At 69.3% G+C, this 57,671-nt stretch carries 23 protein-coding genes and 1 pseudogene (2 of these 24 cut by a window edge); 13 read left to right on the top strand and 11 right to left on the bottom strand.

Annotation, left to right across the window (positions count from 1 at the left end):
- The 3 genes and pseudogenes from DMH03_RS40905 to DMH03_RS40915 form a co-directional block, all read right to left on the bottom strand.
- Positions 1 to 8,458, bottom strand: the 5' portion of a protein-coding gene (locus tag DMH03_RS40905) for a non-ribosomal peptide synthase/polyketide synthase (RefSeq protein ID WP_125797363.1). The gene continues 6,617 nt to the left of window position 1, outside the view; only the first 8,458 of its 15,075 coding nucleotides appear in the window; the start codon lies at positions 8,456 to 8,458; its stop codon lies off the left edge, out of view.
- Positions 8,459 to 8,468: 10 nt separating this feature from the next.
- Positions 8,469 to 26,459: pseudogene (locus DMH03_RS40910) on the bottom strand (non-ribosomal peptide synthase/polyketide synthase); the annotation flags it as partial.
- A gap of 116 nt (positions 26,460 to 26,575) precedes the next feature.
- The gene (locus DMH03_RS40915) at positions 26,576 to 27,844 is read right to left on the bottom strand and encodes a serine hydrolase (RefSeq protein WP_255431280.1); all 1,269 of its coding nucleotides are present in this window, start codon (positions 27,842 to 27,844) and stop codon (positions 26,576 to 26,578) included.
- 686 nt (positions 27,845 to 28,530) lie between these two features.
- Between DMH03_RS40915 and DMH03_RS40920 the strand changes: the two genes are divergently transcribed.
- Positions 28,531 to 29,517: a hypothetical protein gene (locus DMH03_RS40920; protein WP_125797365.1), complete on the top strand. Its 987-nt coding sequence runs from the start codon at positions 28,531 to 28,533 to the stop codon at positions 29,515 to 29,517.
- Positions 29,518 to 29,696: 179 nt separating this feature from the next.
- Here the strand turns inward: DMH03_RS40920 and DMH03_RS40925 are convergent, their stop codons facing one another.
- Positions 29,697 to 30,698 (bottom strand): DUF5937 family protein, encoded by a 1,002-nt coding sequence (locus DMH03_RS40925; protein ID WP_125797366.1) that lies wholly within the window; start codon positions 30,696 to 30,698, stop codon positions 29,697 to 29,699.
- A gap of 250 nt (positions 30,699 to 30,948) precedes the next feature.
- On the opposite strand from DMH03_RS40925, the gene DMH03_RS40930 reads away from it, so the two are divergent.
- Together DMH03_RS40930 and DMH03_RS40935 are read left to right on the top strand one after the other, a co-directional pair.
- Positions 30,949 to 31,296, top strand: coding sequence for a hypothetical protein (locus DMH03_RS40930; RefSeq protein ID WP_125797367.1), 348 nt, complete (start codon positions 30,949 to 30,951; stop codon positions 31,294 to 31,296).
- A gap of 241 nt (positions 31,297 to 31,537) precedes the next feature.
- The gene (locus DMH03_RS40935; protein WP_125797368.1) at positions 31,538 to 31,852 is read left to right on the top strand and encodes a hypothetical protein; all 315 of its coding nucleotides are present in this window, start codon (positions 31,538 to 31,540) and stop codon (positions 31,850 to 31,852) included.
- Between the two features lie 57 nt (positions 31,853 to 31,909).
- Here the strand turns inward: DMH03_RS40935 and DMH03_RS40940 are convergent, their stop codons facing one another.
- Positions 31,910 to 32,671 carry a LuxR C-terminal-related transcriptional regulator gene (locus DMH03_RS40940; protein WP_158633170.1) on the bottom strand — a complete coding sequence of 254 codons (762 nt, stop codon included), beginning with the start codon at positions 32,669 to 32,671 and terminating at the stop codon, positions 31,910 to 31,912.
- Between the two features lie 228 nt (positions 32,672 to 32,899).
- Here DMH03_RS40940 and DMH03_RS40945 point away from each other — a divergent pair, with 228 nt between their 5' ends.
- Positions 32,900 to 33,484, top strand: coding sequence for a hypothetical protein (locus tag DMH03_RS40945; protein WP_125797370.1), 585 nt, complete (start codon positions 32,900 to 32,902; stop codon positions 33,482 to 33,484).
- A 139-nt stretch (positions 33,485 to 33,623) separates the two neighbouring features.
- Here the strand turns inward: DMH03_RS40945 and DMH03_RS40950 are convergent, their stop codons facing one another.
- The gene (locus DMH03_RS40950; RefSeq protein WP_125797371.1) at positions 33,624 to 34,457 is read right to left on the bottom strand and encodes a TetR/AcrR family transcriptional regulator; all 834 of its coding nucleotides are present in this window, start codon (positions 34,455 to 34,457) and stop codon (positions 33,624 to 33,626) included.
- A 191-nt stretch (positions 34,458 to 34,648) separates the two neighbouring features.
- Here DMH03_RS40950 and DMH03_RS40955 point away from each other — a divergent pair, with 191 nt between their 5' ends.
- Positions 34,649 to 36,205: an MFS transporter gene (locus tag DMH03_RS40955; protein ID WP_125797372.1), complete on the top strand. Its 1,557-nt coding sequence runs from the start codon at positions 34,649 to 34,651 to the stop codon at positions 36,203 to 36,205.
- A 416-nt stretch (positions 36,206 to 36,621) separates the two neighbouring features.
- Here DMH03_RS40955 and DMH03_RS40960 read toward each other — a convergent pair whose 3' ends face one another.
- Together DMH03_RS40960 and pip are read right to left on the bottom strand one after the other, a co-directional pair.
- The gene (locus DMH03_RS40960; RefSeq protein ID WP_125797373.1) at positions 36,622 to 37,035 is read right to left on the bottom strand and encodes a hypothetical protein; all 414 of its coding nucleotides are present in this window, start codon (positions 37,033 to 37,035) and stop codon (positions 36,622 to 36,624) included.
- A gap of 34 nt (positions 37,036 to 37,069) precedes the next feature.
- On the bottom strand, positions 37,070 to 38,095 hold the full coding sequence (gene pip / locus DMH03_RS40965; RefSeq protein WP_125797374.1) for a prolyl aminopeptidase: 1,026 nt from the start codon (positions 38,093 to 38,095) through the stop codon (positions 37,070 to 37,072).
- 374 nt (positions 38,096 to 38,469) lie between these two features.
- On the opposite strand from pip, the gene DMH03_RS40970 reads away from it, so the two are divergent.
- From DMH03_RS40970 to DMH03_RS40980, 3 genes are all read left to right on the top strand, one after another.
- Entirely contained in the window at positions 38,470 to 40,539 is a 2,070-nt protein-coding gene (locus DMH03_RS40970; protein ID WP_125797375.1) for an ATP-binding domain-containing protein, read from the top strand.
- A 162-nt stretch (positions 40,540 to 40,701) separates the two neighbouring features.
- Positions 40,702 to 41,499, top strand: coding sequence for a hypothetical protein (locus tag DMH03_RS40975; protein ID WP_233611906.1), 798 nt, complete (start codon positions 40,702 to 40,704; stop codon positions 41,497 to 41,499).
- 209 nt (positions 41,500 to 41,708) lie between these two features.
- Entirely contained in the window at positions 41,709 to 48,311 is a 6,603-nt protein-coding gene (locus DMH03_RS40980; protein ID WP_158633171.1) for a LamG domain-containing protein, read from the top strand.
- On the opposite strand, the gene DMH03_RS40985 is transcribed toward DMH03_RS40980, so the two are convergent.
- A complete protein-coding gene (locus tag DMH03_RS40985) occupies positions 48,269 to 50,305 on the bottom strand; it encodes a fatty acid desaturase (RefSeq protein WP_125797378.1) in 2,037 nt (678 codons plus the stop codon). The genes DMH03_RS40980 and DMH03_RS40985 overlap by 43 nt on opposite strands.
- 78 nt (positions 50,306 to 50,383) lie before the next feature.
- A complete protein-coding gene (locus DMH03_RS40990; RefSeq protein WP_199749220.1) occupies positions 50,384 to 51,646 on the bottom strand; it encodes a helix-turn-helix domain-containing protein in 1,263 nt (420 codons plus the stop codon).
- Between the two features lie 172 nt (positions 51,647 to 51,818).
- On the opposite strand from DMH03_RS40990, the gene DMH03_RS40995 reads away from it, so the two are divergent.
- The 5 genes from DMH03_RS40995 to DMH03_RS41020 all read left to right on the top strand — a co-directional run bounded on the left by DMH03_RS40995 (position 51,819) and on the right by DMH03_RS41020 (position 57,286).
- Positions 51,819 to 53,162 carry an MFS transporter gene (locus tag DMH03_RS40995; protein WP_125797379.1) on the top strand — a complete coding sequence of 448 codons (1,344 nt, stop codon included), beginning with the start codon at positions 51,819 to 51,821 and terminating at the stop codon, positions 53,160 to 53,162.
- 11 nt (positions 53,163 to 53,173) lie between these two features.
- A complete protein-coding gene (locus tag DMH03_RS41000) occupies positions 53,174 to 53,659 on the top strand; it encodes a hypothetical protein (RefSeq protein ID WP_233611908.1) in 486 nt (161 codons plus the stop codon).
- A gap of 192 nt (positions 53,660 to 53,851) precedes the next feature.
- On the top strand, positions 53,852 to 54,826 hold the full coding sequence (locus tag DMH03_RS41005) for an NAD(P)-dependent oxidoreductase (RefSeq protein WP_125797380.1): 975 nt from the start codon (positions 53,852 to 53,854) through the stop codon (positions 54,824 to 54,826).
- A gap of 403 nt (positions 54,827 to 55,229) precedes the next feature.
- Positions 55,230 to 55,835, top strand: coding sequence for an SMI1/KNR4 family protein (locus tag DMH03_RS41015; protein WP_199749221.1), 606 nt, complete (start codon positions 55,230 to 55,232; stop codon positions 55,833 to 55,835).
- 380 nt (positions 55,836 to 56,215) lie between these two features.
- Positions 56,216 to 57,286, top strand: a complete 1,071-nt coding sequence (locus tag DMH03_RS41020; protein ID WP_125797381.1) for a family 43 glycosylhydrolase — start codon at positions 56,216 to 56,218, stop codon at positions 57,284 to 57,286.
- 139 nt (positions 57,287 to 57,425) lie between these two features.
- Here DMH03_RS41020 and DMH03_RS41025 read toward each other — a convergent pair whose 3' ends face one another.
- On the bottom strand, positions 57,426 to 57,671 hold the 3' portion of the coding sequence (locus DMH03_RS41025; protein ID WP_125797382.1) for a MarR family winged helix-turn-helix transcriptional regulator. It continues 222 nt past the right edge of the window; the window shows 246 of its 468 coding nt (coding positions 223-468); its start codon lies off the right edge, out of view — the gene reads right to left on this strand; it ends in the stop codon at positions 57,426 to 57,428.

The raw sequence follows: 57,671 nt of genomic DNA on the forward strand, positions 1-57,671 counted from the left end.
CGGCCGGACGCCCGGACACGGTGGTGCCGAACAGCACGTCCTGCTCGCCGCTGTGGTGCGCCAGCAGCAGCGCCCAGGCGCCCTGCACCACGGTGTTGACGGTCAGCGCCGCGCGCTTCGCCATGGTGTGCAGCCGCTGTGACTCTTCGGGCGAGAGTTCGACCAGTACCGTTTCGCCCGATTCGGCGCGGTGGGCCTCGACCGGCGGCCGGTCGTACGGCAACGGCGTGGGCGCCTCGAACCCGGCGAGGAGGTGACGCCAGTGGCGTTCGGCCTCCTGGACGTCCTGCTCGGCCAGCCAGCCGAGGTAGTCGCGGAACGGTCGCCGGGACGGCACTTCCGGCCGTCGTCCGCCGATGAGGGCCGCGTACCGTTCGCAGACCTCGCCGAAGGCCTGCGCGGTGCTCCAGCCGTCGAGCAGGACGTGGTGCGAGGTCCACACGCACTGGACCTCGTCGTCGGTCAGCCGGGCGATCGCCAGGCGCATCAGCGGCGCGGTCGTCAGGTCCATGCCCGCGGCCAGGTCGTCCGCCAGCAGGTCCGTCAACGCGACCTGCTGGTCCTCTTCGGACAGTCCACGCCAGTCGAGTTGCCGGACCGGCAGCGGGACGTGGCGCCGAACCACCTGCACCGGCTCGTCGACCCCTTCCCACACCACACAACTGCGCAGGATCGGCGTCCGGTCGACGAGCTGCTGCCAGGCTTCGCCGAACAAGACGGGCTCGGCGACACCGGAGAGCCGGAGCCGGAACTGGTCGAAGTACGCCGTCGAACCGGCGTCGACGAGGCTGTGGAAGACCATGCCCGCCTGCAGTGGGGTCAACGGGTAGACGTCCTCGACGTCCCTGCCGTCGCCGGCGATCCGGTCCACTTGGGACTGGCCGAGCCGGGCCAGCGGGAAGTCCGACGGCGTGCGGCCCCCGGCGTCCGGCAGGGCGCAGTGCGCGACGATCTCCCGCAGGGCCTCGACCATGTCCTCGGCCAGCCGCCGGACCGTGTCCTCGTCGTGCAGGTCGGCGGAGTACTCCCAGGACAGCCGCAGCCGTCCGTCCTCCACGACACCGATGACGTCCAGCAGGTACGTCCGCGGGGTCGCCTCGGCGATGTCCCGGCCGAGCGATTCGTGCCGGTCCTGGTAGAGGCTCTCGCCGGACGGCGCGACATCCCACTGCCCGTGGTAGTTGAACGAGATCCGGGGCGCCGGGTCGTCCCGCAGCAAATTCGCCGAGGTCCCATCGCGGCCGAGATACCGGAGCGCGTCGTAGCCGACACCCTTGTTCGGCACCGCGCGCACCTGTTCCTTGACCGACTTCAGCTCCTCACCCCAGCCCGCGGCCGGGCGCAGGCTCAGCGCGACCGGGAACTGGGCGGTGAACCAGCCGACCGTGCGGGACAGGTCGAGCCCGTCGACGATCTCCTCGCGGCCGTGGCCCTCCACCGCGATCACCACGCGGTCGCGGCCGGTCCACCCGGCCAGCACCCGGCCGAGCGGCGCCAGCAGGACGTCGTTGACCTGCGTCCGGTACACCGAGGGCACTTCGTGCAACAGCGCGGCGGTTTCGGTCCGGCCGAGGCTCGCCGAGACCGTGCGCGCGGAACCGGCTTCGTTACGCACGGGCCGGTCGACCGGCAGGTCCGGGTCCGCGTCGCTGAACACGGCCTTCCAGTGCTCGAGGTCCTCGTCGAATCCGCCCGTCCGGACGTGACCGGCCAGCGACCGTGCCCAGGCGGTGTAGGAAGTGCCGACCGGCTCGAGGTCTTCACCCCGGTAGGCGGCCTCGATGTCGGCGAGCAGGACACGCCAGGACACGCCGTCCATGACGAGGTGGTGCACGGTGAAGAACAGCCGGGGCGCCTCCTCACCGGGCACGAACACGATCGCCCGCCACAACGGCCCTTCGGTCAGGTTCAGCGAGCTTTGCGCGGCGAGCGCCGCCGCGTGCATCCCGTCCTCGTCCGCGGTGGGCAGCCGAACGATCTGCGGCGCGTTGTCCTCGTCCGGCGCCGGTTCCTGTACCCACTCACCCGCCACCCGCGAGAACCGCATGCGCAGGGCGTCGTGGTGCGTCACCACCCGGCTGACGGCGTCGGTCAGGCGCGTGAGGTCCACGTCCGCTCGGAGTCCGATGTGGACGGACATGGTGAAGTGGCCGGTGCCGAGGCCGCTTGCGAAGAACCACGACTGGATCGGCCCGAGCGGTGCCGGCCCGGACGGTTCGGCGGGCACGGCCTGCTCCGGCACCACCCGCGCCTCGACGATCGAACCCAGCTCCGCCACGGTCTGATGCAGGAAGATGTCCTTCGAGGACAGGGAAAGCCCGGTCTTACGGGCCTTCGACACGACCTGGATGCTGAGGATCGAATCGCCGCCGAGACCGAAGAAGTTGTCCTCCGCGCCGACCTGCTCGACGCCCAGCACCGCCGAGAACACCTGGGCCAGCTCACGCTCGACCGGCGTCCGCGGGGCCACGTACCGGCGGCCCGCCTCCACGTGCCCGTCTGGTGCGGGCAGTGCCCGGCGGTCGAGCTTCCTGTTGGCGTTCAACGGAAGTGCGTCGAGACCGACGAACACCGCGGGCACCATATGCGCAGGCAGGGTGCGGCCGAGGAACTCCCGCAGCACGGTGGCCCCCGGCACCGCGGCGCCCGGCGCCGGGACCAGGTACGCGACCAGCCGCCGGGTGCCGTCCGCCTCGTGGGCCACCACGGCGACCTCGCCAAGGTCCGGATGCGCGGCCAGCGCGGTCTCGATCTCGCCGAGCTCGATCCGGAAGCCCCGGATTTTGACCTGCTGGTCGGCGCGGCCCTGGTACTCCAGTTCGCCATCGTGCCGCCGGATCACCACATCCCCGGTCCGGTACATCCGTTCCCCCGGTGCGCCGAAGGGACACGCGACAAACCCGGCCGCGGTCAGTCCCGGCCGCCCGAAGTACCCGCGGGCCAGCCCGGCACCGGCGACGTAGAGCTCGCCCGCGACCCCGGCGGGCACCGGGTTCAGCAGCCCATCGAGCACATACAGCCGCGTGTTCCAGATCGGATGACCGATCGGAACCGCGCCGTCGAACGGCTCCTGCCCCGGCTCGACCCGGTACTCCATGCAGCCGACGGTGGTCTCGGTCGGCCCGTACTCATTCACCACCACCGCGGTCGGATGGTCCGCGCGCCAGCCTTCGGCCACCGGTCCGAGAAGCTGATCGCCGCCGACCACCAGCTCACCCGTCGGCGACAGGTCGTCCTCGTCCAGCGCGCCCAAGAGCGGCAGATGACCCGGGGTGGCCTTGAGGAACGTGGGCGGCCGCGGTGAGGGGCTGCCCTCCACCCGAATGTGGCCGCCGGTGAGCAGGGGGCCGTACAACGTGGTCACCGTGAGGTCGAAGGAGACCGACGAGTGCAGCACAGCGGTGCCGCCCAGGCCCGGATACGCGCCGGCCGCCCAGCGGAGGTAGTTCAGCAGTCCGCCGTGGGTGGTGACCACGCCTTTGGGTCTGCCGGTCGACCCGGACGTGTAGATCACGTACGCGGGCAGGCCGGGCAGCGGCCGCACTCCCGGGTCGGTTTCCGGCAGCCCCGCGGTGTCCAGGACCGCCTCCCGGCTGTCGAGCACCACCAACGGCCCGGAATCGTCAAGCATGAACCGGATACGTTCCGGTGGGTACAGCGGATCGATCGGCACATAAGCAGCACCGGATTTGAGCACGGCCAGCAACGCCACCAGCAGTTCGACCGAATTCGGCAGGACGACGGCAACCCGCTGTTCCGGCCCGGCCCCGGCCGCGATAAGCCAGTGAGCCAGCCGATTGGCGTGCCGCTCCAGCTCGCCGTAAGAGAGAGTGACGCCGCCATCGGTGACCGCGGGGGCGTCCGGGGCCCGCCCGGCCTGGGCCCGCACCAGTTCCGGCAGGCTCGCCTCGTCCAGCGGCCGGGTGGTGTCGTTCAGCGTGTGCAGGAGATGGTGCCGCTCACCGGTGGTCAGCAGCGACAGTTCGCCGAGCGGGCGGTCCGGGGCGGCGGCGACGCCTTCGAGGACGAGCCGCAGCCAACCCGTCAACCGCTCGATCGTGGCGGTGTCGAACAGATCAGTGTTGTAGTTGACCACTCCGTCGAGGCGCCCGGCGACCTCCTGGAACTGGATCATCAGTTCGAAGGTCGCGGTCACCACCGGCGGCGCCAGTTCCTCGACGGCCAGCCCAGGCAGCGCCGGCTTTCCCTCGGGCGTGTTGTGCAGCACCACCATGACCTGGCACAGCGGGGTGCGGCTGGTGTCGCGGGCCGGCTGCAGGTCGTCGACCACACGGTCGAAGGGGACGTCCTGGTGCGCGAAGGCGTCCAGGGTCAGCTCGCGGACGTCGCGGAGGAACGCGTCGAACGGCCGGGAAAGGTCCACTTCGGACCGCAGCACCAATGTGTTGACGAAGAAGCCGATCAGCCCTTCCAGGTCGGTGCGTTCCCGGCCGGAGGTGACCGTACCGACGGCGACGTCGTCCTGCCCGGACCAGCGGGCGAACAGCAGCTGGCAGGCGGCGAGCAGGGTCATGAACAGCGTGCCGTCCTGACGCCGGGAGAGCTCCTTCAGCCGCGCGGTGGTTGTTTCCGGAACGGTGAACTCCAGCAGCGCGCCGTTCTTGGTGCGGACGGCAGGACGGGGACGGTCGGTGGGCAGCTCCAGCGGCGGGACGTCTTCGAGGCGGTGCCGCCAGTAACCCAGTTGCTCGTCCAGTATCGCCCCGGCCAGGCGTTCGCGTTGCCACACCGCGAAGTCGGCGTACTGCACCGGCAGGTCCGGCAGGCTGACACGCTCACCGCGGACGAAAGCGGTGTACAGCGCGCTCAGTTCGCCCGTGAGCACTCCCGCCGACCAGCCGTCGGTGACGATATGGTGCAGCACCAGCGTGAGCACATGCTCGTCCGGGGCCAGCCGCAGCAGCCGGGTGCGCAGCAGCGGACCGTCGCGCAGATCGAACGGCGCCGTCGACGCTTCGGCAAGTGCGGCGGCCAGTCCGGTAGATCTGTCCTCTTCGGACAGTCCACTGAGGTCGGTGAGTGGCACGCGGACTTCGGATGGCGGATGCACCACCTGGGTTCCGTGCCCGTCGACGGTGTCGAAAGTGGTGCGCAGGGCCTCGTGCCGGGCCACGAGCGCGGTCAGCGCCCGGTCCAGTGCGCCAGTGTCGAGTTCTCCGCGAAGCCGCAACGCCGTCGGCGAGACGTACTCGGTACTGCCCGGTTCGAACTCGTCGAGGAACCACAAACGCTGCTGAGCGAACGAGAGCGGTGCCGTCAGCGCGCCGTTCGTCCGGTCCAGCACCGGAATCGCGACCTCGCACCCGGCGGGACCGGGCAGGACGGCGGCGAGGCGCTCGGGGGTGGGCGCGCTGAACAGCAGCCGCGCCGGGACTTCGGCCCCGAGCGCGGCCCGGAGGCGGGACAGGACGCGGATGCCGAGGATCGAATCCCCGCCGAGATCGAAGAAGTTGTCCTCGATCCCGATCCGCTCGACGCCGAGCACGTCCGCCCAGACGCCGGTCACCAGCCGCTCCACGTCGTCGCGCGGGGCGACATACCGCGCGCGGGCGGCCGAGAAGTCCGGCGTCGGCAGGGCGGCCTGGTCGAGTTTGCCGTGCCGGGTCAGCGGCAGCCGGTCGAGCCGGACGAAGGCCGAGGGAACCAGGTAGTCGGGCAGCGACCCCGCCAGGAAGCGCCGGAGCTCGCCGACATCCGGACTACCGCCGCCCGGCACGAAATAGGCCACGAGCCGCTTGCCGTTGCGGTCCTCCCTCGCCACCACAGCGGCTTCGGCGACCACGGGGTGACGCAGCAGGGCGGCCTCCACCTCGCCGGGTTCGACGCGGAACCCGCGGATCTTGACCTGCTCGTCGCACCGGCCGCGATAGTCCAGCGCTCCGTCACCGGTCCAGCGGACGAGGTCGCCGGTGGCGTACATCCGGGTGCCGGGTGCACCGAACGGGTCGGCGAGGAACCGGTCCGCGGTCAGACCGGTGCGGCCGAGGTAACCGCGAGCCAGCTGCGCGCCGCCGAGGTAGAGCTGTCCCGGTACTCCGAGCGGTACGGGTGACAACGTCTCGTCGAGGACGTAGGCGCGGAAGTTGCCCAGCGGGCGGCCGATCAACGGCCGGTCACCGGACACCGGCGTGCGGACGGCGTCGACGGTGGTCTCGGTCGGCCCGTAGTAGTTGTGGGCGGTCGTCCCGGGTAGCTCCGTCAGCTCGCGCCACAGGGTTTCCCCGATCGCTTCGCCGCCGAGCATCAGGTGTTTCGGCCGGTGCGGCCCGTCCAGCAGGCCGGCTGGGAGAAGCTGCCGCAGATAGGACGGGGTCAGGTCGAGGAAGTCGATCCGGTGCCCGGTGACGTACCGGGTGAGCGCGTCCGGGTCCAGCCGGGTGTCGTCGTCCACGAGGTGCAGTTCGTGGCCGTCGGCCAGCAGCAGCGGCCCTTCCCAGGACGTGTCGAACGACAAGGCCGCCGTGCACGCCACGCGCAGGCGGCCGGTGCCGAAGACCCCTCGGTGGTCGGCCAGCAGGTTGACCAGCGCGCGGTGCTCGACCACGACGCCTTTCGGCTTGCCCGTCGACCCGGACGTGTAGATGACGTACGCGGCCTGATCCGAGCGAGGGCCGGTGAGCACCGCCGGGTGCCCTGCGCACTCGAAGTTCTCGTCCACCACCACGACCGGGGCCGCGTCACGCAGCAGCGTCTCGATGCGCTCCGCCGGGAGACCGGGGTCGACCGGCAGGTACACCGCGCCCGCCTTCAGCACGGCGAACAACGCCACCACGGCCTCGGCCGACCGAGGCAGCATGACGGCGACGATCCGCTCCGGTCCGGCTCCCCGCCGCACCAGCTCACCGGCGAGTTCGTCGACGCGCCGGGTCAGCTCCGCGTAGTCCAGCGACTCGTCCCGGAACACCAAGGCGGTTTCGTGGGGCGTCGCCGCGGCCTGGGCGTCGAGCAGGTCCACGATGGTCGTGTCCGGTACATCGATACCGGTGTCGTTCCACTCGACGAGCATCCGGCGCAGCTCGCCTGCCGTCGCCAGCGGAAGCTCCGCCAGCGGCCGGTCCGGCCGGGCAGTGACGGCGTCCAGCAGCACCGCCAGATGGGCGATCAGCCGGTCGATGGTGTCCGCGTCGAACAACGCCGTGCTGTATTCGACCAGTCCGGCGAGCACGCCGTCGCGTTCCTCGAACTCGACGGTCAGGTCGAAGTTCGAGGACTTCCGCGCGACACCGACGTCTTCGGTCGCGAGCCCGTCGAAGGACGGCTTCGCCCCGGAGGCGCTGTGCAGCAGCACCATCACGTCGAACAGCGGATTCCGGCTGGGATCGCGGTCCGCGTGCACGGCGTCGACCAGCCGCTCGAAAGGCACGTCGTCATGGGAGAAGGCGTCGAGCACCGTCTCCCGCACGCCGCCCAGCAGCTCACGGAAGCTCCGCGACAGGTCCACAGTGGACCGCAGCACCACGGTGTTGACGAAGAACCCGACCACCCGCTGCAGTTCCGGCCGGTCACGACCCTGGACGACCGTGCCGACGGCCACGTCCTCCTGTCCGGCGTAGCGCGCGAACAGCACCTTGCAGGCCGCGAGCACGGTGGTGAACAGCGTGGTCTCGCAGGACCGTGCCAGCTCGGCCAGCCGCGCGGCGGTCTCCCCCGGCAGGCTGAATTCGCGCACCGCGCCCTCGGTGGACCGGGTCGCCGGCCGCGGCCGGTCGGTGGGCAGTTCCAGCGGGGCGAGCCCGCCCAACCTGTGCTGCCAGTAGGTGAGCCGTTCCGCGAGCACGTCGTCCGACAGCCGTTTCCGCTGCCACGCCGCGAAGTCGGCGTACTGCACCGGCTGCGGCGGGAGCACGGCCCGCGCACCGCGGACACCGGCGTTGTACAGCTCGGCGAGTTCGCCGGTGAGCACACCCATCGACCAGCCGTCGGTGACGATGTGGTGCACGCAAAGCAGCAAGACGTGCTCCTCGGGGCCGATCTTGCCCAGCCACGCCCGCACCAACGGCCCACGCTGCAGGTCGAACGGTCGCGAGTACTCCTCGAGCAGCACCCGGTCGAGCGCTTCGCCGTCGACGTCCACCACGGGCAGCGGCAGGCCCGCCGGCGGGTGGATGATCTGGACGCCTTCGCCGTCCACCTCGTCAAAGGTGGTACGCAACGACTCGTGCCGTTCCACGAGCGCCCGCAGGGCTTCCGCCAGAGCCGGGACGTCGAGTTCTCCGGTCAGCCGCAAGGCCAGCGCGCTGTTGTACTCGGCGTCGTCCGGGTGGAGGCGGTCGAGGAACCACAGCCGCCGTTGGGCGAACGACAGCGGCAGCGGGCGGTCACGATCCGCGGTGGGGAGCACGTCCGCCCGCCCGGCCGCGCCGGCCATCCTGGTGCGCAGCTTCTCCCGCAGTTCGGGAGAAAGCGCCGCGATTCGATCGGATCTGGATGACGTCATGGGCAGGTCCTCACAGTTCGGTGGTGGGGTCACCGGAGGCGAGGAGTTCGAGATCCCGCAGGATCATCTCCTCGACCGTCTCGGCCAGTACGGCCACGGTGCGGGCGGTGAGCACGTCACGCGGGGTGAGCCGGATGTCGAACACCGCGCTCGCCCTGGAGGCGATGTGCAGGCTCCGGATCGAATCCCCGCCGAGGTCGAAGAAGTTGTCGTCCGTGCCGACCCGCTCCAGCCCGAGTGCCTCGGCCCAGATCCCCGCCACGGCACGTTCGGTGTCGGTCTCCGGGGCGGTGTACGCCGGTCGCGTATCGGCGAGGTCCGGTGCGGGCAGCGCGCGTCGGTCGAGCTTTCCGTTGCGGCTCAGGGAGAGCGTGTCGAGTTGGACGAACGCGGAAGGGATCAGGTAGTCCGGCAGCGTCCGGCCGAGGAAGGCCTTCAGTTCTTCCGCGGGGAGGTCAGCGCCCACCAGATAGGCGACGAGCAGTTTGGCCCCCGGCCGATCCTCGCGGACGATCACGGCGGCCTGCCTGACCGCGGGGTGGGCGGCCAGCGCCGCTTCGACCTCGCCCGGTTCGATCCGGAAGCCGCGGAGCTTGACCTGTTCGTCGAGTCTGCCGAGGAACCGGACGCGGCCGTCGGCGGTCCAGGCGGCGAGGTCCCCGGTGCGGTACATCCGCGTACCCGGCGGCCCGTACTGATCGGCGATGAAGCGATCCGCCGTCAGGCCGGGACGGGCGAAGTAGCCACGGGCGAGCCCGGCGCCGCTGACGCACAGCTCCCCCGGCACCCCTGGCGGAACCGGCGTCAGCTCGGGACCGAGCACCTGGACGCGCATCCCGTCCAGCGGACCGCCGATCGGCACCACGTCAGGCACCTCGTCCACAGTGGACATCGGGAACGACGTGGCGAAGGTCGTCGTTTCGGTCGGCCCGTAGCCGTCCACCACCCGCAGGTCCGGGCACGCGCCCAGTACCTGCCGGACCGCGGCGGCCGGGACGACGTCGCCACCGGTCCAGACCTCGCGAAGCCCGCTGAAGCAGTCCGGCGCCTCCTGGGCGAGCACCCGGAACAGGCCCGCGGTGAGCCAGAGGCCGGTCACGCACTCCTCGGCGATCGCGTGCCGCACGGCGTGGGCGTCGACGTCGGCGGGCGGTGCCACGACGACCGTGCCGCCGTTGAGCAGCGGCACCCACAGCTCGTAGGTGGTGGCGTCGAAGGCGGGCGGCGAGTGCAGGAGCACCCGCTCGTGCGCACCGCCCGCGAACCGCCGGTCCGCCGCCAGCGCGGCGACGTCGCGATGCCGGACGGCGACCCCCTTCGGCGTCCCGGTGGAGCCGGAGGTGTACATCAGGTACGCCAGTTGCTCGGGATCGACCGTGACACCAGGGTCGTGGTCCGGCCCTGTCTCCGGCTCGACCACGATGTGTCCCTCGTGGACTCGCGAAAGGGTGTCCAGCCAGGTCTCGTCGGTGACTGCGTACTCGACGCCGGCCAGAAGCAGTCCCAGACGCTCGTCCGGGGCACGGGTGTCCAGGGGCACGTAGACACCTCCCGCCTTGGCGATGGCGAGTTCGGCGACCACGAACGCGCTCGTCCGCTCGGCCGCGAGGCCGACCCGGTCCTCCGGCCGGAGGCCGAGCGTGAGCAGGTGGTGCGCCAGCCGGTTCGCCCGCCGGTCCAGTTCCGCGTAGCTCAGGGTTTCTCCGCCGGACGCGACCGCGGGCGCGTCCGGACGGTCGCGGACCTGTTCGGCGAACACCTCCGGCAGAGACCGCGCGGGCGGCTCCTCGCCGGTGTCGTTCCATTCCCGCACCACGAGGCACTCCTCGATGGCGTCGAGCACCGGCACCCGGCCCAGCGGCCGGTCGCCGTCGGTGGCGAGTTCGCGCAGCAGCAGGAGCAGCAGCCCGGCGATGCCTTCGATGGTCGCCCGGTCGAACAGTTCGGGGTCGTAGCCGAGTTCCACCGCCAGCCGCGGTCCCGGCGACGAGACCACGGTGACCGGGAAGTTCGTCGTCTCCAACGCCGCCAGGTCGCGGACACGCAGGCCGTGCTCGGCGGCCGCGTCGTCCTTGATCGGGTAATTCTCGAACACCACGAGGCTGTCGAACAGGTTCACGCCACCGGGCAACCCCGTCCAGGTCTGGAGCCTGCTCAGCGGCACGAAGTCGAATCCGCGCGCCTCCGCCTGGGCGTTCTGCAGGTCCTTCAGCCATCGGGCCACCCCGGCCGAACGGTCGACGTCGGCGCGCACCGGCAGGGTGTTGATGAAGATGCCGAGGATACCGTCCACTTCGGACAGTTCGGCGGGCCTGCCGGACACGGTGGCACCGAAAACGACGTCACGGCGTCCGCTGTAGACCGACAGCAGCAATGCCCAGGCGCCCTGGACCATGACGTTGAGCGTGAGCCCGTGCCGCTTGACGAACCCGTCGAGCCGGGCGGTGTCCGCTTCGTCCAGCGAATACGGCAGCCAGGTCGACGAACAGGTCGTGTGGGTCTCCGACGGCACCCGGTCGCAGGGCAACGGCGTCGGCTCCGCCACGCCTTCCAGGGTGCGCCGCCAGAACCGTTCCGCCTCAGCATCGTCGCGTCCGCCCAGCCATTCCAGATAGTCCCGGAAGGGACGCCGGGACGGCAGCGGGCCTCCGGCGTGGGCCGCGCACAGGTCGGCGAGCACGCCGAACACGCTCCAGCCGTCCAACAGGACGTGGTGGAAGGTCCACAGCACCTGTGCTTCGGTGTCCGAGAGCCGGGCGAGCGCGACGCGCATCAGTGGTGCCCGGGCGAGGTCGAGGCCTTCCTCACGGTCCTCTTCCAGCAGACGCCGCAGCCGTTTCGCACGTTCGGCTTCGGACAGGTCCGTCCAGTCGAGCCGCCGGATCGGCAGCGTGACGTCGCGGTGCACGACCTGGACGGGTTCCGCCAGGCCATCCCAGACGAAGGCGGTCCGCAGCACCGGGGTGCGGTCGAGTACCTCCTGCCACGCCTGGGCGAGCACGTCGAGGTCGGTGACGCCGTCGAGGACGAACGTCGCCTGCTCGAAGTACAGACCCTGCTCGCTCTGCGACAGCCCGTGGAAGACCATCCCGCCTTGCATGGGGGTCAGCGGGTAGACGTCCTCGACGGCGCGGCCGTCGCCCACCAGCCGGTCCACTTGGGACTGGCCGAGCGTGGTGAGCGGGAAGTCCGACGGCGTCCGGCCGCCGGCGCCGGGTCCGGCGCAGTGCTCGATGATGCCCCGCAGCGCGGTGAGCAGGCCGGCGGCCAGCGCGTCCACAGTGGACTTGTCGTGCAGGTTCGCCGAATACGACCAGGACACTTCGAGCGCGTCCTGTTCCACCCTGGCCACGACGTCGATCGCGTGCGTCCGCGTCGCCGCCGCGTCCAGGTCGGCGTCGAGTCCCCCGCGCATGGCGTGGTAGAGGCCGCCGAGGTCCCAGTCGAACCGGCCGAGGTAGTTGAAGCTGACCGGCGCGTCGATTTCCGGCGCTGTCCCGGCGAGGTACCGCAAGGCGCCGTAGCCGATGCCGCGCCGGGGTACCGCCCGCAACCGTTCCTTGACCGCCTTGAGCGCGGCGCCCCAGTCCGCGGGCGCGGTCAGCGCGACCGGGAACATGCTCGTGAACCAGCCCGTCGTGCGCGAGAGGTCGACGTCGTCGAACAGGTCCTCGCGTCCGTGACCCTCCAGGTCGACCAAGACCTCCCGCTGCCCGGTCCAGTCGGCCAGCACCCGGCCGAGCGCGGTGAGCAGCACGTCGTTGACCTGCGTCCGGTAGGCCTCGGGTACGTCCCGCAGCAACGCCTTGGTCTCGTCCGGATCGAGCCGGACGGTGACCGAGCGGGCCGAACCGATCGTGTTCTCGCCGTCGTGGTCGGCGGGCAGCGCGGCAGGCCGCGGGACGGCCCGCCAGTGCGCCAGTTCGTCGTCGAACCCGCCCGCCGCGGTGTGCTCGGCGAGCCGTCGCGCCCACGAACGGAACGACGTCGTCTTCGGGCCCAAGCTGCCGCCGCGATACGCGGTTTCCAGATCCTCCAGGAGGATCCGCCACGACACGCCGTCGACCACCAGATGGTGCGCGGTCAGGGACAACAGCGACCCTGACAGGACGGCCGAGAAGAGCGGACCGTTCCGCAAGTCGAAGTCCTTTGTGGACACTTCGCCGATATGCGGCACGTCCACCGGCTCCGGTGGCGCGTTGTGCTGATGCCAGCCGTCCTCGGTGCGTTCGAACCGCATCCGCAAGGCGTCGTGGTGGTCCAGGACGGTGGTCAGTGCGGCGCGTAGCGCGGCCTCGTCGACGTCCTCAGCCAGTTCGACAAGGAGGGACTGGTCGAACTGCTCGGGCTGGGTCGCGAAGAACCAGTGCTGGATCGGGGTGAGCGGAACGTCGCCGGTGACCGGGCCCTGTTCGGCCAAGGTCGGTGCCGGGCCTTGCGCGCTCGCCGCGAGCGCCCGGATCGTCGGATACCGGAACAGGTCCTTCGGCAGCAGCCGCAGTCCCGCCCGCCGGGCACGCGACACCACCTGGATGCTGAGGATCGAGTCGCCGCCCAATTCGAAGAAGTCGGCTTCCGCACCCACTTCCTCGACCCCGAGCACCTCGGCCCAGATTTCGGCGAGCGCGCGTTCGGCGTCCGTGCCGGGGGCCGTCCACGCGGTCACCGGCCGGCTGAAGTCCGGCGCCGGCAGTGCCGCCCGGTCGAGTTTCCCGTTGACGTTCAACGGAAGCTCCTCGAGCGGGACGAACGCGGCCGGGATCATGTAGTCCGGCAGGTCACGCGCCAGGAGCTCCTTCAGCTCGGCCGCGTCCGGCGCGTCCGTCCCGGCGACGACGTAGGCCACCAGCCGCTTGACTCCCTGGTCTTCGCGGGCGAGCACAGCTGCCTGGACCAGGCCGGGATGGGCCGCCAGCGCCGCTTCGATCTCACTGGGTTCGACGCGGAAGCCGCGGATCTTGACCTGCTCGTCGACCCTGCCGGTGAACTCCAGCTGTCCCTCCGCCGTCCACCGCACGACGTCGCCGGTGCGGTACATGCGCTCGCCTGCCAGGAAGGGGTCGGCGACGAACCGGTCCGCGGTCAGCCCGGCGCTGCCCAGGTAGCCGCGGGCCAGGCCCTCACCCGCCAGATGCAACTCACCCGGGATTCCCGGCGGCACCGGTCGAAGCGCGCTGTCGAGGACGTAGGCCCGCGTGTTGTCCAAGGGCCCGCCGATCGGCACCACATCGGGCACCTCGCCGACCGACGACATCAGGCGCACGGTCGCGAAGGTCGTGGTCTCGGTGGGGCCGTAGACGTCGGCGACCACTGTGCCCGGGCAGGCTTCCAGCACCCGGCGCAACGCGGTGGCGGGTACGGCGTCGCCTCCTGTCCACACTTCGCGCATTCCGGCGAAGCTGGCCGGCGCCTCTTGCGACACCAGCCGGAACAATCCCGTCGTCAGAAACGCCCCGGTGACCCGATGTTCGGCGATGACGCGGGCGAGCGTGTCGACGTCGAGGTCGCCGGGTGGCGCCACCACGACACAACCGCCCGCCAGCAGCGGCACCCACATCTCGTAGGTGGAGGCGTCGAACGAATGCGGTGAGTGCAGCAGGACCCGCTCGTGCGCTCCGGTCCGGAACCGCCGGTCCCACGCCAGCGCCACGACGTCACGGTGGCGCGCCGAGACTCCTTTGGGCGTTCCCGTGGAGCCCGACGTGTAGATGACGTACGCCAGGTTGTCCCGATGAGGCGTCGGAAGGCGGCGCGGCGTGGACGGCTCGATGTCCTCGGCGACCAGGACCGGCCCGGCGTGGAAGGACCGCGCCACCGGCTCCCACTCCCGGTCGGTGACCAGCGCGGAAACCCCGGAGAGCAGGCTCTTCAGCCGTGCTTCGGGCGCGCGCGTGTCCAGTGGCAGATACGCCCCGCCCGCCTTCACGATGGCCAGTTCGGCGATCACCAGCTCGGGCGCGCGTTCCATGAGCACGCCGACCAGCTCCTCGACCCCGATGTCCAGCCGCTGTGCCAGCCGGTCCGCGCGAGCGTCCAGCTCGGCATAGCTCAGCTCGACACCGTCGGCGGTCAGCGCCGGCGCGTCCGGCGTCCGCCGCACCTGCTCGGCGAACAGTTCTCCCAGCGTGCGCTCGGGCACCGGGTTCGCCGTGTCGTTCCACTCCACGAGCACCTGCCGCCGTTCGGCGTCGGTGAGCAGATCGATCTCGTCCAGCGGCCGTCCAAGGTCCTCGCCGAAACTCCGCAGGACACCGGTCAACTGCCGGGCGATCCGCCGGGCCGAAGCCGCCTCGAACAGATCCGGGTCGTAGCCGAGGTCGATGGACAACCGGTCACCCGGAGAGGCGACCACACTGAGCGGATAGCTGGTCGTCTCGACCGCGTCGAGCGCCCGCAGCCGCAGGCCGTGCGCGGTGGCCGCCTCCTCGTTGATCGGGTAGTTCTCGAACACCACCAGGCTTTCGAACAGGTTCGCCCCGGCGGGCACCCCGCTCCAGCCCTGCAGCCGGGTCAGCGGCAGATGCCCGTACCGGCGGGATTCGACCTGGCCCGCCTGCAGGTCCCGCAGCCACGGCATCGCGCTGACAGCGCCCGCCACGGCGACCCGGACCGGCAGGGTGTTGATGAAGATGCCGGCGATGTCGTCCGCTCCCGGCAGGTCCACCGGCCGCCCGGAAACCGTGGTGCCGAAGCAGATGTCGCGGTCACCGGTGTACCGGGCGAGCAGCAGCGCCCACGCGCCCTGCAGGAGCGTGTTCAGCGTCAGCCCGGCACTCTGCGTGGTCTCCCGCAGCCGTGTTGTCTCGTCCGCGCCGAGTTCGACGGTCAGCCATTCCGACGAGCGGGTGGTGTGCGCCTGGGCGGGCGGCCGGTCGAACGGCAACCGCGCGGGTGCGGTGAGGTCGCCGAGCACGGTCCGCCAATGCGTTTCGGCGAGCCGGTCGTCCTGGTTCGCGAGCCACTCGACGTAATCGCGGAACGGCCGGCGGCGGGGCAGCTCCTCGGCTTCCCCGCGGGTGAACGCGCCGTGGCAGGCGAAGACGTCGGACAGGATCCCGAACACACTCCACCCGTCGAGCAGCACGTGGTGGAAGGTCCACAGCACGCGGACCTCGGTGCCGGACAACCGCGCGAGCGTGAGCCGCAGCAACGGCACGGCCGTCAGGTCCATTCCCTCGTCACGGTCGCGGTCCAGGACGTCCCGCCAGGCGGTCTCACGCTCCACTTCGGACAGTGCGCGCCAGTCGTGGTGAGTGACCGGCACGGTGACCGCGCGCCCGACCACCTGCACGGGCTCGTCGACGCCCTCCCAGACGATGCGCGTGCGCAGCACCGGCGTCCGGTCGACCACACGCTGCCAGGACCGCGCGAGAACCTCCGCATCGGTGACGCCGTCGAGGACGAACGCCACCTGCTGGAAGTAGACCCGTTCCTCCCCCTGTGACAGGGAGTGGAACACCATGCCGGACTGCATCGGCGTCAGCGGGTGGATGTCCTCGACCTCGGGAGCGGCGAGCCGGTCCACCGTCGCCTGGTCGAGCCGGGCGAGCGGGAAGTCCGACGGCGTGCGGCCCCAGGCCCCGGGCTCGGCGCAGTGCGCGATGATCGAACGCAACGCGGTGACCAGCGCCCTGACCAGCCGGGCGACCGTCTCCTCCCGGTGCACGCCCTCCGCGTAGTACCAGGAGAATTCCAGTTCGTCGCCTTCGACACGGCCGACGACGTCCAGCAGGTGCGCGCGAACCGAGCGCGGACTGTCGTCCGACTCCAGACGGCCCGAATTCGAGTCGAAACGACCGAGGTAGTTGAAGCTCACCTGCGGCGCGATCTCCGGCGCCGTCCCGGCGAGGTAACGCAAAGCGCCGTAACCGATGCCCCGTCGAGGCACCGCGCGCAGCTGCTCCTTGACCGACTTCAGCGCCGTGCCCCAATCGTCCGGGACGTCGAGCGCGACCGGGAACAGCGTGGTGAACCAGCCGACGGTCCGCGACAGGTCGACGCCGTCGAACAGCTCCTCCCGGCCGTGTCCCTCCAGATCCACCAGCACCCGGCCCCGGCCGGTCCAGTCGGCCAGCACGCGGCCCAGTGCGGTGAGCAGCACGTCGTTGACCTGAGTCCGATACACGTCGGGAACCGCGCGCAGAAGTGCCGCGGTCTCTTCGGCGTCGAGGCGGGTGGTGACCTCCCGCATCGCCGCGGTGGTGTTCGGGCCGTCGCCGTCCACCGGCACGGTGGGCTCCGCGGCCGTGGCGTGCCAGTGGCCGAGTTCGTCGTCGAACCCGCCCGCGGCGGTGTGCTCCGCCAGCCGTTCCGCCCACTCCTGGAAGGAGGTTCCGCGCGGGCCGAGGTCGACGGCTTCTCCGCGTACCGCCTGCCGGTAGGCCTTGTCGAAGTCCTCCAGCAGCACCCGCCAGGACACGCCGTCGACCACGAGGTGGTGCGCGGACAGGGTGAGCCTGCCGGGCGTGGACAGCGTGGCGCGCAGCATCGGCCGGGTGGCCAGGTCACGATCCACCGGTGTGTCCAGGACGTCGGCCGCGGGATCGACCGGGGCGTTCACCTGCCGCCGGCCGTGCTCGAACCGCATGCGCAGCGCGTCGTGGTGCTCGACGAGCGCGGCCAGCGCGGTGCGCACCGCATCGGGGTCGGCCGGAGCCGGTAGCTCGATCTCGACGCGCTGATCGAAGTGCCCGGGATCGTCGGTCTGCGTGGCGAAGAACCATCGCTGGATCGGGGTGAGCGCGACGTCGCCGCTGACCGGGCCGCGGTCGGCGGTTTCGTGGACGTCGCCCGCCGAAGCGGCCAGTTCGGCGATGGTGCGGTGCGTGAACAGGTCACCCGGCAACAGGTCGAGTCCGGCCTGCCGGGCGCGGGAGACCACTTGGATGCTGAGGATCGAGTCTCCGCCGAGCGCGAAGAAGTCGTCTTCGGCGCCGACTCGCCCGACCCCGAGCACCTCGGCCCAGATGTCCGCGAGCACGGTCTCCGGACCCGGCCGCGGCGCCACGTGAGCGGTGGCACGCTGAGCGTCGAAGTCGGGCACGGGCAACGCCCGCCGGTCCAGTTTCCCGTTGACGTTCACCGGAAGCCGCTCCAGCGCGACGAACACCGCCGGGACCATGTAGTCCGGCAGGGTGCGGCCGAGGAACTCCCGCAGTTCGGCGGTGTCCGGCACGCCGTTCTTCCCGACGACGTAGGCCACCAGCCGTTTGACGCCGTTGTCCTCCCGCGCGAGCACCGCGGCCTGCGCGAGCGCGGGATGCGCGCCCAGCGCCGCCTCGATCTCCCCCAGCTCGACCCGGAAGCCGCGGACCTTGACCTGCTCGTCGACGCGGCCGACGAACTCCAGCTGCCCCTCCGGGGTCCACCGCACGATGTCCCCGGTGCGGTACATCCGCTCGCCGGTGCCGAAGGGGTCGGCGACGAACCGATCCGCCGTGAGACCGGGGTCGGCCAGATACCCGCGGGCCACGCCCTCACCGGCGATGTGCAGCTCACCGGGGACCCCCGGCGGCACGACGGACAGCCCGGTGTCGAGGACGTAGGTCCGCGTGTTGTCCAGCGGTCCGCCGATCGGCACCACGTCCGGCACCTCACCGACCGACGACATCGACCGCACGGTCGCGAAAGTAGTCGTCTCGGTCGGCCCGTAAACGTCCGCGACCACGGTGTCCGGACAGGCTTCCAGCACCCGGCGCAGTGCCGCAGCCGGGACGGCGTCACCGCCGGTCCACACCTGCCGCATTCCCGCGAAGCACCGCGGATCCTCCTGCGACACCAGCCGGAACAACCCCGTCGTCAGGAACGCCCCGGTGACGCGGTGCTCGGCGATCACCCGCCGGAGCGTCGCGACGTCCAGTTCCCGTGCCGACGCGACGACCACACAACCGCCGTTGAGCAGCGGCACCCACAGCTCGTAGGTCGAGGCGTCGAACGAATGCGGTGAATGCAGCAGCACCCGCTCGTGCGCTCCGGTCCGGAACCGCCGGTCCCACGCCAGCGCCACGACGTCCCGCTGCCGCGCGGCGACACCCTTGGGCGAGCCGGTCGAACCCGAGGTGTAGATGACGTAGGCGAGCTGGTCGCGATCGGCCGGTACACCCGGGGCCGTCGCCGGTTCGCCCGCGGCGTCGTCGACCGTCAGCAGCTGTCCACAGTGGACCTCCTCGGCCTGCGGCCGCCGTGCCGTGTCCGTGACGACGATCTGCGCCTCGGCTTCGGACAGCAGCAGGCGCAACCGGTCCGCCGGTGCCCGCAGGTCCAGTGGCAGGTAGGCGCCACCCGCCTTGATGATCGCCAGCTCCGCCACGACCAGGTCCGCCGAGCGGTCCATCAGCACCGCGACCCGCTCCTCGGCACGGACGCCATGCCGCAGCAGCAGGTGAGCCAGCCGGTTCGCCCGTTCGTCGAGTTCGGCGTAGGTCAGGGACCCGGTGTCGGTGGCCACCGCGACAGCGCCCGGAGTGCGCCGTACCTGAGCTTCGAAGAGCGGCGTCAGCGCGTCGTCCGGCAACGTCGTGCCAGTGGCGTTCCACTCGTGGACCACGCGGTTTTCCTCGGCTTCGGTCAGCATCGTGATCGCCGAAACTCCTACGTCCGCCATGCTCCGCAGCAGCACGCCCAGATGGGTGGCGAGCCGTTCGGCCGTCCCGGCGTCGAACAGGGCCGGGTCGTAGCCGAGCACCAGTGAAAGCCGGCGTCCCGGGTAGACGACGACGCTGAGCGGGTAGTTGGTCCGCTCGGCAGCTTCCAGTTCCCGTACCCGCGGCCCGTCGGCGAGTTCGTCGATCGGGTAGTTCTCGAACACCACGATGCTGTCGAACAGGTTCGTCCCCGCCGGGACACCGCTCCAGCCCTGCAGCCGGGTGAGCGCGAGATGCCCGAACCGGCGTGAGGAGACCTGCCGGGCCTGTGCCTCCCGCAACCAGTCGACCAGCCCGGCACCGCCGTCCACGCGCATCCGCACCGGCAGGGTGTTGATGAAGATGCCGGTGATGTCGTCCACCCCTGGCAGCTCGGGCGGTCTGCCCGAGACGGTCGCACCGAAACAGACGTCCTGCTCACCGCTGTAGCGCGACAGCAACAGCGCCCACGCACCCTGGACGACGGCGTTCACCGTCAGCCGATGGCGTTTCGCGAACGCGTACAGCCGGTCGGACGCGGCTTCGTCCAGCTCGGTGGCCACCCGGTCGGCGGATCTGGTCATATGCCCGCGGGCGGCCACCCGGTCGTACGGCAACGGTGTCGCCGCGGACAGATCGGCGAGTTCTGCCCGCCAGTACTCCTCCGCGGCCCGGTCGTCCTGGCGGGCCAGCCAGGCGAGGTAGTCGCGGAACGGCCGCCGTTCGGGCACCGCCCCGTCATCGCCCCGGGCCAGCGCGATGACGTCGGACAGCACCTGGAAGACACTCCAGCCGTCGAGCAGCACGTGGTGGAACGTCCACACCACCCGCACGGCGTCGCCGGGCAGCCTGACGACGACGAGCCGCGTCAACGGCGCGCGGGCCAGGTCGAGCCCCTCCTCGGCGTCGGCCTCCAGCAGTCGCCGCAGCGCCTCCTCACGCTCCACAGTGGACAGTGTGGTCCAGTCGAGGTGGGTGATCGGCAGGGTGACGTCGCGCTCGACCAGTTGCAGCGGGGCAGGCACGTTCTCCCAGACGATCCGGCTGCGCAGTACCGGCGTCCGGTCCACCACCCGCTGCCAGGCCGCGCCGAGCCGCCGCGGGTCGGCGACGTCGTCGAGTACGAAGGTCAGCTGTTCGAAGTAGACCCGGGTGCCGCCCGGCGCCAGTGCGTGGAAGACCATCCCGGCCTGCATCGGAGTCAGCGGGTAGAGGTCTTCGACCGCGCGGCCGTCGCCCGCCAGCGCGTCCACCTGCCGCTGGTCCAGTGCGGCCAGGGGGAAGTCGGACGGTGTGCGGCCGCCCGCGTCCGGCTCGGCGCAGTGCCGGACGAGCTCCCTCAACGCGTCGAGCATGGCGTTCGCCAGACCGTCCACTGTGGACTTATCGTGCACGCCCTCGGCGAAGAACCAGTCGAACTCCAGTGCACCGCCGTCGATGCGGCCGACGACGTCGAGCAGATGCGGCCGGAGCTCCTCCGGGGCGACGTCCAAGGTCAGTTCCCGGCCCGGCGCGGCGTACAGGCCGCCGTCGGCGACCGGCGGGTCGAACCGGCCGAGGTAGTTGAAGCTGACCGCCGGGGTGATCTCCGGCGCCGTCCCGGTGAGGTAGCGCAGGACGCCGTAGCCGATGCCGCGGCTGGGCACCGCCCGCAATCGCTCCTTGACCGTCTTGAGCGCCCGGCCCCAGTCATCGCCGGCTTCCAGTGCCACCGGGAACAGGCTGGTGAACCAGCCCACCGTCCGTGACAGATCGGTGTCCTCGAACAGATCCTCGCGGCCGTGGCCTTCGAGGTCGACCACGACGCGGTCGTGACCGGTCCAGTCCCGCAGGACATGGCCGAGCGCGGTGAGCAGCACGTCGTTGATCCGCGTGCGGTACACGGTGGGCACGTCACGCGTCAGCGCGGTCGTCTCGGCTTCGGTCAGCCGCACGGTCACCGACCGCGCGGCACCGGCGATGTTCGGTCCCGCACCGTCCACCGGCACCGACGTGTCACCGTCGAAGTCCTGCCAGTAGGCCGATTCTCCGGCGAACCCACCCGCCTCGGCGTGGTCGGCCAAGCGGCGGGCCCATTCGAGGAACGACGTCGACCTCGGTCCGAGGTCGACGGCCTCGCCCCGGACCGTCTGCCGGTAGGCCAGGTCCAGGTCCTCCAGCAGCACTCGCCAGGACACCCCGTCGACGACGAGGTGGTGGGCGGCCAGCCGAAGCATCTTGCGACCGTCCTCTTCGGACAGCCATGCCCGCAGCAACGGCCCGCGCCCGAGGTCTGCTTCGGACGGTCCAGCCAGTACGTCCACCGGCCCGGGTGGCGGATTCACCTGACGCCACCGCCCGTTCGCGCGTTCGAACCGCATGCGCAGCGCGTCGTGCTGCTCGACCAGTGCCGACAGCGCCGTGCGCAACGCGGCCTCGTCGGCATCGGCGGCGAGTTCCATCGACAGCGACTGGTCGAACCGCTCAGGCCGCCTGGTCTGGGTGGCGAAGAACCACTCCTGGATCGGGGTCAACGGCGCCTCGCCGGACACCGGTCCCCGCGCGGTCGTTCCGCCCGTCGCGGTGGCCGTGGCCGCCAGCGCCGCGACGGTCTGGTGCCGGAAGAGGTCGCTGGTGCTCAGCGCGAGCCCTGCCCGGCGCGCCCGGGCGCCGACCTGGATGCTCAGGATCGAGTCACCACCCAGGTCGAAGAAGTTGTCCTCGACCCCGACCTCGTCGAGCCCGAGCACCTCGGCCCAGATGCCGGCCAGCACTCGCTCGGGTTCCGTCCGCGGCGCCGTGCGGCGGACGGCCGTCGGGTCGAGCGCCGGCTCGGGCAGTGCGCGCCGGTCGAGTTTCCCGTTGGGGCTCAAGGGAAGCACGTCGAGCAGCACGATCGCCGACGGGACAAGGTAATCCGGCAGCACCTCCGCCAGCGAGCGGCGTACCGCCGCCGCGTCCGGTGCCGTGCCCGGCGCCGGGACGACGTAGGCCACGAGCCGCTTGCGCCCGGCGTCCGTTCGCGCGAGCACCACCGCCTGCGCGACGTCCGCCCGTTCGGTGAGCGCGGCCTCGATCTCCGAGGGCTCCACCCGGAAGCCCCTGATCTTGACCTGGTCGTCGGCCCGGCCGACGAACTCCAGCGTGTCGTCGGAACGCCAGCGCACCAGGTCCCCCGTGCGGTAGCACCGGCTCCCCGGCTCGCCGAAGGGGTTGGCGAGGAAGCGTTCGGCGGTGGCCCCGGCACGGTCGACGTAGCCGCGGGCCAGACCGGGCCCGGCGACGTACAGTTCGCCGACCACTCCGCGCGGCACCAGCCGCAGCCGGGCGTCGAGTACGAACGCCCGCATCCCGTCGAGTGGAGTGCCGATCGGCACGACGTCCGGCACCGATTCCGCTGAAGTCATCCGGAAGGCGGACGCGAACGTGGTCGTCTCGGTGGGCCCGTAACCGTCGACCACGACGAGCCCGGGACAGCAGGCGAGCACCCGGCGGACCGTCTCCGCCGGGACCACGTCGCCGCCGGTCCAGACTTCGCGGACTCCGGCGAAGCAGTCGGGTTCCTCTTGGGCGACAAGCCGGAACAGGCCCGCGGTGAGCCACAGCGAGGTCACGCCGTGCTGGGTGATCAGCTGCCGCAGCCGGTCGACGTCGAGGTCTCCCGGCGGGGCCACGACGACTTCGCCGCCGTTGAGCAGCGGCACCCACAGCTCGTAGGTCGACGCGTCGAACGCCAGCGGCGAGTGCAGCAGCACCCGCTCGTGCGCGCCGCCGGTGAACCGGCTGTCCCGCGCGAGCGCGACGACGTCCGCGTGACGCACCGCGACGCCCTTCGGCACGCCGGTGGAACCCGAGGTGTACTCGACGTACGCCAGGTTCTCGGGATCCAGGTCGACGCCCGGCCGGTCACCGGGCTCCGTGGCGACGGCCACCCGAAGCGGCCGCGGGTGCACGTCCGCGGCGACGTCCGCCCAAGCGGAGTCGGTCAGCAGCAACGCCGAGCCGTCGAGGATCCGCCTCATCCGCGCGGCGGGCGCACGCAGGTCGAGCGGCAGGTACGCGGCGCCCGCCTTGAGGACGGCGAGGACGGCGATGACGAGGTCCACCGAGCGGTCCATCAGGATCCCGACGCGGTCCTCCGCCCGCACACCCAGTTCGCTCAGGTGACGGGCAAGCCGATCGGCGCGCTCCTGCAGTTCGCGGTAGGTGAGCGAGGTGTCCCCACAGGTCACCGCTGGGACGTCGGGCGTCCGGGCCGCCTGCTCGTCGAAGGCCGCCGGGACGGTGTCCACGGCGGTCGCGGCGGTGCCACCGGGCAGCAGGAAACGCCGGTCTTCGTCCGTGGTGAGCGGCAGGTCACCGAGCGGCCGCGCGGGATCGGTGGCGATCCCGGTCAGCAGGGTCTCCAGCCGGGCGGCCAGGCGTTCCACGGTGACGGCGTCGAACAGGCCGGTGCTGTACTCGATCGCGAGCTCGAAGGTGCCGTTGCGCGGCCAGAACTCGATCACGAGGTCGAAGCGGGCGGTTGGCCGGGGCAGGTCGTGCTCGGTGACCCTCAGCCCGGCGACGTCGCGCGGCCGCACCAGCGGGCTCTGCAGGACGACGACGGCCTGCACGAGCGGCGTCCGGGACGGGTCGCGTTCGGGACGCACCGCGTCGACGACCCGGTCGAACGGCGCCTCGGCGTGCGCGAAGGCGGCCAGCACGGTTTCCCGGAATTCGCCGAGGAATCCGGTGAACGGACGGTCGTCGTCCACCCGCGAGCGCAGCACCAGGGTGTTGACGAAGAAACCGGTCAGCTTCTCCAGTTCGGCGCGGTCCCGGCCGGCGACGGCCGTGCCGACCGCGACGTCCTGCTGCCCGCTGTGGCGGGCCAGCAGGATCTGCACGGCCGCGGTCAGCGTCATGAACAGCGTCGCGCCGTGCTCGTGGCCCAGTTCGGTGAGCCGGTCGACCAGCGCCGCGGGCAGTGGCCGCCGGTGGACCGCGCCATCGGTCGACCGCTGCGCGGCGCGGGGCCGGTCGGTCGGCAGGGCGAGCGGTTCGAGGCCGTCCAGCCGCTGCCGCCAGTAAGTCAGGTGCGGGCGCAGCGCCGGGCCGGTGAGACGGGAACGCTGCCAGGCGGCGAAGTCGGCGTAGCGCACCGGAAGTTCCGGCAACGTCTTCCCGGCGTAGAAGTCCATCAGCTCCTCGGTGAGGATGCCGATGGACGCGCCGTCGGTGACGATGTGGTGCTGGCAGAGCACCAGCAGGTGCTCCCGGTCCGCCAGTTCGAACAGGGTGGCCCGGGTCAGCGGGCCGCTCCAGAGGTCGAACGGCCGGGACAACTCCGTGGTGAGTTCGCCGTCCAGATCGTCCATATCGGACAGTCGACGGACCTGGAGCGGGATGACGGCGGACTCGGCGATCCGCTGGACGCCCTCGTCGTCCACCACGTCGAAGGTGGTGCGCAAGGAGTCGTGGCGTGCGCAGAGCAGGTCGAGCGCGTTGGCTAAGGCGTCGACGTCCAGCGGACCCGAGAGCCGCAGCCCGACGCCGGTGTTGTTCTCGGTGGCGGCGTTCCCGGAAAGCTCGTCGAGGAACCACAGTCGCTGCTGTGCCGGGGAAATCGGCACCGGAAGATCGCGGGGAGCGACCGGGATCGGCTCGGCCCGGACCGGGTCCGAAGTCTCCGGCAGGAGCCGGGCGAACCGTTCGACGGTGGGGGCGTCGAACACCGCTTTCGCCGTCAGCTCCGTCCCGAACGTCTCGCGCAGCCGCGAAAGCACCTGCACGGCGAGGATCGAGTCGCCGCCCCGGGCGAAGAAGTCGTCGGTGGCGCCCACCGGGCCGCCGCCCAGCACGTCTGCCCAGGTCGCGGCGACCCGCCGCTCGGCAGTGGTGCGAGGCTCGACGTACTCCGCCGTTTCCACCGGGGGTTCGGGCAAGGCACGCCGGTCGACCTTGCCGTTGGCGTTCAGCTTCAGGCCGTCCAGGACGACGAACGCCGAGGGGACCATGTAGTCCGGCAGCGTCTCGGTGAGCAACGCGCACAGGCCGTCCGGTTCCTCTCCGCCGTCGCCTCGAGTGACGAGGTACGCCACGAGCCGTTTGGCGCCCGGCCGGTCTTCCCGGGCCACGACCACGGCCTCACTGACGTAGTCGTGCCGGCACAGCACGTCTTCGATCTCGCCGAGTTCGATGCGGAAGCCTCGGATCTTGACCTGGTCGTCGGCGCGGCCGAGGAATTCCAGCTCGCCTCGATCACTCCGGCGCACGAGGTCACCCGTGCGGTACATACGATCGCCGTCCGGGCCGAGCGGGTCGGCGACGAACCTCTCCGCGGTCAGCCCCGGACGCGCCTGATAGCCGCGCGCCAGACCCGCCCCAGCGAGGTGCAACTCCCCCGCCTCTCCGTCGGGGACCGGGTTCAGCCCGGTGTCCAGCACGTACGCCCGCATCCCGTCCAGCGGCCGCCCGATGGGCAGGCGCTCCGGCACCGAATCGCGCGACGGCAGGCGGTGCGAGGTGGCGAAAGTCGTCGTTTCGGTGGGCCCGTACCCATCGACCACGACGAGACCAGGGCAGTGTTCGAGGACGCGGCGGACCGGGCCTGCCGGGACCGCCTCCCCGCCGGTCCAGACCTCCCGCACGCCGCGGAAGCAGTCCGGGGCCTCCTGCGCCACCACCCGGAACAGCCCGGCGGTCAGCCACAACGCCGTCACCCCATGTCCGGAGATCATCCGGCGCAACGTCTCGACCCCGAGGTCGCCCGGCGGCGCGACCACGACGGTGCCACCGCTCAGCAGCGGCACCCACAGCTCATAGGTCGACGCGTCGAAGGCCGGGGGCGAGTGCAGCAGGATCCGCTCGTGCGCTTCGCCGAACCGGCTGTCGGCCGCCAGTGCGGCGACGTCCCGATGCGTCACGGCGACGCCTTTCGGCACACCGGTCGAACCGGAGGTGTACATCACGTACGCGAGCTGGTCCGGATCCATCACCGTGCCGGGTGAACCGGCGGGTTCGTATTCCAGCGTGGGGTCGTCGAGGCGCTGCGCGTGGACGCCGGGAAGCGGGCGCTCCCGGTCGGTGAGCAGGACCGAGGCCCTCATCTCGGCGAGCACCCGGTTCGACCGCGCTTCGGGGGCCCGCGCGTCGAGCGGGACGTAGACACCGCCTGCCTTGACGATCGCGACTTCGGCGACGACGAAATCGGCCGACCGCGTCAGGCTCACGGCGACGGGGTGCTCGGCGCGGACGCCGAGCCGCTTCAGGCGGTGCGCGAGCCGGTTGGCCCGCTCGTCGAGTTCCCGATAGGTCAACGGCGTGAAGTCCCCGGTCACGGCGATCGCGTCCGGGGTGCGCGCCACTTGACGCGCGAACAGTCCGGGGAGGTGGGCTCTGGCGATGTCCTGCGATGTCATGAAACGTCGAACCTTCCGAGCGCGCGTCGAGGACCGCCTCAAGGGAGACGGGTGGACGGAGACAGAGGGGGAAGAAGACAGGCCTCTCGGGCCGTAGGGCGGTGCGACCGCCTTCAGTGACTCACCCGCTCGGCGAGACGGCCACCGACCTGCAAGGCGGTGACGCGTCCGGTGCGGGGATCGCGGACGATGCGGCCGCAGTCGGCCCGCAGTCCGGTGGCGGGGTCCGGGACCGACATCGTGCCGCAGTCGTAGAGGGCCAGGTCGCGGTGGACCTCACCGTCCACCGTGAGGCATACGACGCCCTCGGTGTCGGTCTCCACGACGTACTCCAGCTCCCCGTTGCGATAGCCGCCGCGGCTCTCGTCCGGCATGGTGACCCGCCGGGCACGCTCACCGCGCGCCCGGTAGTCCGGGATGTCCAGGCCGAGCGCGCGCAACTCCCGCAGCACCGCGGACCACAGCGCCGCTCCTCCGACGGCGTTGGTGGTCAGCGCGACGACGGTCTGTCCTCCGCCGTCGATGCGCAGGTGGCACGACGTTCCGTCCGCCGTGCCGTCGTGGCCCAGCCAGGTGGTGCGTTTCCCCTGGAAACGCGACAGGCCCAGCCCCCAGCCATCGGCGAGGCCGAAGGGTTCGGCGTCGCCGGGGGCGTACATCTCCCTCGCGGTCGCCTCGTCGAGCAGACAGGGATTGCCCAGATGAACTTGCCCGAACTTGATCAGTTCACGGGCGCTCAACGCCAGGCCGCCGACGGGAGCGAGCACCGGGGCCAGCATCTGCTCGACCACCCGGGGCCGGGCTCCTGGACGACCGGCGTGTCCTTTGGCACTCGGCTCCCGGCCCGCGCACCCGATGAAGGCGGCGTCCATGCCCAGCGGGCGGATCAGGATCGTGTCGAGGGCCTCCTGCCACGGCATGCCGGTCGCTTCTTCGATGAGCATGCCGACGAGCGCGTAGCCGACACTGGAGTAGGAGAAGGCGGTGGCGGGGGCGCAGACCAGCAGGTCCGGGCGCAGCCAGCCGAGCAGGTCGCGACGGCTGGCGCAGTGTTCGGCGGGGTCGGAGGGCAGGCCGCTGGTGTGCCCGAGCAACTGCCGGAGGGTCAGCAGGCCGCCGAGCTCGCTGTCGCGCAGTTCCGGGAGGAACTCGCCGATGGGCGTGTCGAGCTCGAGATCGCCGTCGGCCACCAGGAGCATCGCGAGCGTCGCGGTGAAGGCCTTGGTGATGGACCCGACGGGCACCGTCGAAGCCGGCTTCATCGGGCGGTCGCCGTCTTCCACACCGGCTTCGGCCACCGAGAGTTCGTCGCGGTGCCACACCGCGAGCTGGGCTCCCGGCACCTGGTGCCGCTGGATCAGAGAGCTGAGGACCCCGGCCAACCTGCCTGGCGGGATGGGGCGGACCGACTGCCTTCCGGACGTCGCGGGAACACACGAATCTGCCACTGACGAAAACACTGAACAGACCTTCCGAACACTTCAACTGCCACAGGAGTAAATCGCACGTACCAATGACCGCTGTGGCGTCCCGAGAAGGTCGCCGCGCATCATTCTCGCCAAGAGACGTCTCACACGTTGCCAACCTGGCTCCGATTTCGACACCACCAAGTGGACCAATCCCGAAAACAATCGAAGATCATATCGGCTCGCAAATCAAAAGCACAGAATTGCCAAGATCGCAATTCGAGCGCGTCGCCGAAAAATTGGCGATCTGTCAATTCCATGCCGTGGAACCGTGGTCCGGTCACTCTTGAAACCTGGCTCCACCTGAGGTATCGCACCGCTGCGGTCAACTCAAGGAGCCGACACATCGGAGAAAGATCATGAATTCGGCCTCGCCGAGAAATTTTCCTGAACAGCACGTGACAACAATGCCGGGCCGAAATGCGACCTGCGCAAACTGTGTTATATACCCATGAAATGTTTTCTCAAACATCCGACCCGTAAGCAGGCGCTGGATGGAGTGGCTCGCATCGCTTGGCCGGGCGGACGGCGTTGCCGGCCGTTGCGGCGTCGGCGAAATTCGCGCGCGGCTTCCGCGGCAAGCTGTCACCATACGAGACGACATGGAAAGCGAAGTGAAATGGCCGACGACCGGCCGGGCGCCGAAGACACTGACCTGGCACGGCGACGGCCTCGCCGACTGGGTGAGCGGCTACACCTGGTATCCGGACGGCCCCGTGGGTGAGAGTCCTCAGTATCCCTTCCCTGCCCCCTACGACGGCGCGGCCGTGTCACCGTCCGGGCGTTACCAGGTCGTCTACAGCGAGTACGGGCTGGATGCCCAGCTGCTCGACCGGGGCGAGCCCCTCCGCGAAGTCACCCGCGATGACGACGACCCCGGCGCCTTCCTCTTCCCCGTCAGCTTCATGACGCTTCCGGACGGGCGGGAAGCCCTCATCTCCTGCCCCGAGCATCGCGGCAAGCTCGAAATCGAGCAGGCCGACACCGGGGAGCGCCTGACCGCACGCGACGGTGCGGCGGACGACTACTACCACTCCCGGCTGGCCGTCAGCCCCGGCGACCGGTGGCTGCTCAGCGCGGGTTGGATCTGGCATCCTTTCAGCATCCCCCAGGTCTACGATCTCCGGCTCGCACTGACGGATCCGGCCTCGCTCGACACGAACGACGTACTCCCGAGCGGGCTCTTCCAGGGCGATCTCGAGTCGGCATGCTGGCTTGACGACGATCGCGTCGCGTTCTGCGCCGAACCCGGCACCGGCGGCCGCGAACCTCGGCGGCTCTGCCCAGGCGACCTCGGCGTGTGGTCCATGCAGGCGGGCACATGGGAGAGCAAAGTGCCCGTCCAAGGTCATCTCGGCACCCTCCACCGGTTCGGGAAATACCTGCTAAGCCTCTACGGGCACCCGAAGCTCGTCGACCCCGCGACCGGCGCCGTGCTCAAAGCGTGGCCACACCTGGCGACCGGCGACCGCACCGACGGTATCGGCTGGGAACTCGAGAATCAGCCCGCCGTGGCCGTGCACCAGGACGGCACCCGGTTCGCCGTCGCGGCCGACGAGTTCATCACCATCGTCACCTGGTCGCACTGACACTTCTTCCATGGCGGACGGCGCGAACGTGGCAGTCGAGGATCCGCGCACCAGGCCGAGCGAGCCGGGAGGGGACGGCGCGTGCGGTCACGCCACCCTGCCCCGCGCCGGACTACCCTGCACAGCGCCGTCTTCCCGCCGCGTGCTTCCGTGCCGCGACTCCGGACCGACCGGTTGCGTCACTTACCCGCGACCGCGCCGCGATGATTCACGGGCTCGGCTGTTGGAGTGGCGATCAAATCGACGCCGAGTGGCGTGCACCAATGCAGGACGGCTTTGCCGTCGCGATGGGTGGTGATCAGCCGGGCGTCGCGCAGAGTCCTGGCTTGCATCGATGCCGCGGGCACGGAGACGTGCAGAGTGCGCGCGAGTTCGGTCGTGGTGTGCGGCTTCGTCAGGACGCGCAAGGTGTCCGCGCGCGTGCTGCCCAGCAATGCCGCGAGAGGATCGCCGACCGTGTCGGCATCGTGCAAGGGAAGCGGCGTGACGGCCGGGTAGATGACCAGCGCCGGCCCTGCAGGCCGCGGCGCCACGAGAACCCGGCCGGTCCAGAACAGTGACGGCAGGAGCACCACGCCTTCGCCGCGCAACGTCACTTCCCTGTCGACGTCGGGCGAATCGATTTCCAGGCTCATGTCACGCCACCGCAACCCGGCGGACAGACTCGTGAAGGTGCGCTCGAGTCCTTGCCGGGCAAGGAAATGTGCGCGCCAGGCGGCTTCGGCGTAGAAGGCGGCCTGGAGCCGTGGCCACTCCGCGGCCAAAATGTGCCTGTGCGCTTCCCTTACGGCGTGCTCGAGGATGTGCCAGGCGTGACGATCCTGTGCGGCAAGCTGCCGAATCCAGGCGGTCCGCGGCCGGTCGACCGCACAGATCCGTCGCAATTCCGCCTCGACGACCGCTCGGTCGGTAGCGAGAACCTGAGACAAGCCATCGTCCAGCCCGGCACTCGGCGGGTCGAGGAACAGCGGTCCGATACCGGTCGGAGACAGCAATTGCAGTAGCGGCTCGGCCCGCACGGGCAGACCACGTGCCGTCCGTCTTCGCCAGCCACCGAAGACGTGGCGACTGTCGCGGCGCTGCAACGTCATCAGCGCAAGGACCAGTTCCATCAGCGGAGCCGGAGTGTCCGCCACGGTGACCTTCAGCAGGTCTTCTGCAGTAAAAAACACCTTCAGCACGTCATCCCCCCAGATGCGGCTCCGCCGCACGTTTCAGTTGTGGTTGAACACATGGCAGCACAGTCGAGAGTGCCAGACACTGGTCATGCGATCCACTGGATCAAGTTCCCAAGATGGGTTACTCCTCAACTGGGGCCATCGAATGATTTCTATTGCGTCTTCACGGCGACGCATTCACATCGGAAAAGACCGATCGAGAGGGATAATGATGAGAAAATCGCTACACCGCGCCTTGCTCACACTGCCTGCCGTGGTCGCGGCGACGCTGGTCAGCGTCAGCGGGACAGCCACGGCCACACCCGCAGAAACGCGAACCGAACCCGTTCAGACCATGGACTGCAGTCACCCACATTCGAACAAGGACAGCGGCTCGGGCCGGACGACAACGGTTCTGCGCTACCGGACCGGGCCGCACACCTCCTGCGAGCCACTGGGACAAGCAGGCAATAACACGCTGATCTACTACCACTGCTGGACTTCCGGTGAATCGGTCGGCGGCGTGAGTACCTGGACCTGGGGACGTGTCGCGGGCACACAGCGCGCAGGCTGGTTCTCCGACAAGTACCTCAGCAACGGCGGCTCCACGAAGAAGTGCTGAGCTGAGACCGTGGTGCCGAGCCCTCCACCCGGCACCACGGTCACCACCCGGCCCGGCAGGACTCGGTGCCACGCCGCACTGCGGCACGGCCGGAATCCGATTTCCCGGGACGCGACCTACCGACCGGCCAATGCCCCTTCGCGGCGGTGGGTCCACCTCGGGTGGACGCGCTACTCGGTCGCACCGTTCGGACTCCGGTTGGCGGTGCACCAGGCGGTGGAGTCCGCGTAGCGTCGTCGCCATGTCCAAGGGACAGAAGCCCGCTCTGAGCTTCTGGAGACTGATGGGCCGCGTGGCCGGGTTCCTGGTCGGGGCCGGCCTGATTGTCTTGGCCCTGCTGGCCGTGACAGGCAACATCACCATCGTGAACGGCGCGGGCGAGCCCATCACCAATATCTTCGTCCACATACTGTTCGGGCTGATCTACGGCGCCCTCGGGCTGACGGCCATAAGTGCCGCGTTCACAGGACTCCCAGAAGAGCCGCACAGCAACAGCGGGCACACCGACCGCGACAGGGGCTTCGACGGGGACGACGGCGACGTCGACTTCGACTGAAAGGTCCGCGGCACAGCCAGTAGCCGCTCGTTGGCCCGGCGCCCCACTGCCATCGCGTCAGGGCAGCGAAGAATTCGGAACTGGCTGTCGGCCACGATGCTCCGAAGATTCTTCTGCCAGGAGAAGACCGAGAGCGCGAGCCTTGTTGAGCACGGCCACACGGTCGTGTGAGCGAAGCTTCCGGTAGAGGTTCTCTTTGTGCTTGACGACGGTCTTCTCCGCGATGCGAAGCCTACTGCCGATAGCGCGAGCGGTCAGCCCTTCGTTCAGGAGCACGAGGACGGCCATTTCTCGCGAGGTGATCCCGTATTCCGACGGATCACCGAGCTGTGGGATGCCGAGCATCACTTTTTCGTGGGCCGATACCGTGTCGAGCAACGAACGGGCCAAGACAGCGTATTCGAGATCGCGATCGGTGAAGCCGTGACCGCCGCGGCTCATGATGACGCCCCGGATCTGCCCAGGGCCCGCGCTCAACGGCAACGCCAGCTGGCGGTCGATTCCGATCGCCGCTTTTCCGGCGTGATAGGCCTCGCTCTTCCACCAGCGGTCATCCGCCACCTCGTCGAGCACCAGCGGGGTCCGGTCCGCCGTGTGCGCGTAGTGCCGCAGCAAGGGGTGAGTTCGCATGTGGGCGTTGATCAGATCGTCCAGCGGCGCCTCGTACAACCAGTCGGGTTTGCCGGTCAGGGCATGACCGGTGCCGGACTTCCAGTCCAGGTCGATGAGGACGGCGAGATCCACCGGCAGGTCGGTGGTCAACCGCTCCATGAGCAGCGGCCAGACCCGCACAGGCCGCGGCTCGGTGAGGATGGCCATCGCCAGGTCGTGAAGGTGCCGGGCATCGCGGCCGGACAAGGCTGTCATTCATCCATCGTGCCTGATCGTTTTCCCACTCCTGGGCAATGCTGCTGATAGTCCACTAACGGAGCAGAAACCGGGGCGGCTACGGAGTTCTTCGTATTTGCCGTATCCACGCATGGCGCGAAGCTGGTGAGCGAAAGGGCGGATGATCGTCCGCCACCGTCCCGGCTCGGGAGGACACCCATGTTTCGGACCCGCCTATCGTTCATGCTTGGATCCGCATTGTTGCCCGGCTGGCACCACTGGGGCCTGGAGGGCGACTTTCCACGAACTCCCCTGACGATCGGAGCACCACTGCGTGGAACGATCACGAGAATCATCGCCCTCTTCGCCATACTCATCGCGTCTTCCCTGATCTTCGCGGCCCCGGCCACGGCCGGCCTCACACCGCGCGCGCAATTCTGGGAGACCGTCGGCTTTCTAGGCGACAAGCTCGACAAAGACGCTTTCGGCTCGGAACCGAACCTGCGCGAACTCGGCCGCGACTGCGTGCTCTTCCACTGCCCCGGCAACTGGGACAACGTGATCTCCGCACTGAGCACCACCGGGGGCGGCCAGGAAACGTCCTGGCTGGAGATCTTCGAGGACCCGGGCTTCGGCGGTCGCTGCCTGGTGATCTCGCCCGGACAGTCCGTCGGCGACCTTCGCCTGCTCCGACGGGGCCTTGAGAACACCAGCGAAGACTGGAACGACCGGATTTCGTCGTTCATCGTCTACCGGGGTACCGGTTCCCGGCCGGCGAGCAGATGCGTCGGGTTCCCGGCGTAGCGGACCATCTCGCGGTCAGCCAAACGCAAGTATCACCAGTCATCCTCGTCTTCGTCTTCCCTTTGGCGTCTCGTCCTGCGCGGTGCACGTCCCGAGGGCCCGAATTCTCTGCCGGCACCACCGAGGAACTCACCGGGCTTCACGGCTCGATTCCCCGTCGTTCGAGATCGGCCGCGATGCCGTCGAGGACACCCGCAAGGCCGGCGGAGAACAGGGTGTCGAGGTCCCAGGGGTCGGCGCCCGCGCGCATCGCGGGGGCGAGCCGCGGATACGCGCCGGGATCGAAGACCCGGCGGCGTTCATCGTCCCGGCCGTGCCCCGTCCGCGGCCTGACGCGTCCCGCCTGACGTTCCGCCTCCACGTCGCTGACGTAGGTCAGTGCCACACCTTGCACGTAGGACGCGAACGTGAACATGTACCGGAAGGCGTCGGCTGGTTCGAGACCGAGTCCGTCGAAGGCGGAAAAGGCGCTCTCACTGTCGGCCGCGAGTGCCGGGCTTGAATGGGTGCGGGTCGTCACAAGGACCTTCGACAGGATCCAGGGGTGGCGGTGGTAGAGCTCCCAATCGCGATAGGCGGCTCGCTCGAGGCCGTGCCGCCAGTCACGCGGCGACACATCGGGCAGCGGGACGTCGGTCAATGCGGCCTCCACCATCAAAGCCACCAGTTCGTCCTTGGACGCCACGTGCCGATACAGGGCCATGGTGCTCGCCCCGAGGTCCGTGGCGACCCGGCGCATCGACAGCGCGTCGAGCCCTTCAGCGTCCGCGACCGCGATCCCCGCCCGCACGATGCGCTCGATCGTGAGGTGTGGCGCGGTGCCGCCCTCCTCCGGGACGTCGACCGGCTCTTCCGTCCTCCGCGCCCGATAGGCCCGCGCCTGGCAGGCGCGGGAGCAGTAGCGCCGCGGGCGCCCTCGTTCCGCGGGCTCCAGCGCCCTTCCGCAGGACACGCAGGCCGACGACTCTGACATCACGCTCCCTTATCGTCACAACCTCGAAGGTTGTGACGATAAGGCTATCCCATCTCCGTCTCATCGCACTGAGCAGGGGTTTTTCGCGCGAGTAATTCATTTGCCGCCGCCCGTGCACGTATGTGTATCTTGTACGCGTTCATGCGTATTAAGTACGCACAGCGTGATGAAATTAGCTCGGGAGCGACGGAATGATCGAAGAAGCCAAGAGAGCCGGCACCAGGCAGTGGGCCGGACTGGCCGTCCTGGTCCTGCCCTGCGTGTTGGCGTCCATGGACCTGTCCGTCATGTTCGTCACGCTCCCCTCCTTGACCGCAGACCTCCAGCCGAGCAGCTCCGAGCTGCTGTGGATCATGGACGTCTACGGCTTCCTGCTTGCCGGCCTGATGATCACGATGGGCACCCTCGGGGACCGCATCGGACGACGGCGAGTACTCCTGACCGGCGCCGCGGCCTTTGGCCTCGCCTCGATCCTCTCCGCATACACATCCAGCCCCGAGGTCCTGATCGCGGCCCGCGCCCTCATGGGAATCGCCGGAGCCACGCTGGCCCCCTCCACCCTGTCCCTGATCCGGAACATGTTCCACGACGACCGGCAACGAGCCACCGCCGTCGGCGTCTGGACCGCCGGCTTCGCGGGTGGCGCCGTCGTCGGGCCCATCGTCGGCGGACTGCTGCTGGAGCACTTCTGGTGGGGCTCGGTCTTCCTGATCAACGTCCCCGTGATGATCCTGCTGCTGGTACTGGGGCCGTTGCTGCTGCCCGAGTACCGCGACCCCAAGCCTGGCCGTTTCGACCTGCTCGGCGCGCTGCTGTCCCTGGTCGCCATCCTCGCCGTGATCTACGGCGTCAAACTAGCGGCCGAGCACGGGTTCGGCTGGACCCCGGCGGTCAGCGTCCTCGCCGGCCTCACCGTGGGCGCGTTGTTCCTCCGCCGCCAGCGCACGACCGTGAACCCGATGATCGACCTCGCGCTCTTCCGCACCCGCCGGTTCACCGTGCCGCTGCTCATCAACGCCCTGAACACCTTCGCCATGATCGGCTTCTCACTGTTCAACTGGCAGTTCATGCAGCTCGTGCTCGACATGAGCCCCTTCGAGTCCGCTTTGTGGTCACTGCCCACATTCCTCGTGATGCCCGTCGGTATCGCCCTGGCCACCGCGATGGCGCACCGTATCGGCAAACCCACCGTGATGATCGCCGGACTTCTGGTGGCGACCGCCGGATACCTCGCGCTGTCCCTGATCCGAACCGGCTCGGGCATCGGCTACCTTGTCGGCGCCCTGACGGTGGTCTCCCTCGGCATCGGCGGCGTGGCCGCCGTCGTCACCGAGGTGATCTTGTCCGCCGCACCGCCGGAGCGGGCAGGCGCCGCCTCCGCACTCGCAGAGACCTCCGCCGAGTTCGGCGGCGCGCTGGGCATCGCGGTCCTGGGCAGCATCGGCACCGCCGTCTACCGCTCGCAAATGGCGTCCCAGGCCCCCGCCGGCCTCGACCCCACAGAACTGGCGGCGGCCAAGGAAACCTTGGGCGGAGCCGTCGACACCGCGCAAGCCCTTCCGCACCAGACCGCGGACGCACTGCGAGGCGTGGCCTTCGACGCCTTCACCCACGAGATGCGGATCGCCGCAGTGGTCAGCGTTCTCGTGACAGCCGGCGGAGCCATCCTGATCGCCACTATGCTCCGCGCCTCACGTGCCGCACAGCAACCACGACCAGACGACGAATCCACCACTATCGACAAGTGAGAGTTTTCGGCGGGGCAGGCCCGAACTACGGTGCGCGGGCCCTACCGCGCAGATATGAACCGACCGGCCGGGGTTTCCGACGGACGACACCGGCCCGGGGCAGATCAAGCCCTCGGTCAGGAGAACTCTCGATACGAACCGGGACAAGAATGCCAAGAACAGGCAGCCGATTCGCACCCAGGCTACGAAGAAGGGGAAATCGTTCACATTTCGGATGATTTCCGGCGGATTCTGGCGGCTGCGCGGTTCGATGTCCGCCGCGCAGCCGAGCGAACCGGGCACAGCCAGCGGGGTCGCGTTCGATGCGAATGTCGGCATGGGTTGATCTTCAGAGGGTTCACTCCCCAGCCAGGGCGTCGAGAATGAAGTGCTAGAGCGCCGATAGCGACACGGCTAAGCGGCCGTGGGCAACTCGGTCAGGAACCGAAGAGGGCGCGGAGTCCGCCCAGTGCGGTGAACCTGGCCCATAAGTCACTGGCGGGCGAGTGCAGGATCTGTCCGGTGATCAGCAGTTCGAGGAAGGCGCTGTGCAGGTCTGACCGGTCGTTGCGGCCGGCCTCCATCCGGGCCGTGATGATTCGGTAGCCACCTTCGCAAGGGGCGAAGACGGCGTCGTAGACGCACTGCCCGGCTCCGGCGCGATAGATGGACAGCCGGTCACCTTCGACCAACGCCATCCATTTGTCGTTCATGTCCTTCTCCTGCAGTCCCAGCCTGATCCGCTCCCATTCCGAATTGGTCCACAACCGTTGCGGAGCGGGCAGCTCGCGGGGGTTGGCGATGGGCAGCAAAGCGTGGTTGAACGAGGCTCGGGTCACGGGATGAGACACGCGGTGACCGTACTTCGGTGACACCGCAGCGCCCTCACCCCTTCATGAGGCCGGCAGCTCGTACGGTTGCCGGGGTCGCAGAACCTGGCGCGGACGGCTGGGCGAAGCGGTCGGTGGCGGCGATGATCGCGGTGGTCATGCTGGCGCCGTTGTGACCGGTGTCGTCGAGAACGACGAGTTCGCTTCCGGGCCAGGCCTGGTGCAGTGACCAAGCGATCCCGAGCGGGCTGCTGGCGTCGTAGCGCCCGTGGATCAGCACGGCGGGAATCCCGTGGAGCCGCTCGATGTCGCGCAGCAGTTGCCCTTCGTCGAGAAAGCAGCCATTGGACCAGTAGTGGGTGACGAGGCGGGCGAAGGTCAGCTGAAAGGCCGGGTCGGCGATCGACAGGAACGGGGTGGCGTCGGGGGCCAGCGAGATGTGCGTGTCCTCCCATTCGCACCACCTGTGTGCGGCCTCGGCTCGGACCTCGGGGTCGGGGTCGTGGAGCAACCGGCTGTAGGCGGCCGACAGGTCGCCGTCGCGTTCGGAGGCGGGCACACCGTCGCGGAATCGTTCCCACTCGCGCGGGAAAACGCGGCCCATGTCGCGGGTGATCCAGTCGGTGTCGCGCCGGTCCCCCTTGGTGACGGCGGCGAGCACCAGTTCGGTCACCTGCCCGGGATGCGCCTGGGCGTAGGCGAGAGCGAGTGTCACACCCCATGAGCGACCCCACACCAGCCAGCGGGTGATGCCCAGGTGGCTCCGCAGTGCCTCGATGTCCTCGACGAGATGCTGTGTGGTGTTGGCCGACAGGTCGACGACCGGGTCGGCGGCCGAGGGGATGCTGCGCCCGGAATTGCGCTGGTCGAACAGGACCACGCGGTAGCGGTCCGGGTCGAAAAGGCTCCGCATCCCAGGAAAGCTCCCCGTGCCGGGACCACCGTGCAGCACGATGACCGGCTTGCCGCCGGGGTTGCCCGACACCTCCCAGTACAGCGAATGGCCGTCGCCGACATCCACCATGCCTGACTCGTACGGCTCGATCGGCGGGTAACGCGCGTCGTCGGATGTATTCGCCATCCACCCATGATCTCGCACGCGGGTGCTCAACGAGAGGCAAGGGGCGAAGTCGTACCCCCACCATTTTCGACCAGTTCGGCCGAGCCATCGCCTGGACCACCGGCCGCTACGCCGTCAATGCCCTGAAGCCTGGAAGCCGATAGCCGCGGCACTGGGTCCCTGGCCTTTCCGGTGCGGCCGTCGACCGTTGTAATGCCGGACGTGCTCGGCGAGCCCAGGAGGCAGGGCCTCTCTCAAGGTCGGGTAATCACACGACGGCCCTCGGTCTGTCTTTCGGGCGGCTGAGGCCGTCCGAAAGAACAAGACTGCAGTTTCCGGAAATCTCCAGGCACTCTCGGAAGCATCGAACACTGAGTGGCGGGGAGACGAGCGGCTTGACCGGCAGTGAGATCGACATCGAACAACAGCACCTGGACACCTGCTACGCCTGGCTGGACACGCTGCGCGAAGAGGCGGCGGCCCGTTTGACCGCAGTGCCGGACACAGACCACGACACGGTGAAGTTCTGGCGGACGGAACTATCCCGATTGGACTTCGCCGAGGAGGGGCTGTACTTCGGTCGGCTGGACTTGCAGGACGGCCCTCGCGTCCACATCGGCAGGATCGGTTTGTTCCGAGACGGCAAGGACGAGCCGTTCCTGGTCGATTGGCGCGCGCCGGCCGCCCGGCCGTTCTACACCGCGACCACCACCGCCCCGCACGGCGTCCGCAGGCGACGCCACATCACCACCCGGGGACGGGCGGTCACGGCGCTCGACGACGAATTGCTCGATCTGGACAGCGCGAGCGACGACACCCTGATCGGCGAGGCCGCGCTCTTGGCATCGCTGGTCGCCGATCGGACCGGCCGGATGCGCGACATCGTCACCACCCTGCAGGCCGAGCAGGACCGGATCATCCGCGACGACCATCCCGGCGTGCTCGTGGTGCAGGGCGGCCCGGGCACCGGCAAGACCGCGGTCGCCCTGCACCGGCTCGCCTATCTGCTCTACGCCCGGCCACACCTGCGCTCGCGCGGTGTCCTGGTCGTCGGCCCCAGCCGGATCTTCCTGGACTACATCGGGCAGGTCCTTCCCGGTCTCGGCGAGCACACCGTCGTGACCACCACGATCGCCGACCTGGTGCCGAACGTCCTGATCAGCCGCGAGGACTCGCCCGAGACGGCCGAGGCGAAAGGACGCGAAGAGATGGCCGAGCGGATAACCGCCGCGGCGCGCTCGCGGGTACGGACGCCCGAAACGCCGGTCGAGATCGAGTTCGAAGACCAGGTGCTCCGGCTCGACCCGGACAGCTGCCGGCGCGCTGTCGCCGCCGCCAGGGAGACCGGGCTTCCGCACAACCAGGCCAGGTTGGTCTTCCACCGGGAAATCGTGGACGAACTCGCACAGATCATGATCGATCTGATGGAGCGGCTGCTGCTCACCGAATCCGGTGAAGCCCTCGACGGCGGCAACCTCGACGGAAGCCTGAGCGAAGCCGACCTTCGAGCACTGGCGGCCGCGGGCGTCGTGATCGGAACCGACGAGCTCGACGGCCCCAGAAGCCTGCTCGACCAGACCGACACCGCCCGCCTGCGCGACGCACTTCAGGCCGACGCCTCCGTGCAGGACACGCTCGAACTCCTTTGGCCGCGGCTCACCCCGGAAGACTTGGTCGCCGAACTGGCCGGCACGTCGTCCGAAGGGTGGAGCATCGCGGACATCCCCTTGCTGGACGAGGCCGCCGCCGTCCTCGGTGAGCACAGCGGGGAAACCTTCGGGCACGTGGTCGTCGACGAGGCACAGGAACTGTCCGCGATGGCCTGGCGGATGCTGTCGCGCCGGTGTCCTTCCAAGTCGATGACCGTGGTCGGTGACCTCGCCCAGACCGGGACACCGGCGGGAGCGACGTCCTGGGACGACGTGCTCCGGCCGCACTCCGGCGATCGCCGGCGCCTGGCACTGCTCACCGTCAACTACCGGACTCCGGCCGAGATCATGGCCGCCACCACCGACCTCCTCGAAGCCCACCATCCCGGGCTGCGGCCACCCCGATCGATCCGCTCCTGCGACCAGCCGCCGTGGCGAATCCGGACCACGCCCACCGATCTTCCCGAGGTGATCTCCGCACTCGCCGAAGCGCACAACAACGGACAACTCGCGATCATCAGCCCGCCGGCCCAGCTGGAACGGCTCGCGAAAGCCCTGTCCGTCGCGACGCCGCCCGACCTCACCGAGAAAATCGTCGTCCTCACACCCAGCCAGGCCAAAGGACTCGAGTTCGACTCGGTGATCGTCGCCGATCCCGCGGAAATCCTCGCCGAACCCTTGGGACACAACGACCTCTACGTCGCCATGACCCGAGCCACCCAACGGCTCGGCATCGTGCATCCAGGCGCGATACCGGCCGAACTGGCGGGCCTACAGGAACTGTCGGTGCCCGAGTTGAGCGAATTGCGCGGTTGACCCCGCTGACCGACTGGACGAATCGAGGTCACGCCCCCCGGAGCACTGCCCAGCAAGCGGCAGTTTTGGCGCGCGGGGGTCACAACCGCGCCGCATTCTGTGACACTTTGACGGGCTGTGTCCCGCAGTGACAGCGTGAGAAGGGAATCTGCAGTGTCCGGAATGCTCAACAGACGCAAGGCGCTCGCTCTCGGTGGTGGTGCCGCGCTCGGCATCATGGCCGCCGGTGCCGGCACGGCTTCCGCCGCGACGGGATGGATCCGGCTGCCGATCGTCACCGCCAACATCGGCCGCGACAACCTCGGGGCGCGCGATGCCGCGATCGACGCCGTCCGCAACTGTGACCCCCTGGTGCGGCCTCTGGTCGGCTGGCAGGAGATCAACGAAGGCGACACCGGTGAGCCCGCGATGATCGACCACTACTTCGGGCCCCTGTACAACAACGCGTTCCTGCGGCACAACTCGTCGTTCCGGGTCCCGATCTCGATCCCGCAGCCGTGGGAGGTGGCGAGCGCGAAGACCACGTACGTGCACGGCGGCATCACCGGGGTGACCCCGCCGCGCTGGATCAACGAGGTCGTGGTGCGTCACCAGAGCCATCCGACGCTCCAGTTCGCGCTGATCAACTCGCATTACATCGCGAACGCGTACAACGGCGACCAGCGCACCGACCTGCGCGACGAGTGGAACGAGCACAAGAGAATCCACGCCAGTCGCGTGCTCGCGCACCACAACGTCGGGCGCCTGGTCTTCTGGACCGCGGATACCAACAACCCGAACTACTACAGGGCCACCGGTCTGGACACGGAGCGCCGGTGCTTCGGCACCGGGATCGACCGCATCAACTGGCTGGCAGGCAACGGCGTCGTCCAGGAGCAGTTCATCGACACCAAGACCGTGGATATGCGCGTGGACGGGCATGACGCCCGGGTCGCCGTCTTCCAGGTCCGCCTGGCCTGACGGCACGCACGGGCCGGGCGCCGCACCGCCCGGCCCGTGCCAAACCCCGAGAAACACACTGTCGGAAAGCCATCGTCCCGAACAGGCTCACGAACCGCCGTCCGGAAAAACGGTGCGTCATTTTCTTTCACTATTCCAGGGGGCTGTCCGCGTGCTCCTGGCTCAATACCATAAAAGGTCGCCGACATTTCCCCGAGTGAGGAATGGCTATGACGACCTCGGAACAGACCTGGCCCTCGACCGACTGCAACGGTATTACGCTGGTCGATCCCGTCGGTCTCACCCTCGCGGGAACAGTGGTGCTACTCGCGCGAAAAGCGGCCACGACGGTCGATTCGCTGTACTACAACGTACGTGTCTCCGGGGCGGATCCCGGCGTTCCCGAGGAATGGGCGGGCTGGAACGAACTGCGGCTCACCGGGAAAACCGCCGGGTCGGCGGACGACCGTCCACTGTTGCGGATCGCCGGCATGGACCTGATCACCGTCGATTCGGCCGCCGCCGCTCCGAAGCCCGCGGACGCGCCTTTCCGTGCCGTCACCGACGGCAGGTACATCTCGTGCTTCCGCCAGTCCGCCACCGGCACTCTCTACGTGGATCGCTTCGCGCTCGTGCGGACTCCGCCACAGCGGACCAGCGGCTCGCGTGACGGTGAGAACCACGGCGGCTGGCGGATGGAGCGGGTGTGGGAGGTGCGATACCGGCGCAGTGAGCGCCGCGACGCGCCGGCGGGCCCAGGCGACGAACTCGGCTTCCGCAACATGATCGACGAGCCGTTCCCGGAGCCCACCATCGAACTGCCGTCGCTGTCCGGTATCACCGGCGGCCGTTTCGACGTCGTCCTCGCGCCCACTTCGGACGCGGATGTCCGCCGCTGGCACATCATCGCCGTCACCGGCGAAGTCCTCACCTTCGTCTCGTATCCGCAGGACAGCACCGGCGGCATCGAGGTCGATCCGGCGCTGGCACGTACCTTCACGATCACCCCCATGCTCTGGAATTCGGGAAAGAGCACCCCGTTGGCCCCGACCGCCGGTGTCGGCGCGAGCCTGTACGCCGAGCAGGAAAGGACAGGCGCGGAGCCGAGTCTGCCGTCGAGCCTTCGCCGGGCCGTCCGGCTGGGCGTCACCGTCCCGGTCGCCGGGGCCGGACTGCCGGGAGCGCTGGCCGTCTACGACTTCGGCGTGCTGCCGGACGGGACCATCCCGATGTTCCCGGCGGGGATCGGCTGTGTGCTGATCGACGGCACGCTGAGCGGCGGCGGTTTCATCCCTGGCACCGGCGACCATCACGTCCCCGCCGGGGCGGTGCGCTCGGCCGGTGCCGGCACGGTGAGCGCGGTCCTGCTGGGCACGCCGAGACCGGCCGCCGCACCCGCCGTCCTCGACAGTGCCGACGGGCTCGTGCACTGCTACTTCCCCCAGTCGTCCGGCCCGGCGGGCACCGAAGCCTTCGCGGTCGCCCAGTACGACCCCACGGTGAGCAGGACCCGGCTCACGATGCCTTGGAACGCCGACGACCAGACCGGCACGTTCACGCTGATCGCGCGGCGCAGCGGCAGCACCTTCGACGACGTCGTGGCGACCGTGGCGCCCTGCGTCCGTGACGGCGTCACCGCGGCCGACCTCTGCGACGTGACGATCGACTACGGCACCGCCGCCGGCCTGCCGCACGAGAACTGGGGCGGTGTCCCGCGAGACGTCCGGACCATGGTCTCTGTCCTCAATGGAGCGTTCTCCGACGACCCCGCCGACAAAGCGGTCCTGTCCGGAACCCGGCCGTTCTACGACTTCCTTGGCCACCAGCCGTCGGTACGGTTGCCCCTGGCCTCGGCGGGCAGGCTCGTGCTGATCTCCCACCGTCCCGACATGCCGCTCTCCCGGGTCGAGGTCACCGCCGCGGCGAACGGGACCGTGGATCTCGTCATGCGCTACACCTCGGGCACCGGTGTCACCGCGGTGCAGACCTGGCGGGCGGTACCGGCGGGCACCGCCAACGCGGCGCCGATCCTCAACGGTGACGCGGATCCGGCGACCTACCCCTATCACCGGGCCGCGGCCGACACACCCGTCTACGCGTTGAGCACCGGCGGCGGCAGCATTCTGCTCTTCGGCAAGACGACCGGGGACCTGTCGCTGACGGTCTCCCCGGCGGACGGCGATCCGGCGCACTGCACCCTTTCCCTCGTCGCCGGCGGGCGGCCCGCCGTGAAACTCGAGAACGTTCCGCGTGACCAGGCGGGTTTCATCGCCCGGTTGCGTGTCTGGAGTGCGGCCGACACGGTGTTCGGCCACATCTCCGCCGATCCGAAACCCGGGCCTGTCGCCGACCAGTCCTTCACCACTCCCCTGGATCTGCGCGGCGGCTCGGTGCTGTTCGACGTGCTCCAACCGGCCGACGTGGGAGATCTCGCCGCCGGGCAGGTCGACGCGGCGAGCTGGCAAGGACGTTCGCCGACCCCGCCATCACCGGACGGCACCGCCGGCCGGGCGATGATCGCGATGACCGCGCTCCCGCCGGAAAGCCCGCTGTTCGGCCGGGAACCGCGGGCGGTGGACGGCACGAGTACCCGGACGGTGACCGGCGACAACGGCAAGTGGCTTGCCGCGCACCAGGCGAAAGCACTCACGCTGAACGGCCACCAGGCGATGAGCGTCGCGCTCACCAACACCCAGCTGGCGCCGCGACCGGCTTGGACCATGGAATCCTGGATCCGGCCGGAAGGCAGCGACCCGGCCACGGTGATCACCTACGACAACGGGCCGGTGAAGGGGCCGGGCGAACTCACGCCGTCCTACTATCTCGGCGTCGCCGGCCTGCCCACGGTGCGCTTCGGTGCCTTCACCCAGAAGAACAACGCCAAAAGCTCCTACCTCTCGGTGCCGTCGAACCCGGCATTCACGCCCGGCCCCACCGGCTTCACCTGGGAGGCGTGGATCAAACCGGACCAGAAGCCGTGTCCCAAGGCGAACCGGCTCGGCAGCGTCCTGCAGGTCTGCGACGAGAAAAGCAAAAGCAAGCCGCTGCTCAATCTCGGTCTCGACGTCGGGCGCCATCTGTCGCTGGGATACCGGCCGCAAGGCCACGAGCCGAAGTCGAGCTATCTCACGGCAGGAAGTCCCCTGCCCGCCGGTGTCTGGTCGCATGTCGCGGCGACGGGGGCTTGGCGGAACGGGGGCTGGACGCTCAAGATCTACGTCGGCGCCGTGCTGGTCGGCGCCGTGCGGAACGTCAAGCTGCAACCACCGTCGAAGTCGACCTCGCCGTCGCTGGCGATCGGCGCGGCGATCGGCCCGCACGTCAGCATGTTCGGCGCGCTGTCCGATGTGCGTCTCTGGTCCTTCGCCAGGACGGCCGCGGAACTGCGCCAGACGGACACCGCCGCGCTCACCGGAAACGAACCGGGGCTGGAGTGCGCCTGGTCCTTGGCCGAGGGGCACACCACCGCCAAGTCGGTCTTCGCCAACCACGCGACCGCGACCGGGTCCGCGCTCGACGCGCAGCTGAAGCTCGCCAAATCGCAAACGGTCGGCTCCAGCGATGACGACCCGTTCCTCGGCATCGTCGCCGGCGTCGGCGGGACGGCGCCCGTGCGAGCCCGGGCGCGCTTGCGTCCCGGCGAGTGGAACCACGTGGCTGTCAGCTATCAGGCGGCCGGTGCCCTGAAACTGAACCTCGCGGGCGCGGCTCCGCCGGCCTACGGCATCTGCCCCGAACCCGGCGACCTCGCGTTCGACGGCCAGTTCAGCATCGACTGCTGGGTGCAGGGGGCGGGCTCCACCGGTCTGCAGCAGACGATCCTCGCGCAGTGGGGAGAATCCGGAAAGGACCAGTCGTTCCGGCTCGCGCTGGACTCCGGCGGAAATCCGTTCTGCACGGCCGTATTCGCCGACCCTGCGAGTGGTGACCGGACCCGGCTGACCGTGCGGAGCAGCGCATCCGTCCTGCCCGGCCCTGCCGTCCACATCGCCGTGACGCTGACTTCGGCTCAGGTCAAGGCCGGCCTGCTGTGCACGCTCACGATCTACGTCGACGGTTTCGAGAACGGAACGGCGCAGACGACACTGAGTGGCGCGAAAACCGTGACGTCCGTCGATTCCTCGGCACCACTGACACTCGGGATCGGCACTCCGCCGTCGAAGGCGGGCCGGGTGGCCTTGGAAGCGCAAGCACGCTTCACCGGTGCCTTGGGCGGGCTGCGATTCTGGTCGGCGGGCTTGTCTGCCGACCAGGTGCGGTCGGTGCTCCGGCGTAACCAAGCCGCCGACACCGACCACGGCGTGGTTTCGGCGTGGTGGTTCACCGAAGGTTCCGGCAACGTCGCCGCGGATTCGGTGAACGACAACGACTTCCTGCTCACCGACACGGATCTGTGGGGTGTGCTCCAGGACGTCGGCCGGTACCGGTGTTACCACGACGGCCTGCCGATCGGGTCGGTGCTGCCCGCGGGCGAAGTCGACGGCTATCTCGGATACGACCAATGCACCTTCGGCGCCTACCGGCAGAGCGCGGGAAACTTCCAGGACACCCTCACCGGATCGCTGGCCGAGGTACGGATCTGGCGCTCCGCGCGCACCCGCTCCCAGATCACGTCCACCCTGTTCCGGAAGCTGAAGGGCGACGAGACCGACCTGGCGGGCTACTGGTCACTGGACAAGACCAGCGCGGACCTGACCGGCCGGGGCGCGAACGGGCGTCTCGTCGGCTCACCCGGCTATGCCGCCTCCACCGCGCCTGTCGCGAACGAGGGTCCTCAGCTCACCAACGTCTACCAAGGTCCGCGGACCCGGTTCCAGCGCCCGCTTTCCGGCAAGGCCGCGGTCGTCGAATACCCGGAGATGGAGACACACGGGGACGGCACGCCCTACGCGGTGATGCGTCGTGCCTATTTCTTCGAAGACACCACGCTCACGTTGTCCACCGGCTACGGCATGGGCGAGACGGATCTGGTGTACCTGGGCCAGATCCAGACCCGGCCCACGCTGATCGGGTACATCGAGGGCGCGCCGCCGGTGCCCAGCGAGAACCTGTCCCGCCCGCTCTACGACAGCCCGTTCGGCTACAACTCCTATCAGGACGCGTCCACGGTCACCGTCCGGGCCGAGGAGAGCACGTCGGTCAAGTTCACGTCGTCGGACTACAAGACCGCGCTGAAAATGGAGATCGACACGAAAGCCGGGGTCGCCGCGAAATGGGCGGACAGCGCGTCCGTGCTGGCGTGGACGCATCTGCTCACCGCCGGTACCGGGAAGATCGGCGCCCGGCACAAGTCGAACCTGGAAACCGCCCGCCAGCGGGACGAAACGTACCTCTCCGCGTGGACCCGCACCACGACGGACACCTTGGGGCTGCGGGGAATGTGGGAACAGGCGCGGCCGGACCGGTCGGACTACCTCAACCCGGTGGTCGGCCGCCGCTACCAGCCACTGAACCTCGGGTACGCCCTCGTCGAGTCGATGACGGCCGATCTGTACGCGATGCGGCTGCACTCCACCGGCGCGATGGTGGGCAAGATGGTGCTGCCCGATCTGGACCTCCCGCCGGACCGCACCATCCTCACCTTCCAGATCGACCCGCGTTATGTGAAGAACGGGACGCTCGACGGGAAGGTCGGCCTGGTCAACGACCCCGACTTCCCGCGCGCCGACGTCGCCAGAGGAAGCTACTTCAAGCCGGACGAGGCCTACCGGCTGGCCGCGAAGATCGCGAAGTCCGACGCGGCCCTGCGGAGCAGGTACGACCGGTTCAAGGCGGCGGACCTCGGCGAGAAAGGCAGCGCCGACCTGGACGGGATCAAGGACGAGCAGTTCTACGACTTCGGCGGGGACGTCCCGGCCCGCGGCATCGCCAACCGGTACGTCTGGACGGCGTCCGGCGGCCTGCACACCGAAACCGAGCAGTTCTCCGCCGCCCACGAACGCGTCTACACGGGGTTCAGCGACTACACGCATCTGACCGGCCTCACCGGCGAGATCACCTTCACCGCCCAATACGGTCTGTACGGCGCGATCGACGCGTTGTTCGGCGGACACGTCAAAGTCCAGGTCGGCAAGTCGGAGAACGAGTCGCGAGGCTTCTCACTGGCGGTGACCTGCCCTGGCGATCCGATGCTGCAGGGCTACCACGCGGGGACCGGCTACACCCCGGACTACTGCCCCGGCAAGGTCGACGCCTACCGGTTCATGTCGATCTACTTACCGCCTTCGGCGGACAATGGCGACACGTTCCACGATCAGGTGATCGACAAGGAATGGCTGGCCTCCAGTAGCGACCCGGACGCGGTGGCCCTGCGCAACGTCCAGCTGACCGGGCAGGGCGCGTGGCGGCTGCTGCACCGGGTCACCTACGTCAGCCGGGTACCGCCGCGGTTCGACACCAATCCGGACCAGACGGTCGCCCACGAGCCCGCGCAGGTGATCGACCTGGCAGACAACCCGCTGCTGATCGAACTGGTCGAGGACGAGGTGCCCACCGAGCACCCCTCCCCCGCCGACATCGGGAACGGGGTGGCGAACGTGCTGGCGCCGCTGGACGGCCACACGGCATCGAAACTCGGCGATCTCGTGCCGTGGTGGGCGGCGTTCCTCGCCGCGACCCGCCTCACGAAGCCGGATCCCGCGAAAGTGGCGCTGTTGAACCGGATCCTGACCGACACGGTGGCGTACTTCCAAGCCGGATACGCCTCCGGTCTGCTGCCGCGGCCGGAAACCGGGCGCGGCGGGCAGCTCGTTCCGGCGCCACGGGCTTCGGAGGATCCGAACGCGGCAGCTCACCGCTCGGTGGCCGTGACCGGTCGTTCGGAGGTGTCGTAGTCGACCGTGACCGACGGCGTGGTCGGGTGCGCTTGGCAAGTGAGCGCGTAGCCGTCTTCGACGTCGGCCCGCGACAGGGCGAAGTTCTGTTCCATCGCGACCGATCCCAGCAGGACCTTCGCCTTGCAGGTGCCGCAGGCTCCGCCGAGGCAGGCATACGGCGCCTCCAGTCCGGCCTTCAGCGCGGACTCGAGGACGGTGTCGCCGGCTGCCAGCGGGACCTCGTGCCGTCGGCCGCGCAGGCTGACCGCGATCGTCGCGGGGATGAAGTCTTCGGTGGCCTTGGGCTTCCGGTAGCCGTGGAAGAGTTCCATGTGGACTCGGTCCGGCTCGGCGCCGCGCTCGACGAGCTGTCCGTGCAGGTCGGTCACCATCTCGGCCGGGCCGCACAGGAACCAGTCGTTCACCGAGGCGACGGATAGGTCGGAGCCCAGCTCTTGTGCGAGCTTCGCGCGGTCGATGCGGCCTCGCAGCTGCGCGGGGTGCCGCGGGTCGCGGGAACGCACGTGGATGATCCGGAGCCGGTCGGCGTACCGCGCTTCGAGTTCTTCCAGCTCTTCGCGGAACATCGTGCCGGCCGCGTCACGGTTGCCGTAGAACAGGGTGAAGCGACTTTCGGTCTCGACGGCGAGTGTCGTCCGCAGGATCGAGAGCACCGGGGTGATGCCGCTGCCGGCGGCGATCGCCACGTAGTTCTTCGTGGCGAGTGGGTGCAGCGGTATGCCGAACGAACCGGTCGGCGTCATCAGATCGAGGATGTCGCCTGCCTGGAGCCGTTCCATCGCGAAGGTGGAGAAGGCCCCGCCGGGGATGTGCTTGACGGCGATCGCCAGCGTGCCGGAGGTGGCCGAGGTGCAGATCGAGTAGTTGCGCCGCACCTCCTCGCCTCCGAAGACGGTGCGGTCGGTTCGGACGGTGATGTGCTGACCGGGCTCGAAGGAGAACTCGTCGCGTAGATCGTCGGGTACGTCGAAACTGATCAGCACGCTGTCGCCGGTCAACCGGTCGACCCCGGCGACCCGGACCGGGTGGAACACCGCGGCACGGGCGGAAGATCGCTTCGGCATCCGCACCGGGAGGAGCCGCGCCAGTTTCCCGTTCAGCCTCTTCCAGTCGCGGTACTCGTCCGGGTCGAGCTGCTGGCCGAAGGCCGTGCCGATGGCCGCGTTTCGTTCGAGGTAGGCCTCCTCGTTGCGTCGCCAAGTCGCGACGTACCGGTGGAACGGGATCGAGGGGTGCAGGTGGTGCACGAGGTGATAGTTCTGCGAGAGCAGCAAGGGGGTGAGGATCCATTCGGCGCCGACGCGGTTGCGGGTCGCGCGGTAGCGGTTCTCCTGCTGCGTGTCCTCGAGGTCGTGGTGCGGCAACCAGTCGAACCACCACGCCAGCACGACCATGGCGAGCCGCTCGGGGATCAGGTACAGCACCGCCAGCGTCCACAGGTGCCCGGTGAACGCGGAAGCGACGATCACGGCGGCACTCGCCACCAGCAGGAACGAGGTCTCCAGTACCTCCGCCCGGGGGCGGCGCCGCCAATGACGCACCAGGAAGCCCAGATACGGCACGTCCATCAGCGCGAACCGGACGGGGACCTGCCACAGCGGAGCGCCACTGACGAAATGGTCGGGGTCGTTCTCGTCGTCGTTGGTGTTGCGGTGGTGCTCGATATGGATGAACGCGAACGACTTGAACGAGATCAGCGGCGACACGAACAGCATCGCGACCCGGCCGAAGGCCACGTTGACCCGGCGGTGAGTGCTCACCGAGTAGTGCGCGGCGTCGTGCAGCACGGTGAACAGCACGAAGATCGCGGCCGCGCTGAGCAAGACCGTCACCGGGACGGGAAGCCCGCCGGTCAGCGCCGCCCAGGTGGAGAACGCGAAGACCGCGATGGCACCGCAGAAGATGCCGACAATGGGCCACGAGATCGCCGGGACCCGTTCGCCGGGGTCAGGAAGCGCGTGGCGTGAGGCTGCGTCTGGGGTCGCTGACATACCCGGCAACGTACGAAGCGTGAGCCGGCCCGACCAGTGGTTCGGAGCCCATGAGGATGTGCGCGCCGCACATGCCGCTCAGCCGGGTTCCGGCGTGAGCACCACCGGGCCCAGCACCTGCACCAGCCGCAGCGAGGCATGCAACTCGGCGACACGGTCCGTCGCGGGACGCCCGCGACGTTCCTCCGCCCGGCGCAGGCGCTGCAGCACGGTGTTGCGGTGCACCCCCAGCTCTTCGGCCGCGGCGGCCAGCCCGCCCTGTGCGTCCAGCACCGCCAGCAGCGCCCGTCTTTCCTCCTCCGCCCGGCGCCCCTCGACCGCCAGTGCACCGAGTTCGGTCACGACGAAGGCGCGGGCCAGGTCCAGATCGCCGCTCATCGTGTCCACGAGCGCCAGCTCGGCGTACGACGTCACCGGCGCGACCCGGCCGGAGAGCTCGACGATCCGACGGCCGCGCTGCGCCTGCACGTGCGAGTCACGGAAACCGCCAGAGCCCTTCGCCGGCGTGCCGATGGAAATCCGGACCATGGCGGGGATCCGGCCGGCCAAGGAGGCGAGGTCCTCCGGCGCCACTCCGGGAGCGCGCGTGCCGCAGACCCAGCCCCACAGCGCCTGGGCGCCGTCCGGGACGAGCAGGGGACGACCGGAACCGAAGTGAGCGCCGACCGCGGCACCGACGCGCGCGAGATCGGCGTCGTCGCGATCGGTCCAGCAGACGAAGGCGGTCTGCCATCCGGTCAACCGATGCGACAACGTGCGCTCGGCCCGCCCCAGGTCGATCCGGTCCCCGGCGATCAGTCCGCGGACCGCGTCGGTGCGGGCTGCCCGGACCCGGTTCTGCATCCGGTCCAGTTCGGCGACGTACTCGGCGGCGACCTCGCTCGAGATGCGGTCGACGTAGGCGAACGCGTAGCGCTGCAGGTTGTCCACCACCGCGAGCGCCAGCACCGGATCCGGCACGAAAGCCGTGATCCCGGCCAGGATGCGCTCGCTGAAGTAGGCGTGCCCCATGCGGTAGAAGCGCAGCATCACATCGACGCTGTAGCCGCGCGCCGCCATGGCGCGAGCGTGCTCGAGGGCGGTGACCGGCGCCGTCGCGGCGCCGACGTCGATACCGTGCCGCACCATCGACAGCGCTGCTTCGAGATTCGACGAGCAGGACCCGAGTGTCAGCCCGCGGAGGTCGTCGTCGGCGCCGGCCTCCGGGATGCGTTCGAGGATGTAGCCGAACATGTCGTCGGCGTACGACGACACATTCGCCAACAGTCCGGCGGTGAGGTTGCGCAGCTCGAGCATCACCGATTCGGGAAGCTCTGCCGGATCACCCGCGCTCACACCCATTCCGGGAGCCTATCGGCGGTCACTCGCTCACGCCTGGGACAGCGCCCCCGGTCCCTTTTTGTTTGCGCGATCCCGCCACCGCGGTCTATCTTCCTACGTGTCCGATAAGCGTTCCGCTATGTTCGCATATCGGACGCCGTGCGTTATCCGGCCGACTCGACGAGGAGCGACAGTGACGAACGTGCCCGCCTCGCACGAAACGGCCGATCCGAGGTCCGGTGTCAGCCGGTCGGCGTTCAGGCGGGTACTGGCGGGCAGCACCGCCGGCGCGGTGCTGGAGTGGTACGACTTCGCGCTCTACGGAATCCTGGCGGCCACCGTGCTCGGGCCGCTGTTCTTCCCCGGTGGCGACGGGTTCGCCCAGTTGCTGCTCGCGCTGGCGACGCAGGGACTCGGTTTCGTCGCACGCCCGATCGGCGGCATCGTCTTCGGGCATCTCGGCGATCGGCTCGGCCGCAAACCCATGCTGGTGACCACTTTCCTGCTGCTCGGGCTGTCGACCTCCGCGATCGGGCTGCTCCCCACCTACGCTCAGGCCGGCATCGGGGCGACGATCTCACTGGTCGTGCTGAGGCTGATCCAGGGTTTCGCCCTCGGCGGCGAGTTCGGCGCGGCGGTACTGATGGTCAGCGAGTACGGAAGCCCGAAGCGGCGCGGCTTCTGGTCGGCGTGGCCGCAGGCGGGAGCGCCGCTGGGCACGGTGCTGGCCACCGCCGTGGTCGGCGGGATCGCCTTGGTACTGCCCGAAAACGCCTTCGACCAATGGGGGTGGCGCGTCGGTTTCCTGTTCGCGATCCCGCTTCTGGTCATCGGCTTCTGGATCCGGCGGCGCATCGACGAGTCGCCGGTGTTCCAGGAGGCGCAGGCACGGGCCACGGCATCCGCGGACGCCGTCCAGGAGCGGTCGAGCATTCTCGAGACACTCGCCCACCCCGGTCCCGTCCTCCGCGGTCTCGGCGTGCGGCTGGGCGAGAACGTGGCCTTCTACGTCTACACCGTCTTCGTGGTCGCCTATGCCACGAAGACGTTCGGCTACGACAGGTCCGACGTCCTCCTCGCCGTGGCCGTCGGGTCACTGCTGCAGTTCGCGGGGATGCTGGCCGGCGGCTACTGGTCGGACCTCGTCGGACGGCGTATCGCCATGCTGGTCCCGGCGGCGGGCCTCGCGGTGTGGGCACCGGTCTTCTTCGCCGTCGTCCAAGCCGACAATCTGCCTCTGCTCTATCTCGGCGTCGGTGTCGGCGCGGCACTGCACGGACTCCTGGCCGGACCGGAAGCCGCCTGGATCGCCGAACTCTTCCCGACCCGACGCCGTTTCGCCGGTGCTTCCCTGGTGTTCCAAGGCTCTTCGATCATCGCCGGCGCACCCGCACCCCTCATCGCCGTGTGGCTGGCCGAAAAACAGGGCCCCACGGCGGTCGTGCTGTACCTCGTCGGCACGATCGCCGTCACCCTCGTCGCACTGCTCCTCAGCGCCGAAACCCGGGGCACCGACCTGAACTCCGACAGCCGGTGACGAGGAGCACCATGTGGCAGGCTGGCGTGGTGAAGGAGCCGCTGTACCGCCGCGTGAACACCCGGGCCAGGTCCGTCCACCACGACCACGGCGGGGATTACCGGCACCAGCGCAACACGAAAACCGAACGCGGCTCCGACCTCACGCGCGGGTCCATGAGACGGCGGGAACGCCGGGGCCTGGACTACACGCCGTTGTTCCGCTTCCTGCTCGGCAAGATCGGCGCGGACTGGGACGAGGTGCGCGACGAGGCCGCCGCCCGGCTCGACTCCGCCGACCCGATCCATTGGCTGGTCGCTCGGCAGCCGCACGAACGACGCGAATACGTGCGGCTCGGCGATGCCAGCTACTACAGCGGCCTCTACGTGGACGACGACAAACGGTTGCAGGTCGTCAACCCCGAACTGGGTGCCGGCGACCTGGAGCCTGCCTGCCCGTGCTGCACCCACACCTTCAACGGCGTCCGGTTCACCCGGAAGTACCGGCCACCGCTCTAATGGCTGGTTCGCCGGCGCGGACGGAGAAGTGATCGTCGGAGAAGTCGGAGAAGAGCGATTTGGCGTCGGGCCGGGGCCCGCGAGGACCTCGTCGGCGTGCATCGCGTCGAAGGCCTTCTCGACCCCGGCGAGCGCGATCCGCTCGCTCACGAAACGCTCCAGCGGCACCGCGACCGATGAAAGGACAGCCCCATGAAGGTCCTGGCAGTAGGCGGAACCGGCTTCATCGGACAGCACATCGTGCGTGAACTACTGGCCGGCGGGCACGACGTCACGGTGCTGGTCCGCACGCCACCCACGAACCTCCCCGCCGCCGTGACGGTCCAACTCGGCGACCTCACAGATCTGTCCGAAGACCGGCTCGACAAGATCGTCGCCGGCCACACGGGCATCGTCGTCGCATCGGCCGCCGCCGTCGCCGCACCGCGCAACGTCGACATCACCGCGTTCTTCCATGACACCAACGTCGCACCCGTGGTCAGGTTGCTCGCCGCCGGCTGCCGGGCGCAGTGCGACCGCGCTGTCATCCTCGGCAGTTTCTACGCGACCCTGCAGCGCGAACAGCCGGCACTCCGCCTGGCTGAACTCAGCCCCTACATCGCCAGCAGAATCGACCAAGCCGAACGCGCACGCGCCGCGGTCAACGCGGAAACCTCCGTGGCCGTTCTCGAACTCCCCTACGTCGCAGGCACGACCCCCGGTCGGCAATCACCTCTCGAACCCATGCTGCACAGCATGTCCATCGGCAACGCGGGCATCCTCGCCTACCCTGGCACCACCGCCGTCGTCACCGTCACCCAAGTCGCGCAAGCAGCCGTAGCGGCGCTGGACCGTCGAGTCAATGGCAACTATCCGCTCGTCACCGCGAACCTCCCCTGGGCCGACCTCTTCACCCGCCTCGCAACCGCTGCCGGCCACCCTCCGAAACGCATCTGGAAGCTCCGTCCAAGCGCCATCCGACTTCTGATCCGCAGGGAAGGCATCCGACAACGCCGCCACGGATTCACCCTCGGTTTCGACCCGACACAATGGAGCAACCTGCACGCCACCACCATGGTCCTCGACCCGGACATCGCCCGCGCAGAACTCGGCGTCGAGCCCGACGACCTCACCAAAGCCCTCCAAAACGCCGCCTCGACATCACGGGCCACCACAGAGCCATCGTGACCACAACCTGGTCGCTCTACCGCCACTTCCCCACCCGGGAGGCACTGGCCGAGGCTCATGGCCACCCACTCGGACGCTCAGGTTGAAGGGGGCCGGGCACTCGAACAGGCTGTCACCGATCTGGTGACCGCCGCCGCGAAAAACGGCGCAGTCCGCGACGACGTCGGTGGCGGACCGAGGCCGACGGCCTCATCACCCTCATGCTCGACGGCCTGGCCAAGCAGGGTCAGAACAAGCCTGACGGATGCCGGTCCTCGCGAGAACGCCGGTATTCCCCATTGCCTACCGAGAAAGATGCGGCGGGAGCCGCGATGGAGGGCCAGGAATCGGAACGTTCGAAAAGATCGATGGCCTTGTCGGTGCGGCCGGATACGATGCGGCTCCCGCGGAACCAGGAGGAAAGATGACAGGTCGCGCCGACGTTGACGCGCTGCTGCGCATCATGCCGAATGATCACGGCGCCGACGAGCGCGTTGACTGGGCAGCGGTCGAGGCACACCTGGGTACCGCCCTGCCCAGCGACTACCAGGCCTTCATGGCCGTCTACGGCGGTGGAGCCGTCGACAACCTGGTCATCCTTCCTCCTCTGTCCACAGGCGACAGCTGGTCGGGATCGATCTCCGAGCACAGCAAGCAGTTGCGCGATCTGTGGGACATCGAGGGAGGCGTCCCCGGTGTTCCGCCGGACGAGCACCGAGTGCTGCCCTGGGGAACCGGATGCAACGGCAACGAGCTGGGGTGGCTGATGACCGACCCGGACCCGGACCGATGGCCGGTAGTGGTCTGGCGTCGTCACGAATCACCGGCTTGGGCGCTGTTCGAGTGCGGCATGGCCGAGTTCATCCGCAGACTCATGACCGCCGATTTCGACAAATGCCCACTCAGCGATCTGTCGCTGTGGGGACGAGTCAGTTCCTTCGTCCACCACCAAGAACAGCAACGGCGTTTCCAAGCAGGCCTGGACCCCATGACGGGCGAGCCCGATCCCTACGCCGACATGTTCGCTTGAACGGACACCAGGTTGACACCTGGCTGAAGCCGAGGTTCGTGAGGGCCTCCTTCCCTACTCTCAGGGTAGGGAAGGAGGCCCTCACGGACACTCCAGACCAACCGCTGTGGCGAAGCTCCCCGACGCTGTCGAACGGCACCGCCGGATAGGCCGTACGGGCGCATCGACCGGCAGTTTCGGCGCTTTCAGTCGCGTTGGCCATGGGGGTCACATAGTTTGCAACTGGCGCACTTGTCCGTCCACAAGTAACCGGGGAGAGCAGCCGGTCACCCGGTGAATCGTGCTCGGCATCGCAGCGGCAGGGATTGCCGCGTCGACCGTGGGTGGCCGGGTGCTCCTCCTGACCGACACCACTCTCCTTGCCCAGTAAGGGATTCAGTATGCGCAAGTGGACCAGATTACTTGTGGCGGGCGTGCTCGCCGCGACCGCCACAACCGCTGTCATGGCGGTCAACACGGCCGGTGCGGCCGACGGTGTCTCGACCGCGGCCGCCGAGTCGACGTTCCCACTCGCCGACCCGGACACCGTCCAGGCGAAGGACGGCACGTACGTCACTTACGGCACCACGGTCGGCGCCGGTGTCGGCGCCCGGTGCGGCGTGACCGGCAAACTGTTCGTGCCGGTGCTAGCGCACGGCTCCGGCAACACCGTCGGCGTGGGCACCTGCGCGTCCGCCGATGCACTGCCCAACGGGCCCGGTAGCTGGGCTGAGGGCAACGTCTGGGCGCCCGGCGTCGTCCGCTTCGGCGACACCTACTTCATGTACTACACCGCGTCCAAGCGGGGCAGCGGCCAGAAATGCCTCGGCCGCGCCGTCTCGGGCAGTGCACGGGGGCCGTTCACCAACCCCGTCGAGTGGGCGTGCCCGGGCAGCGGCCGCTGGGCCATCGACGCGAACCCGTTCGTCTCGGGCAGCGCCATGTACGTCGCCTACCGGGACGACGCGATCACCTCGTACCCGGAGACCGGCATCTCGGTCGTGCGCACCCATTCCAACGGCATGGCGGACTGGGCCACCCGCCGGGACGCGTTGAAGAGCACCGACATCGGCTGGGAGACCACCCGGATGAGCGGCGGCACGCACGTGATCGAGAACCCGTCGATGTTCAAGTCCGCAGACGGTTACTGGTACCTGGCCTACTCCGGCAACAACTGGGACAGCGCACGGTATTCGACCGGCATCGCCAGGTGCGGCACCGGCCCGCTCCCGTCGACGCGCTGCACACCACGGCAGAACGGGGCCGAGCGGCCGTACTTCGGGTACACCGGCACCGGGGGCCTCAACCCCTACCGCGGCCTGCCCGGCAACCACCCCGGCCCAGGCGGGATGGACTTCTTCCAGGCGGCCAACGGCCAGTACCACGCGGTCTACCACTGGTGGAACGGCAGCAGCCGGTTCCCGATCGTGGCGACGGTCCTCCGCAACGACGGCGGCTTCTACCTCACTTAGGCGCCACTGAGCCGGATGTCTCGCCCGGGCATGTCGTGAACGGCGCGTTCATCGCACCCACCAACAGGAACGCGCCGTTCACCCACATCGGCCAAGGTCGATCGCCTCTCCTTCCGCTGTTCCGGGCAGCGAGACACTCCTAGCCCTTCCCGGGCGTGTTGTTCGCCTCGTCCAGTCGGCGCGCGATGTCCTCCAGAGTGTTCAGGTGGTCAGGGGTGAGGTGGTCCATGAAGTGGTGCCGGACGGAGGCGAGGTGCGCGGGCGCCGCCTCTTCCAACACGGTGAGACCGTGGCCGGTCAGCGTCAGCAGGCAGCCCCGGCCGTCTTCCGGGTCCGGGGAGCGGCGCAGCAGCCCACGCGCCTCCATTCTCGTCGCGTGCCGGGA

Source organism: Amycolatopsis sp. WAC 01376, assembly GCF_003947415.1.
GTDB lineage: Bacteria > Actinomycetota > Actinomycetes > Mycobacteriales > Pseudonocardiaceae > Amycolatopsis.

Bases quoted from the DNA above. Each gene is read 5' to 3' on its own strand.
- DMH03_RS40955 (WP_125797372.1), top strand. From the start codon at position 34,649: ATGATCGAAGAAGCCAAGAGAGCCGGCACCAGGCAGTGGGCCGGACTG.
- DMH03_RS41000 (WP_233611908.1), top strand. From the start codon at position 53,174: ATGTGGCAGGCTGGCGTGGTGAAGGAGCCGCTGTACCGCCGCGTGAAC.
- DMH03_RS40945 (WP_125797370.1), top strand. From the start codon at position 32,900: ATGTTTCGGACCCGCCTATCGTTCATGCTTGGATCCGCATTGTTGCCC.
- DMH03_RS40975 (WP_233611906.1), top strand. From the start codon at position 40,702: ATGCTCAACAGACGCAAGGCGCTCGCTCTCGGTGGTGGTGCCGCGCTC.
- DMH03_RS40935 (WP_125797368.1), top strand. From the start codon at position 31,538: ATGTCCAAGGGACAGAAGCCCGCTCTGAGCTTCTGGAGACTGATGGGC.
- DMH03_RS41005 (WP_125797380.1), top strand. From the start codon at position 53,852: ATGAAGGTCCTGGCAGTAGGCGGAACCGGCTTCATCGGACAGCACATC.
- pip (WP_125797374.1), bottom strand. From the start codon at position 38,095: ATGGCGAATACATCCGACGACGCGCGTTACCCGCCGATCGAGCCGTAC.
- DMH03_RS41020 (WP_125797381.1), top strand. From the start codon at position 56,216: ATGCGCAAGTGGACCAGATTACTTGTGGCGGGCGTGCTCGCCGCGACC.
- DMH03_RS40985 (WP_125797378.1), bottom strand. From the start codon at position 50,305: ATGTCAGCGACCCCAGACGCAGCCTCACGCCACGCGCTTCCTGACCCC.
- DMH03_RS40920 (WP_125797365.1), top strand. From the start codon at position 28,531: ATGGAAAGCGAAGTGAAATGGCCGACGACCGGCCGGGCGCCGAAGACA.
- DMH03_RS41015 (WP_199749221.1), top strand. From the start codon at position 55,230: ATGACAGGTCGCGCCGACGTTGACGCGCTGCTGCGCATCATGCCGAAT.
- DMH03_RS40980 (WP_158633171.1), top strand. From the start codon at position 41,709: ATGACGACCTCGGAACAGACCTGGCCCTCGACCGACTGCAACGGTATT.
- DMH03_RS40990 (WP_199749220.1), bottom strand. From the start codon at position 51,646: ATGGGTGTGAGCGCGGGTGATCCGGCAGAGCTTCCCGAATCGGTGATG.
- DMH03_RS40950 (WP_125797371.1), bottom strand. From the start codon at position 34,457: ATGTCAGAGTCGTCGGCCTGCGTGTCCTGCGGAAGGGCGCTGGAGCCC.
- DMH03_RS40940 (WP_158633170.1), bottom strand. From the start codon at position 32,671: ATGGCCATCCTCACCGAGCCGCGGCCTGTGCGGGTCTGGCCGCTGCTC.